Origin of the sequence: Allotamlana fucoidanivorans, from assembly GCF_006265225.1 — a bacterium.
Taxonomy (GTDB): Bacteria; Bacteroidota; Bacteroidia; order Flavobacteriales; family Flavobacteriaceae; genus Allotamlana; species Allotamlana fucoidanivorans.
The window spans coordinates 173,014-230,684 of record NZ_VDCS01000005.1 but is presented as its reverse complement, the minus strand read 5'-3'; the positions used below and the strand labels follow the sequence as shown (position 1 = coordinate 230,684).

Genomic DNA, 57,671 nt, shown 5'->3' with positions numbered 1-57,671 from the left:
GGTTTTAAATAAAATCTTTTTTTAGTGTTTTAAAAAAAGTGGCGTAATGTAGATAAATATTCTATGCAAAAAACAAAACTTATAAATATTTAACACATTTTAAAAAGACAGATTTTTACTAAAAACCTTTAAAATAATTACCTTTACAATAATGAACACCCCCGATTTAGAGATACAATTAAAAACCTTACCAAGCCAACCTGGAGTTTATCAATATTATGATAAAGAAGGTACTATTATTTATGTTGGGAAAGCAAAGAATTTAAAAAAAAGAGTTAGCTCATATTTTACAAAACATCACGATAGTGGGAAAACACGAGTTTTAGTAAAAAAAATTGCCAATATTAAGCATGTTGTTGTAGATACGGAGACGGATGCGCTGTTGTTAGAAAATAATCTTATTAAAAAATACCAACCGCGCTATAATGTCATGCTAAAAGATGATAAATCATATCCGTGGATTTGTATAAAAAAAGAACGTTTTCCTAGGGTGTTTTCTACACGGCGTGTGTTTAAAGATGGAAGTGAATATTTTGGTCCGTACACTAGTGTAAAAACAGTACATACCCTGTTAGATTTAATAAAAGGTCTATACAGTTTAAGAACGTGTAACTATGATTTGGCAGAAGAAAAAATACAAGCGGGTAAATACAAAGTCTGTTTAGAATATCATTTAGGGAATTGTAAAGGTCCTTGTGAAGGTTTTGAAACAGAAGCTGCCTATAATGAAAACATAAAGGCTATAAAGGAAATTTTAAAAGGAAATTTTAAAGATTCTTTATCTCAGTTTAAAGAACAAATGGTTCAGTTTGCTGAGCAGATGCAATTTGAGGAGGCACAAAAAATAAAAGAAAAGGTTGAAGTGCTAGAAAATTATCAGGCTAAATCAACCATAGTCAATCCAAAAATCAGTAATGTTGATGTTTTTTCAATAATAAGTGATGAAAGTTATGGTTACATTAATTTTTTACAATTGTCTTATGGTTCCATAATACGATCGCATACACTTGAAGTTAAAAAAAAGCTGGATGAAACCGATAAAGAATTATTAGAATTAGCCATTACAGAAATAAGGCAACGATTTAATTCCAATTCAAAAGAGATTTTTGTGCCTTTTAAGGTCAATCTAGGCGAATCAGTTAAGGTTACAATACCCAAGTTGGGTGATAAAAAGCATATTCTGGATTTATCTTTAAGAAATGCCAAGTATTATAGGCTTGAGCGGTTTAAACAAATGAAAATTGTTAATCCAGACAGGCATGCTAATAGAATTATGGCGCAAATGAAAGCCGATTTAAGGCTTTCTGAAGAACCACGTCATATAGAGTGTTTTGATAATTCAAATATTCAGGGCACTAACCCAGTAGCAGCTTGTGTAGTGTTTAAAAATGGAAAGCCAAGTAAGAAAGATTACAGGCATTTTAATATAAAAACGGTTACAGGACCAGATGACTTTGCATCTATGGAAGAAGTGGTATACCGGCGTTATAAAAGACTGTTGGAAGAAGCACAACCATTGCCGCAACTTATTGTTATTGATGGGGGCAAAGGGCAATTATCATCGGCACTCAAAAGCTTAGATGTTTTAAACTTAAGAGGTAAAATTGCTATTATCGGAATTGCGAAACGTTTGGAAGAATTATTTTACCCAAATGACCCAATTCCCTTATATTTAGATAAAAAAAGCGAAACCTTAAAAATTATTCAGCAACTTCGAAATGAAGCCCACAGATTTGGTATTGAACACCATAGAAATAGAAGAAGTAAAAGTGCTTTAAATACAGAATTAGAAACCATTCCAGGGGTAGGTGAAAAAACCGTTGAAGATTTGTTAAAACATTTTAAATCAGCCAAACGGGTTTCTTATGCTAAGTTAGATGAGTTGGAGGGTGTTGTTGGGGTTTCAAGAGCGGCTAAGGTGTATAACCATTTTCATAGAGAGTAAAAATTTATCTCATCCTGTTTTGAATAAAAGTGTCATCATATGTAGTGTCTTTGCGATGATTTCGTTTTCTGTGAAAGCGCAAGAATTGATGGATATAACGAAACCCAAAATAGGGTTGGTTTTAAGTGGTGGAGGCGCTAAAGGCCTAGCACATATTGGTGTTTTAAAGGTTATTGATAGCCTGGGAATTCAGATAGATTATGTGGCAGGAACAAGCATGGGTGCAATAATTGGAGCTATATATGCCTCGGGTTACTCGGGCAAACAAATAGATTCTATTTTTCATGAAGTAGATTTTGATGACATCATTAGTGATGATTTACCAAGGGCTTCAAAAGCTTTTGATGAACGTGCTAATGATGAAAAGTATGCTGTTAAGTTGCCTTTTAGGAAATTTAAAATAAAACTACCCTCTGCATTATCAAAAGGGCACAACACCTATAGTTTATTTACCAAGTTGTTTCTGCATGTTAATGAGGTAGAAGATTTCAGTGAATTGCCAATTCCTTTTTTTTGTATTGCTACCAATGTCGAAACTGGTAAACAAGTGGTTTTAGATCAGGGTAATTTAATGCAGTCTTTAATGGCTAGTGGGGCGTTACCTTCCTTATTTCAACCGGTTATAATTAATAATGAGGTTTTAATTGATGGTGGTGTGGTTAATAATTATCCTGTAGATGAATTGCGTGCAAAAGGCATGGATTATATCATTGGAGTAGATGTGCAAGATGATTTGATGACTCGTAATGAGCTAACTTCAGCGCCTGATGTGTTACTTCAAATAAATAATTTCCGTACTATTAATGATATGAAATTAAAGGTTAAGAAAACAGATTTGTATATTAAACCTGATATTTCAAACTTCAACGTTGTCTCTTTTAGTCAAGGTCAGGCAATTATAGATAAAGGCGAAGATGCAGCATTTAAACAAAGGAAAGCACTAGAAGCGTTGACGGTTCTTTCAAAAGAAAGACAAGTAAAAACAAAGCCACAACACATAGACAGCTTAAAAATTAATGCTATTGATATAAATGGAAATACCCATTATACAAGATCTTATGTGTTAGGTAAGTTGAAACTAAAAAATAGCCAAACCATTAGCTATCATCAATTTGAAAAAGGGATGGATAATTTAGTAGCTACCAATAATTTTGAATCGGTAGAGTATCAATTAAAAGATTCAAAAGAACAAGAAGGGTATAATTTAAAGATAAATCTTAAAGAGAGCCAAATAAGTACGTATCTAAAATTAGGCGTGCATTATGATGATCTCTATAAAAGTGCTGCATTAGTGAATCTCACAAGAAAACGATTATTTTTCAACAATGATGTAGCTTCTTTTGATTTTGCTTTAGGAGATAATGTGCGCTATAATTTTGAGTATTTAATAGACAAAGGTTTTTATTGGAGCATTGGATTAAAATCAAGATATAATCAGTTTGATAAAGATATTAACGCCTCTCTTATTTTAACAGAGATGGAGCGTTTAACAACTGGAGTGAACAAAATTGATGTAAAATTAAGAGATTTTTCAAATTGGTTTTATGTACAAACCTTATTTAGAAAAGATTTTTCGTTAAGTATGGGTGCTGAACATAAATATCTTGAAATTGACTCAGAAACACTGTCTGGAAACAATCCTGAAAGAGTGTTTCAATTTCAGTCAAAAAACTATGTTAGTTTGTTTGGTAATTTGAAATTGGACACTTACGATAATATTTATTTTCCTAATAAAGGGGTGTATTTTGATGGAAATTTAAATATTTATCTGTACGCTTCAGAAAACAATGATGAGTTTGCAAACTTTTCAATAGCCAAAGCCACTTTTGGATATGCTTTTAGTATCACTGATAAGCTGGCTTTTAACTTACAAACGGGTGGCGGATTTAAGTTTGGAGGTAAATCTGATAAAGCTTTAGATTTTGCTTTGGGAGGGTACGGAAACCATCTTATTAACAATTTAGTGCCTTTTTTAGGGTATGATTTTGTATCCTTAGCAGGGAATAGTTATGTAAAGGCCTTTGCCATGATGGATTATGAAATTTTTAAAAAAAATCATATCACGCTTGAAGGGAATTGGGCAAATATAGATGATGATATTTTTGATACAGGCGAGTGGTTTACTCTTCCAGATTACCGTGGATATACGCTTGGTTACGGTATTGAAACGTTTATAGGTCCTATACAGGTAAAGTATAGTTATTCGCCAGAACAAAAGGCGAGTAAATGGTTTTTTAATTTAGGCTTTTGGTTTTAGTAAGTAGTAGAGGCATTTTAAAATCCAATGAAAAATTATCATATTTGTAAAACTATGACCTGTTTTTGGCAAGATTTATTATCCTTTTTACATTACCTAATCAAGAGAAATCCTGAATGAGTGTACTTTTTGTATCTTTATAATTACTAATTAGTTAGAGTGTTTTGTTGGTTTAAAACCAAAGGTTCAATTAATTATTATAAATAAAAAAGTATGCCTTTTTATCATAAACTGGGAAGTATTCCTCCTAAAAGACACATTCAATTTAGAAAACCAGATGGTAGTTTGTATTATGAACAATTGTTTGGTACTATAGGGTTTGATGGTATGTATACCAACAGCTATCATGAACAGCGCCCAACACAAGTTAAAGCGATTAAAAAGCAGTACAGTGTGTCTCCCAAAATTGCCTTTCAAAACAATATCAAATCATATCGTTTTAAAGGGTTTTTAGTAGAGCCTCAAAAAGATTATCTAGAGAGTAGAAAAACGGTGTTGGTGAATAGTGATTGCAGTATTGTGCTGGCGGCACCAACAGCATCTACTCAAGATTATTTCTATAAAAATACAGATGCAGATGAACTAATTTTTATTCATAAAGGATCAGGAAAACTAAGAACTATGTTTGGAAATATCAATTTCAAGTATGGTGATTATCTTTTAATACCTCGTGGGGTTATTTATAAAATAGATTTTGATAGTTCTGATAATAGGTTGTTTATCGTAGAGTCTCGTCGACCAATTTATACCCCTAAGCGGTACCGCAATTGGTTTGGTCAGCTATTAGAACATGCGCCTTTCTGTGAACGTGATATTAGGCGTCCTCAAGAATTAGAGACTTATAATAAATCGGGAGAGTTTCTGATTAAAGTAAAAAAGAGGGATGATATTATTGAAATGCTGTATGCTTCTCACCCTTTTGATGTGATTGGATATGATGGCTACAATTATCCATATGCCTTTTCAATTCATAATTTTGAGCCAATAACAGGTAGAATTCATCAACCCCCACCAGTACATCAAACTTTTGAAACCGATGCTTTTGTGGTGTGTAGTTTTGTGCCGCGTTTGTATGACTATCATCCCCTATCTATTCCTGCGCCATATAATCACAGCAATATAGATAGCGATGAGGTGTTATATTATGTTGATGGCGATTTTATGAGTAGAAATGATGTAGAAGCTGGACATATTTCATTGCATCCGGCGGGTATACCACACGGTCCGCATCCAGGAGCCACAGAGCGCAGTATAGGCAAAACTAAAACGGAAGAACTAGCGGTAATGGTTGATACTTTTAAGCCTTTAATGATTACAGAAGAAGCTATGAAAATTGCTGATGAAACTTACTACACATCTTGGTTAGAATAATATTTAGAGGCTATTCCAAGTTTCTAGTGTATTTTAAATAGCATTTAAACAGGCTTCTATGAATATAAAATGCGTCGTTTAAGACACGAAGCATGAATATTAAAAATTTAAAAAATGAGTAAAACAATAAAATCAGTAAACTACGGTTTAGAAAAAATATTTCAGGGTGCTCAGGATTTTTTGCCCTTATTAGGAACCGATTACGTCGAGTTATATGTTGGTAATGCAAAGCAATCGGCCCATTTTTATAAAACAGCCTTTGGGTTTCAGTCGTATGCCTATAGAGGTTTAGAAACTGGCTCAAAGGAAGCCGTGAGCTATGTGCTTAAACAGGATAAAATAAAATTGGTTTTAACGACCCCTTTAAATAGTCACTCGGAAATCAACAAGCATATTGTAAAGCATGGTGATGGCGTAAAAGTAATTGCCTTATGGGTTGAAGATGCCAGAAAAGCTTTTGAGGAAACTATAAAACGTGGTGCAAAAGTTTATATGGAACCTTCGGTTGAAAAAGATGACTTTGGAGAAGTTATTAGGGCTGGTATTTATACCTACGGAGAAACGGTTCATATGTTTGTGGAACGAAAGAATTACTATGGCACATTCTTGCCAGGTTTCATATTATGGGAATCAGACTATAAGCCTGAACCAGCAGGTTTAAAATACATCGATCACATGGTGGGTAATGTAGGCTGGGGACAAATGAATACTTGGGTGAAGTGGTATGAAGATGTTATGGGGTTTGAAAATTTCTTATCTTTTGATGATAAACAGATCCATACCGAATATTCAGCATTAATGAGCAAGGTTATGAGTAATGGTAATGGCCGTATAAAATTTCCAATTAATGAGCCGGCAAAAGGAAAGAAGAAATCTCAGATTGAAGAATATCTCGATTTTTATGAAGGAGCTGGTGTGCAACACATTGCGGTTGCTACAGATGATATTATAAGTACGGTGTCGCAACTAAGAGCGCGTGGCGTTGAGTTTTTGTCAAAACCACCAGAAGCCTATTATAAAGCTGTTCCTGGACGTTTAGAAGAACATAGTCATCAACTACAAGAAAATATTGAAACCCTTAAAAATTTAGGTATCATGATTGATGCCGATGAAGAAGGGTATTTATTGCAAATTTTTACAAAACCCGTTCAAGATAGACCTACCTTGTTCTTTGAAATTATTCAGCGTATGGGCGCTAAAGGTTTTGGGGCTGGAAATTTCAAAGCCTTATTTGAGTCTATTGAACGTGAGCAAGCCAACAGAGGTACTCTATAATTTTTATAAGTGTTTATAAGACCTGCTATGCATTTTAGCAGGCTTTTTTTATTTTGTTATTGAAGAATCCTAACATAACTATAACGTTTTATAGTCTAGCTACTATAATAAAATTTATATTTTTGGAACAGTAATTGTAATTTCTAATTGAACAATAACTTGTAACAAATAGAGTTACTATGAAATTACATATTTAGCTATGAAAAAAATTATATTCATATTTTTTGTTTTAATTACCGCACAGTGTGTTGTGGCGCAGCCAGAAGAATCAGCATTTGATACGGGTGAATGGTTCAAATTCAGAATGAGCTATAGCAATTGGTTAAAAGCGGGTAATGCAACACTAACTGTAAAAGATGCGAAGTATAAAGGGAAGGATGTATATCATGTTGTAGGTAAGGGGTGGACCACTGGTATGATTAAGTGGTTTTTTAAAGTAAAAGATAGATATGAAAGTTTTTTTGATAAGAAAACCATTTTACCGTATAGGTTTATACGCGATATTGATGAAGGCGGGCATACCAAAAATTTAGAAATTGAATTTGATCAAGAGAACAACAAAGCTTTTGTAAACAATTTAAAGTATAACACACAAAAAACACTTGATACGAAGCCTAATATTCAAGATATGGTATCTACGTTTTATTACCTGAGAAATAATTTAAAAACAGATGCTTTAAAGATTGGTGATGAAGTACGTTTAGATATGTTTTTTGATGAAGAAAACTACGGGTTCAAATTAAGGTATCTTGGAGAAGAAACAATAAGCACCGAGTTTGGAAAAATTGAATCGTTAAAGTTTAGGCCATATGTTATGGCAGGCCGCGTTTTTAAAGAAGAAGAAAGTTTGACGCTATGGGTTTCAAAAGATAAAAATAAGCTACCTTTGCGTATTAAAGCAGATTTGGCGGTAGGGTCTTTAAGGGCAGATTTAGAGGCCTTTAAGGGGCTAAAGCATCCTTTTAAAATAGTAGTAAAAAATTAGTAAGTCTTTTGAACTCCAACATTTCAAAAAAATTAAAGGAAAAGTATGAAACCATTGACCAAGATGTTGATGTGCATCTAGAGGGGTTGTTGCATAGTAAGCCCATTAATTACTGGGATTACATACATACTGATGCGCTTTTAAATCTTCAAATTCAACGTACCAATTTCCCTGATGAGAAGGTATTTATCATGTATCATCAAATTTCAGAGTTACTTTTTAAGATGATTTTGAGTGAAATTGAACAAGTGGCTAGAGCAGAAATTCTTGAACCAGAGCTATTCACTGATAAAATAATGCGTATTAGTCGCTATTTTGATGTCTTGACTTCTTCATTTAGTATCATGAAAGATGGTATGGATATAGAGCAATACAACAAGTTCAGAACAACGCTCACACCGGCAAGCGGTTTTCAAAGCGCTCAGTATAGAAAAATCGAGTTTTCGTCTACAGAACTAATCAATCTAATAGATAAACGTTTTAGAGATACTATTGATAGGAATTCGTCTTATGAACATGCTTTTGAACATTTGTATTGGCAGGCTGCAGGTAAGGACTTCGAAACAGGCAAAAAAACATACACTTTAACAGCTTTTGAACAACGCTATAAAGAAGAATTTATTAGATTTACAAAATTTTATCAAAATAACAATTTGTGGAGTAAATTCAAGGGGTTATCCAAAGAAGCTCAAAGGAACAGAGCGTTGATAAAAGCCATGCGCCATTATGATTTTACGGTGAATATTAAATGGGTTATGGCACATTATAATACGGCAAATCATTATTTAAATATTGGTGGCGAAACAGCCGAAGCCACCGGAGGAAGTGAATGGGTAAAATATATGCACCCAAAATATCAAAAAAGAATATTTTTTCCAGATTTATGGACAGAGAAAGAAAAAGAAGCGTGGGGAACAAATATATAGTAGTACTGTTAGTAACGGCTGTGTTGTTTGCAGCCTGTAAGGAAGAAGTAAAACAAGAAGGCGTTAAAGAAGATATTGTTGCTGTAACCGAGAAACCAAAAGAAACCTTTGAATTTGGTTTTAAGTTAAATGATTATATTGTAAAACGAGACACTATAAAACGTGGCGATAGTTTTGGTGAGATTTTAGAACGAAATAATGTAGGTTACCCTAAAATATTTCATATTGCTGAGAGAGCCAAAGATACCTTTGATATTAGAAGGCTTCAAGTAGGGAGACCCTATACGCTTTTATGCTCTAAAGACTCCTTAGAGTTACCACAATCTTTTATTTATCAGCCTAATCTTGAGGAATATGTGGTTATAAACTTCAAAGATTCTATACATGCCTATACCAGTAGAAAGCCAATCACTTATGTTGAAAAAACGGCTACAGGTATTATAAATAGTAGTATTTCTGAAACCCTTGAGGAGAAAGGCTTAAGTCCGAGATTGGCATTTAAGTTAGCGGATGAAATTTATGCTTGGACTATTGATTTTAGACGCCTTCAAAAAGGAGATCGATTTAAGGTTATTTATACCGATAAATATATAGATGATACCATTTATACAGGAATCCATAATATAAAAGCAGCCTTTTTTGAACATAACAGTGAACCTTTTTATGCGTTTGAGTTTGAAACGGATTCAGTTAAAGGTATTGTCGACTATTTTAACGAAGAGGCTAAAAACTTACGAAGAGCCTTTTTAAAAGCTCCGGTAAAGTTTAGTCGCATTTCTTCACGTTATAACTTGAAACGCAGGATTGCGGTTTATGGGTATCGGGTAAGAGCTCACAAAGGAACCGATTTTGCGGCACCTATTGGCACGCCAATTATGGCTACAGCAAATGGCACCGTAACAAAGTCTGAACGCCGAGGCGGTAATGGTAATTATGTGAAAATTCGCCATAATGCCACCTACGAAACCCAATACCTTCACATGAAAAAGCGTAAGGTTAAAGTGGGAGAGTTTGTAAAACAAGGTGATGTGATAGGCTGGGTTGGTATGACAGGTAATACAGGAGGCCCTCATGTATGTTATCGTTTTTGGGTAAATGGCAGACAGGTAGACCCGTTTAAGCAAAAATTGCCAGAAGCTAAACCTATTTCAGATTCTTTAAAACTAGAATATTTAAATTTCATTCAACCTATAAAAAAACAGTTAGATAGCATTCCTTTTGATTCTATAGATGTTATAGATGAATCTATAGAAGTAGCACTTGAAGAGCAGAATAATTTAATATCACAAAATACCCATTAAGCATGGCACTACCAACTATTAACCCTACAACAACTAATGCGTGGAAAAAGTTACAAGCACATTTTAAAGAAGTAAAAAATGTACACATGAAGGATTTATTTGCTCAAGATGCTTCAAGAGCAGACAAATTTACCGTGGCTTGGGACGATTTTTATGTAGATTTTTCAAAAAACAGAATTACCGAAGAAACCTTGAAGTACCTTCTGGAGTTAGCTGAAGAAATAAAGCTAAAAGAAGCTATTACAAGTCAGTTTTCAGGTGAAATTATCAATCAAACAGAGGGTAGAGCGGTGTTGCATACGGCACTAAGAGCTCCAAAATCAGCCGAATTTAAAGTCAATGGTGAGAATGTCATACCAGAGGTTTATCAGGTAAAAGAAAAAATTGAAGCCTTTACTAATCAGGTGGTGAATGGTGAACTTAAAGGGTTTACAGGAAAATCATTTACAGATGTTGTCAATATAGGTATTGGTGGTTCAGATTTAGGACCAGCTATGGTGGTTGATTCACTTCAATATTATAAAAATCATTTAACTACACATTTTGTTAGCAATGTTGATGGTGATCATGTTAATGAGGTTATAAAAAAATTAAACCCCGAAACGACTTTATTTGTAGTGGTTTCAAAAACATTTACCACCCAAGAAACGCTTTCTAATGCTAATACACTAAAAGATTGGTTTTTAAAATCAGCTAGCCAAGAAGCTATTGCTAAACATTTTGTGGCGGTATCTACAAATATTGAGAAAGTAAAAGATTTTGGAATCGATGAAAACAACATTTTCCCAATGTGGGATTGGGTTGGTGGACGTTTCTCGTTATGGAGTGCCGTTGGTTTAACCATCAGTTTAGCGGTTGGCTACACTAATTTTGCCAGTCTTCTTGAAGGGGCAAACAAAATGGATGAACATTTTAAAACAGCGAATTTCAATTCCAATATTCCAGTTATACTCGCTCTAATTAGTGTGTGGTATAATAACTTTTTTAATGCCGAAAGTGAAGCCATTATTCCGTACTCACAATATTTGAATCAGTTGGCAACCTATTTGCAGCAAGGTATTATGGAGAGCAATGGTAAAAGTGTTGATAGAAACGGACATCCTATTGATTACCAAACAGGAACTATTATTTGGGGAGAACCGGGAACCAATTCACAACATGCCTTTTTTCAATTAATTCATCAAGGAACAAAATTAATTCCAGCTGATTTTATTGGATTTGCCCAGTCATTACATGGCAACCAAGATCATCAAGATAAATTAATATCAAACTTTTTAGCGCAAACTGAAGCTTTATTAAACGGAAAAACCGAAGCTGAAGTCGTTGCAGAAGGGACGAAAGAAAGTATTATTCCATTTAAAGTTTTTAAAGGCAACAAACCTACAAACACCATTTTTATTAAGAAGCTGACACCTGAAAGTTTAGGGAAACTTATCGCTATGTATGAGCATAAAATATTTGTACAGGGTATAATTTGGAATATTTTTAGTTATGATCAGTTTGGAGTGGAGTTAGGAAAGCAATTAGCAACAAAAATTTTACAAGAATTTAATGGTAAAGTTGCAAATCAGCATGATTCTTCAACAGCTAATTTATTGAGATATTACAAAAAAATGTCTTGATGAAATATCAAATACCTTAAAAAGATATTACATTAATACTGTATTAATAAAAAGAGCGTAAATATTCAATGTTTACGCTCTTTTTGCTTTTAGATACATGTTAAATTTGTTAACGTTTGCTTAATATGTAATGCCAAATAATATGTACTTTTGCTGCGACTAATTTCAAATAATTAATTATGAAAAAAACTATTAATTTTCTTTTAATTACCGCAGTGCTAATGTTTTCGGCAGTTGCCATGGCACAAAGTACTGTTTCGGGTACAATTTTAGAGGCAGGAAGTAATATTCCACTTCCAGGTGCTAATATTATTGAAAAAGGAACTTCAAACGGGGTGACGTCTGATTTTGACGGAAACTTTACAATTAAAACAAATGAAACATCAGGAGAACTTGTTATTACCTTCATTGGGTATAACTCAGAAACCATTCCATTTTCAGGAGATGTTGCGTTAGGAAACATTGTTTTAGAATCAAGTCAGGTAGGTCTTGAAGAAGTTCAAATTATTGCATCTGTTGCGGTAGACAGATAAACGCCTGTAGCTGTTTCTACAGTTAAAGCAGCCGATATAGAGTTGAAACTTGGAACTCAAGAGTTCCCAGAGATTTTAAAGTCAACACCAGGAGTGTATGCCACAAAACAAGGTGGAGGGTACGGTGACGGAAGAATTAACCTTAGAGGTTTTAACTCGGAGAATGTGGCTGTTTTGATTAATGGTATTCCTGTAAATGATATGGAGAATGGTCGAGTGTTCTGGAGTAACTGGGCCGGATTAGGAGATGTAACCAGCCAAATGCAAGTACAAAGAGGTTTGGGGGCATCTAAATTAGCAGTTCCTTCAATTGGGGGTACCATCAATATTGTTACAAAAACTACCGATGCAGAAGAAGGAGGAAATGTTGCAACCACCATTGCAAATGATGGGTATTTGAAATATGGTATGACTTATTCAACAGGTTTAATGAAGAATGGTTTTGCGGTTACAGCGTCTGCAGCAAGTACAAAGGGAGATGGTTATGTGGATGGAACACAGTTTTCAGGAGTTTCTTATTTCATAAATATTTCAAAAGAGATTAATGATAACCATAGTTTATCTTTTTCTGCTTTTGGAGCAAAGCAACAACATGGTCAAAGACAAAACAGACATTTAATTGAGACATTTAAGAATAGTGAGCGAGGCAGAAAGTTTAACTCAGATTGGGGTTATAAAAACGGACAAGTAACCTTTCAAGAGGATAATTTTTATCACAAGCCTCAAATTTCCTTAAATCACACCTGGAATATTAATGAAAAAACCTCGTTGCTTTCATCTGCATATGTTTCATTCGGAACAGGAGGTGGCGGAGGCTGGAGAGGTGTAAATAAATTTACCTTCAACGAAGCAGATGGTAGTAGCCCTTACAGAACTGGCTTATATGGGCCTATAGATTTTGATTTGATCTCGGCTGAAAATGAAGCTAGAGGAGCCGAAGGCTCTGAAACCATATTGAGGGCGTCAAGAAATGATCATAATTGGTATGGGCTTTTGTCAACCTTAAAAACTGATTTAACGGATGACTTAGTGCTTTTAGCTGGTTTAGATTTTAGATCTTATAAAGGAATCCACTTTCAAGAAGTAACAGATTTACTAGGAGGTCGATATTTTTTAGATAATGGTAACGAAAACAATCCTAACAATCCAGCTGGAGTGGGTGATAAAATCAATTATTATAACGATGGTAAAGTAGGTTGGTTAGGACTTTTTGGTCAACTAGAATATGACATTAATGAACATTTTAATGCATTTATATCTTTAGCTGGCTCAAATACATCGTATCAACGAATAGATTACTTTAATTATTTAGATTCAGATCCGCTGCAAAAAACCGATCGCTATAATTTTGCTGGGTATAGTGTAAAAGGAGGAGCGAACTACCGTTTTGGTGGAAATCATAATGTGTTTGCTAACCTCGGGTATTTTGAAAGAGCCCCGAATTTTGATGCTGTATTTTTGAACTTTAGTAATGATAACATTAATGCCGATGCTCCTAATCAAAAGATTTCTAGTGTTGAAATTGGTTATGGTTTTAGAGGAGAAAAGTTTTCGGCTAATTTGAACTTATATAGAACATTTTGGAAAGATAGAACAGAGATTGCAAGTTTTCAGCAACCTGACGGAACGCGCGCTGCAGCCAATATCTTAGGTGTAAATGCTATTCATCAAGGAATCGAGTTAGATTTTGTATACCGAGTATCCAATAAATTTAATATTACAGGAATGGCTTCTTTAGGTGATTGGAGATGGGATAAAGATGTTTTAGGTGTTCCTATTTTTGATGAGGATCAAAACCTTATTGATGTTGTAGATATTTATATCAAAGATTTGCATGTTGCCGATGCAGCGCAAACTACAGCAGCTTTAGGTTTAGATTATAGACTAGCTCCAAAAACAAGAATTAATTTAGATTATAATTATTTTGGAGACATCTATGCGGAATTTGACCCTAGCGACCGACAAGAACCAGGGCCAGACGCATGGAAAATGCCTAATTATAACCTTTTTGATGTAGCGCTTACTCATGGTTTTAAATTTGGACCTTTTGATGCAAGTATTACTGGTAGAATAAATAACTTATTCGATTTAGAGTATATTTCAGATGCTCAAGATGGCAGAGCAGTAGGTAATCCTGGTGATCCTGACTATATTCCTGGATCTTCGGCGAGAGTAGCAAGAGTTTATTATGGTTTTGGAAGAACCTTTAGTGTAGGAGCAAGGCTTAATTTTTAAAAAAAAAGAAGATGAAAAATTTATTTAATTATGTTATGATTATTGGGTTCATTCTTGTTGGATGTAATCCAAATCAAGATATTTATGATGAAATTGCTTTAAATGCAAAGCCTATTTCTGGTGATGTTGCGTATACTTTAACTGAAGAAGATTATACCGAAGAATTAGAACTACGATTTCCAAATTTTGGTTCTGAAGATGAAGCTAAAGAGTTAATTCCAATTCTTCTAGAAGACAAATATCCTGCTTTAAAAGACGGATCAAGTGCATTCATTACCTATGCTTTATATTCACCTAAAAGAGAAGAGAGAAGTTTAATTAGATATACAGTCTCTAATGAAGATTATGCTGCTCTTGGTCATACTTTTGGGAATTTTGATAGAGAGTCAGAAATTATAGAGTTCTTAGAATATAAATACCCTAATCCAGAGGATAGAGTTTTAGTGTCTTTAACGTATGATTTTTATAATGGAAGTACAAATACATTAAATACAGGATACTTATTTATTAATGATACTTGGGAGGAAATGATTAGCTTTTCTGACGATGAGTATACCCTAATGGGAGAGCGTTTTCCAAACTTTTCAAATGAGGATGAAGCTACTTTAAAAACGGCTATTATTTTAAAAGATAAGTTAAAATTTGATGGTTATGAAGCAGGAGATATAGTGGGTACGATGTACAAACTATATACTACAGATGTAGATGACCTAGATGAAGATGGTAGAACGGATGACAGTACCACGTATAGTTATGTGAAGTATTTTATTTATGATGGTGAAAATTGGTCTGAATATAATGATGTTATCAATCAGGTATTACAATTTGGATACGATGGCGAACAGGATGCTTGGGTACCAGATAATACCATAAAATATACTCTGGTTGATGAAGATATATCTTTTATTTCAAGTACTTTTATTGATAAATATCCGGGACCAGCAGATAATGTAGGGTTTTTTGGAAGCTTTGATAGAAGATCGAGTAGTAGTAATTACTGGAATGATGATATGTTACTAGAAGCATTTTCTGCTTTGTTAAACAAAAAACAACCTGAAGCTGAGGAAGGTCAAAAATATGTTTTAACTTATGTTGTTTATACTGGTGCGACAGGTACCGAGAGCATGAGTTTAATTAAAGCAAAAAATGATTCAGGAGAATTAGTTTGGAAGGTAAATAAATAAAAAAAGTGTTCAGCATATTTAAAACCACCTTGATAAGAGGTGGTTTTTTAAATTTCAATAAATTTATTAAATGAAGTACTTTTTAGGTTTATTTAGTTTAATTTTTATTCTAGGGTGTAGTTCAGAAGGAAATGATTCAGTTCCCAAACCAGAACCTGATCCAAATGGTGTACCTATTGCTGTGGATGATACAGCAAACACTACAGAAAATGATGTAGTCGTTATAGGCGACTTACTTTCAAATGATACCGTATTGGATAACGCCCGGATTACAAGCTTTGATATAACAACAACCCAGGGCGGTACAATCACTGACAACAGAGATAATACCTATACGTATACGCCGCCAGCTAATTTTGTAGGAGAAGATACATTTACGTATACCATTTGTGATAGGGACGAAAAACCCGATTGTTCAACAGCAACAGTGACTATCACCGTTACAGATGCAGGTAGCCCTTTAGCCGAAGATGATACTGTAAAAGTGCTTGAAAATAGCACCAAAGTGCTTACTATCCTATTGGATAACGACAATTTAATGGATGGTGCCATGTTATCAGAAGTTGATGGAACTTCTTCACAAGGAACCGTTGTGCGTAATGCTGATGGAACTATAAGCTATACAGCTAAGTCTGGATTTACAGGTTCAGATACCTTTACCTATACTATTTGTGATAATGACACCCCAAATCCGTCCTGTGATACCGCTACGGTACATGTTACGGTGGTTACAGGACTAAGTTTTAATATTGCTGCCGAGGTGTCTGATTATTATAGTGGTGTTATTTTTTCTGAGGATGCAGATTTAATGTTTGAGGAATTAGAAGCCCTTACAAAAAATAAGCATACCACCATTTTGTCTTACGGAGAGCGCCATAATTATTTGTATGATGCCGACAAAGATTTAAATAATGATGATAATGTTATCTTGATGTATACAGGTGAAAGTAGGTATTGGAAAGAATATACTTCTGGTACAAATGCTTATAGCCCGCAAACATTCAATACAGAACATATATACCCACAATCAAGATTATCTGCCAATGATGCGGTAACAGATTTACATCATTTAAGATCTTGTGATGCTAATGTAAATGAAGAGCGAAGTAATTATCCCTATGTAGATGGCTCTGGGAACAATCAAAAAATTGGTGAGGTTTCCTGGTATCCTGGAGACGAATGGAAAGGTGACGTAGCAAGAATGGTTATGTATTTGAATATCAGATATGGTGAAACGTTTGTAAAAGTTGGAACGCTTGAATTATTCTTAAAATGGAATGTTGAAGACCCTGTATCTGACTTTGAAAAGCAACGTAATCAAGTTATTTTTGGTGCGCAAGGTAATAGAAACCCATTTATTGATAACCCTTATTTAGCAACATTAATTTGGGGCGGCAATACAGCTGAAAATACGTGGAAATAATCTTAGGATAACAAAACATAACAGCCGCTTTTTTTTAAGGTGGCTTTTTTTATCTTTTTAATTATTACATTTGTCAAGAATAAAAAAAGATGCTTCATGTATAACATTGTAAAAACACTTCACTCGTATTGGGCTTACTTCGTTTTAATCGTTTTAATTATTGCAACGTTTAATGCCATTATAAAAACATTTACAGATAAAGAATATGAAGCAAATGATTTCAGAAAATCGTTATTTACCTTAATCGTTTCACACATTCAGTTACTTATTGGATTAGTGTTGTATGTGGTATCACCAAGATTACAATTATTTGGCGAAGTGGGTATGGGAGGTATCATGAAAGATGCTGTAAATAGACTGTATTTGGTTGAGCATCCTGTTATTAATATTCTGGCTGTAGCTTTGATTACTATTGGGTACTCAAAACATAAAAAGAAGCTAACCTCAAATGCCAAACTAAAAACAATAGCTATATTTTATTCTATAGCCTTAGTTTTATTTTTATCAAGAATTCCTTGGAATACTTGGTTAGGCTAGGTATTAGTCGCTCACCTTTTTTATCAAATGTATGTAAACGGGAAAGTGATCACTGTACCCGTTATTAAATCCGTTATCAGAAAAACTTCTTAATGGATAGCCTTTGTAACGCCCTTGATTGTCAATAAGGTAGTTTTTATTGTATATTCCCGATTTGAAGTATTGGAAAGAACTAAAATCTTTTTCAAGTAAGGGTTTGCTTATCATAATTTGGTCAAACAGGCTCCAAGCATCTCTGTAGGCGGTAGTGCCTAGTCCGATAGTATAAAGTTTATAAAATGGATTGTATAGATGTCTTATTTTTAGATTGTTGCGATTCTTTTTTGCATTGAGTATGTTTTTTATGCTTTTGTTATTGGGGTTGTCATTGAAATCGCCCATAATAATCACTTTAGCATAAGGATCAATACTTTGAAGCGAATCCGTAAGGTGTCGAGTTAGTTTAGCGGCCGATATACGCCTTGGTTGGCTTTTAGTTTCTCCACCACGTCTCGATGGCCAATGATTCACTAAAAGATGTATCTTGTCACCATCTAATTGACCACTCACTAATAATTGATCTCTAGTATAAATTGGCTCTTGCTCATCATCATAAAGCTTAAGGGTATGATGACTAGAATGTGTTGGTGTGAAAATATGTTTTTTATATAATAAAGCTACATCAATACCTCTGGCATCTGGAGAATCAAAATGTATAATCCCATAGTTTTTATCCTTCAGAAAATCATTTGAAATTAAATCAATTAAAACATCTTTGTTTTCAATTTCGCAAACACCAATAATGCTCGGGCTATTTTTAGTAAGCTCAAAGCCAATATCAGAAATCACTTTAGCCATATTACTTGTTTTCTTTTGATAGATTTTTGAACGATTTGATTCTACCTCCATAATGGGGCTGTATTCATCAAATTTTCTGGGATCATTAATGGTGTCAAATAGGTTTTCAAGGTTGTAAAAGGCTATAGTATGAATAGAATAAGAATGATTTTGCGCTTTTAAAACGGCTGAAATACAAAAGAAAATGAGAGCGAAATAAAATTTATAACTATACATAAATAGAAACAATAGGGTGTTTTTGTCCTACAATACGCTATCAAATGTAGTATATTATTTTAAATAAATTTAATTTTGTAATTAATAACTTACTTTTTATATTGTAGCTATCTAAATCTCAATATGAAGAAAGCCTTAGTCCTTTTATTTGTTACCCTAAGTTGTGTTAAGGTTGCGGCGCAACAAACGCTTATAAAAGGGAGTGTTTTAAATGCGGTGTCTTCAAAACCTATCACAACTGTGGTTGTTGAATTGGAAGGTACCAACTTGAGCGTTACAACAAATGAACAAGGTCTGTTCGTTTTTGATATGCATGTACCCTTAGGAGAACAAGTAATTAAACTATCAAAACTTGGCTATGTAACAAAACGCTATCCTATTGTGGTAAATGAGGGAGAATTGGTCACCATTTTTGATATGATATTAGATCCAGATAGGTCAAGTACTGATGATTTGTTTGTTATAACCCTATCTGATGATGAATTGAATGATGATACTAGTGGTGCAGATAATATGGCTGGGTTACTGGCATCATCTTTGGATGTTTTTCAGAGAACAGCAGCGTTTGAATTTAGCGCATCATTTTTTAGGATGAGAGGTTTAGACTCCAGAAATGCTTCGGTTTTAATTAACGGCATTGAAATGAATAAAGGTTATAATGGACGACCGCAGTGGAGTAATTGGGGTGGGATTAATGATGTATTGCGCAACCAAGAATTAACCTTAGGGTTAGCACCATCAAATTACAATTTTGGCGGCGTTTTAGGCACCACAAATATTAATGTTAGGGCGTCTCAGGTAAAATCGGGAGGGGGCATAACCTATTCGTCTTCCAATAGAAGTTATACAAATCGAATTATGGCAACGTACGCTTCAGGATTACTAAAAAATAACTGGGCGTATACCATTTCCTTGGGCAGACGCTGGGGCAATGAAGGATATCAAGACGCTACCTCATACAGCTCAAACTCGTTTTTTACATCGGTTGAAAAGAAGTTAAGTGATCAGCATAGTTTGAATATAACAGCTATTTATACACCAAATAAACGAGGAAAGTCTTCCCCAAATACTCAGGAGGTGTATAATATAAAAGATATTAAATACAACGAATATTGGGGTTTGCAAAATGGTGAAAAGCGTAATTCTAGAATTAAAGAGGTAAATGAGCCTGTGTTTATACTTAACCATAATTGGAATTTAAATAGTAAAACATCTTTAAATACTAATGTGGCTTATCAATTTGGAAGTTTAGGTAATAGCCGACTTGATTATAATGGAACCGATTTAGTTGATGGGATTCCACAGGGGGGTGGCTCAAATCCAAGTCCAGCCTACTATCAAAAACTACCAAGCTATTTTGAAAGAAATTATCCTGATAATTTAGAATATGCTTATTTGGCACTCAAGCTATTTCAAGCAAATGGTCAGATTAATTGGGATACAATGTATAATGCCAATATTAATAATGCACAACAAGGAGGGAACGCCATATATGGGCTTTATGAAGATAGAGTTGATGATACGCAACTAACTGTTAATTCCATTTTCAATAAAGATATTAATGCAAATATCAGAGTAAATGCTGGAGTTAATTACAAATCATTACTGTCTAAAAATTATGCCCATGTATTAGATTTACTTGGTGCTTCAACCTATCTAGATATTGATACTTTTGCCAATACTATTGATGAAGCTCAAAACGATTTGCGTAACCCTAACCGATTGGTAATGGTTGGTGACAAATTTAAATACCACTATAATATTACAGCCAATAGTTTTGATGGCTATGCACAAGGCTTATTTACCTATAGTAATGTAGATTTCTATCTTTCAGGAAGTATAAACCGTACACACTATCAAAGGGAAGGGCTGTATCAAAATGGGGGTTTTCCTAATAATTCGTTTGGTCGAGGTAAAAAACTGGCGTTCACAGGTTTTGGAGGCAAGGCAGGGCTAACTTATAAATGGACTGGCAAGCATGTATTCAATGTTAATTTAGGATATATAAATCGCGCGCCAACTATTCAAAACACCTATTCAAATGCTCGAGAAAACCATAATATAGTACCAAATATTACCACTGAAAATATTTCTTCTGTTGATGGAAGTTATATTTTCAGATCGCCTTTTGTTAAAGCTAAATTAACAGGGTATTTCACAAAAATTACCAATGCCAATGATATTGCATTTTATTTCGCTGATGGCGTGGGAGGTGACAATGCTATTTTTGTTCAAGAAATTTTACAGGGTATTGATAAAAAGTATTTTGGAGCCGAATTAGGAGTAGAGGCACAAGTTACCACAACCATAAAACTTAAAGGCGTTGCAGCCCTAGGTCAGTTTACTTATAATAATAACCCTAAATTATATTTAACAACAGAACCTAGTGATGACGCTGAAGCCGCTGGCTTTGTAAATGGAATCAAAGATTTTCGAGAAACTAAGTTGAAAAATTATCGTTTGTCAAATGGTCCGCAAAATGCTTATGCTTTGGGTTTTGAGTATCGGGATCCTGAGTATTGGTGGTTTGGGGCTACTGTCAATTTTTTCACAAATACGTATTTAGATGTAAGCCCTTTGAAGCGGTCATCAAATTTTAATACTGATTTTGATGGCAATGTGTTTAATGATTATGATGAAGATCTGGCAAAACAATTGTTACAACAAGAACGGTTTGATGATTATATGGTAGTGAATCTTGTTGGAGGGAAATCATGGAAAATAGGAAAGTATTATTTGGGCTTATTTGCAAGTATAAATAATGTACTTGATGAAGTATACAAAACAGGAGGTTTTGAACAAGGTAGAACGGCAAACTATAGAGAATTAAGAGACGATAAAGCTTTAACAACGCCGGTTTTTGGACCCAAATATTGGTACGGTAGAGGAACTACCTATTTCTTGAATCTTAATCTTAGGTTTTAAAACTATGATGCTTATGAAAACATTTACATTTCAAAAGGTAGCCATCCTCATTTTTATAATGTTGGTGTCCTGTGTTAAGACTGAAGACTATGAATTACCCGACGTTTCCATCACAGAACCAGATATCCCAAAAGACAAGGTAACTACCTTCAAAACGCTTAAGTCTTTATATAATCAAGCCATTAATGATGGCAAAACTACTGTTGTACTTGATGCCGAAACCGATTTATATATTGAAGGTTACGTAGTGTCTTCAGATAAATCAGGTAACTTTTTTGAAGAGTTAATTATTCAAAATAAAGTAGACGGCAGCACATCAGATTCCGATCCAAGAATGGGCTTTAAAATAGATATTAATGCCAGTAGTTTGTCAGATATTTATCAGTTTGGTCAAAAAGTATATGTTAAATTAAACGGACTAACTATTGGAGAATCAAATGGTGTGCTTACTATAGGAAAAGGCGATGGTATAAATGTAGGACAGATTCAAGCGGCCGAATTTAAACATATTATATTGAGAACAAACCATATAGTGAACATAGTGCCTAAAGTGTCTGCTATTGAAGATTTAACTGAGTGGGATGAAAACACACTCATTCAGTTACATAAGATGCAGTTAAACCGATTTGAGTTAGGAGCTACTTTTGCAAGTGAATCATTTGACGAATTTGATGGTTTACGCCTGTTAGAATCTTGCGATTCAGGAACATCAATAATAATGCAAACAAGTACGTTTTCTGATTTTAAAGCCCTAACGGTGCCTCAAGGAAATGGGGCTATTACAGGAATTTTTAGTAGAGATTTTAGAGATAATTTCAACGTTTTAATTATTAATACATCTGAAGATGTGGTGTTTGATGATCCATCGCGCTGCGATCCTATAGAGTGGCCATGTGAACTAGGAGAATTGGTAGGTACAGGGAATCTGTTATATGAAGATTTTGAATCTCAAAAAAATAACAAACCCATAGTTATTGAGGGTTGGACTAATTACATGGAAGCGGGCTCACAAGCTTGGGAAGGCTATTCGTCAACATCTTCAAATGCGTCATTGGGGCGTTCAGCACGATTTCAATCGGCAAGCTCAGGAGATGTAAGCAACATAGGCTGGCTCATTACTCCGCCCATACATCTTGATAATCAGGAAGGCGAAACACTACGTTTTAAAACGTCAAATAGTTTGGCAGATAGTAGTTTTATGGAAGTATTGTATTCATCAGATTGGGATGGTGCCGAAGCAACCATCACAAACGCAACCTGGGGAGTGTTTTCTGCTGCTTATGTTGTGAAGGATACTGATTCTTTTGCGCCTTGGTTTGATTCTGGTATTGTTGATTTATCCTGTGAGACAGGAACCGTTTACATTGCATTTAAATTTACAGGTGGTGGGCAAGCATCTTTTGATGGGGTTTATGAGCTTGATGAGATTAGTATTGATTTTATAGAGTAGAATATATTATTCTGAGGCAATTCTGTAATAAATCCGTTGGAGTTATTATTTTAGCCAAATGACAACTTTTGATATGTTATTCTTTCATGTTTTTCAGTATTATAAAAACAAGAAAGTAAGAAAAGCAGATGCCATAGCAACATGTTATTTAACGTTTTTACAATGTGCGTTGCTTTTGCTTTTAGGCGTATTTTTTTCAAAATTTTTCAAGCAAATGCATGTAGAGACTATGTCTTCAAGTAAGGCCTGGACGTTATACGTAATTGCTGTAGTTTTTATTTATTTTAAGAATTGGATGCAATACGGTGGTAGAAAACGAAAGGTTAGAAATGCAAACATACTTAAAAACAAAAGGTTAAATTATAGTATTTGGTTAATATGGTTTGTACCCTTTAGTCTACTCGCCTTATCCTATATATTGTACCAAGCCTTTTAATAATTAGCATGATATGAGCATCCAGTATTCATGGCACAAGCTGTATTGAATGAAAAGAATATATGCTTTTTTGAAAACACCTTACAAGCAAGTAGATAAGTATTAAAATTCGTGATTTTCAATGAGGGCTCGACTCCGTTCAACCTGAAACATGGCAAAAAAATTATGTCGCGTTAAGTATATTGTCGTTGTCTATTTTTTTAAAATAAGGTAAACAGGGAAGTGGTCACTATAGCCACCCTTATACTTTTGTCCAACATAGGTTCTAAAAGGAGCTCCTTTAAATGGGCCTTTAAAAAGTTTTAGGAAGTCTTCATCAAAAATATTGGCTTTAAAAAATTCAAATTGATCTATTGAATGTTTTAAAAAATTAGAGGATAGCATAATTTGATCAAACAAAAACCATTGCCGTTTATGTTTTACAGTGCCGCGGTTGAACGACCTCAGGGTTTCAAACGGATTGTATAAAGCACTATGGTCTACCATTTGTTTTATGCTGGTATTATGCGGGTCATCATTAAAATCACCCATTACAATGATGTTAAGTTGTTCATGTTCTAATTTTAAACGAGAAATAATTTCCTGAACTTTATAAGACGAAGCCATACGTTTAACCTCGGTTTCTTGAGCGCCTTCTCGTCTGGAAGACCAATGATTAACAATAACATGTATAGGGGTGTTTTCTAGTACGCCTGATACCAACAAAATATCTCTGGTATAATCGGGGTCACCATCTTTATCAAGAAGCGAAATAGTAAATATCTCAGAATGTGTAACCTGAAATACGTCTTCATCATACAAAAGGGCTACATCAATACCGCGTTCATCCATAGAATCATAATGCACATAGTTATAGTTAAACTTGTTAAGGTGCTTGGACTCTAATAAATCGTTTAAAACCGTTTTATTTTCTACTTCAGCCAAACCAATTAAGGCAGGGTGTTTACCTGTTTCTCTTCGACCAATATTTGCCATGCAAAACCCTAACTTTCTCAGTTTGTTTTCATAGCGCTTTGGGGTCCAGTTTTTAACCGAACTTGAAATAAATTCACGGTCATTAGTGTACTTATTACTTTTTAAGTCAAATAGATTTTCAACATTATAAAAGGCCAGAGTTTGCATATCATGGCGTACCATAATATTCTCATAAAAAGGATTTGTCATAAATCAAAAATAGAGTTTAAATTAAGAAACCACCAATTATTTGGTGTGATTACCCCTGTTTTGTGGTGTTTTTTTTAAATATTAAATGCTTACAATTATGTAACTTTGTGTTATGATAGAAAAGAAAGAGATAGGTTTAGAAAAAGCGGTTCTGGTTGGTATAGTTACCAAAGATCAAGACGAAGATAAGTTGAAAGAATATTTGGATGAGCTGGAGTTTTTAACCTATACAGCGGGTGGACGAGCCATAAAACGATTTACACAAAAGATGGATATGCCAAATCCCAAAACATTCATTGGGACTGGTAAAATGGAAGACGTAAAAAACTTTGTTGAAGAGCATGACATTTCTACGGCCATTTTTGATGATGAATTATCAGCTACTCAAGAACGTAACATCAGCAAAATACTTGGCTGTAAGGTTTTAGATAGAACCAATTTAATATTAGATATTTTTGCACAAAGAGCCCAGACTAGTTATGCCCGAACACAGGTTGAATTGGCCCAATATGAGTATTTGCTCCCTAGGTTAAGAGGAATGTGGACACATCTTGAACGCCAGCGTGGTGGAATTGGTATGCGCGGACCTGGTGAAACTGAAATAGAGACTGACAGACGTATTGTACGTGATAAAATAGCCCTGTTAAAAGACAGAATTAAAACCATTGACAAGCAAATGGCTGTACAGCGTGGCAATCGCGGTAAAATGGTAAGAGTAGCTTTGGTGGGGTATACCAACGTAGGAAAATCTACCTTAATGAATGTCATTAGTAAAAGTGAGGTGTTTGCCGAAAACAAATTATTTGCTACACTTGATACTACGGTAAGAAAAGTAGTTATTCAAAATTTACCATTTTTATTAAGTGATACCGTAGGTTTTATAAGAAAATTACCCACTCAGTTGGTAGAGAGTTTTAAAAGTACACTTGATGAAGTAAGAGAAGCTGATTTATTGCTTCATGTGGTTGATATTTCGCATCCAAACTTTGAAGAACACATTGAGTCTGTGAATAAGATTTTAGGCGAAATTGAAAGTAATGACAAGCCTACCATCATGGTATTTAACAAAATTGATGCCTATCAAGCGGAACCACCTATTGAGGAAAATGATTTGGAAACAGAGCGTACAAACAAGTATTACTCTCTTGAAGAGTGGAAAAAAACCTGGATGGGTAAGGTTGGAAATAATGCTTTATTCATTTCAGCTCTTAATAAACAGAATCTTGAAGATTTTAAAAAGCGTGTTTATGATGAGGTGAGAGACATTCATATAACGCGTTTCCCTTATAACCATTTCTTATACCCAGATTACGAAGAAGAAGAAAGTCAATAAAAGTATTATAATGCTAGAAAAGGTCTTTAAAATTCTAAAAAACAAATGGATAAAAAGGTTTTTAGTGCTACTAGCCGCTGTCTTTGTTTTTTTTGTTGGCCTGTATTTTAGTATATATTTAGGTTTTTTTGGAAAAGTTGCAACTATTGAAGAGTTGAGTAGTATTAAACAAGAAGAGGCTACGCAGGTACTTGATATGGATGGTAAACTTATTGGTAAATATTACATTTATGATAGACAACCTTTAAAGTTTGAAGATTTTCCGAAGCATCTTATAGACGCTTTGTTGGCCACTGAAGATATTAGATTTTATGAACACGATGGTATTGACAATGTAAGTTTAATGCGCGTTTTTGTAAAAAGTATTTTACTTCAAGATAGATCTGCTGGTGGCGGAAGTACCATTACCTTACAATTGGCAAAAAACCTATTTGGAAGGAAGAATTTTATCTTTTTCAGTACAGTCATTAATAAATTTAAGGAATCTATTATTGCTACACGACTAGAAACCATCTATAGTAAAACGGAAATTTTAACTATGTATTTAAACACGGTTCCGTTTTCTGATAATACTTATGGTATAGAAAGTGCAGCTCGAAAGTTTTTCAATAAACCAGCATCAGAGCTTACCATTAATGAATCTGCTGCTTTGGTAGGGAGTCTTAAAGCTAACAATTACTATAACCCAAGAAAGTATCCCGAAAATTGTTTGGATAGGCGAAATGTTGTGTTGAATCAAATGGTTAAGTATCATTATTTAGAACCCGAGGCTAAAGACACTTTGGTGCTTAAAGATTTGGTTTTAGATTATCGTTCATTTAATCATGATCTTGGTGTTGCACCTTATTTTAGGGAGGAAGTAAAAAAGGAATTAGCACAAATACTCGATTCCATAAAAAAGCCAAACGGAGATAAATATGACCTGTATAAGGATGGTTTGATTGTGCATACTACTTTAAATTACAAAATGCAGCAACTTGCAGAAGATGCAATGAAATCGCATTTATCGCAATTACAAAAAGATTATGAAGCCTCCTATGGTAAATATGCTCCATGGAAAAAGGATAAACAACTTATTGAAAATGCCTATAAAAATTTACCTAAATACAAGACTTTAAAGGAGCTGGGTTTAAGTAAATCACAAATTGAAGACTCGTTATCGGTAAAGCATGATGTAGAACTGTTTAGTTGGGAGGGCGACACCATTATGCAGGTTACAGCAAAGGATAGTTTGAAACATTTTCTGAAATTTTTAAATACAGGTATGCTCGCTGTTGATCCTGCAAGCGGAGCTGTGAGAACATACATTGGTGGTATTGATTACCGATTTTTTCAATATGATCATGTGACTCAAAGTGAGCGCCAGGTAGGGTCTACTTTTAAACCATTTGTATACGCCACAGCCATAGAACAAGGTATGGATCCTTGCACCTATTTTTCATTGGCAGAAGTCACGTATTCTAATTATGACGACTGGACACCTAGTAACTCAGGTGGTAAGGAAGATGACCCTCATCTTAACTACAATTTAGAAAAGGCTTTGAGTCATTCGGTAAATACCATTGCAGTAAAGGTGTTGAATAAAACGGGTATTACCAATGTGATTGAGCAAACTAAAAAATTAGGAATTACAAAAACATTACCAGAAGAGCCTTCTTTAGCTTTAGGTGTAGCCGAAATTAATCTGAAAGAACTTACAGGTGCTTATACAAGTTTTTCAAACAAAGGAAGGTCCGTTACGCCTTATTTAATTACCAAGATTGAAGATAGAGAAGGGCATGTTATCGCCACTTTTAATCCTGAAGTAGGAGAACAAGCCTTTAGTGAATATACCTGTGAGGTGATGCTTGAAATGATGAAATCTACTGTAAATTTTGGTACGGCATCAAGATTAAGAACCGTTTACAATTTAAAGAATGATATCGCAGGAAAAACAGGAACTACCCAAGATAATAAAGATGGGTGGTTTGTTGGGATTTCACCTAAACTGGTTACCGTAACTTGGGTAGGAAATGATAATCATGGTATAGGTTTTAAAACTACGGCTATGGGTCAAGGTGCTAATTCGGCTTTGCCTATTTTTGCAAAATTCTATCAGAAATTGAATGCTGATGCTGAGTTTAATGCCATCACACGGGCTGGCTTTTCAAAGCCATCTGAGAAGGTAGTTAACGATTTGAATTGTGAACCAGAAAAGCGCGATTCTTTTTTTCAACGTTTATTTAAAGGGAAAAAACGGACAAAAAAGTTTAAAGGAAATTAAGCATAAATGGTTATGCTGATTGTACAATGCTATCCTATTTTTTTCTTTTGTTTATAAACTAAATATATTGCTAATACTAGGTTTAAAAGCAAACACGACAGATAAAATAGCTGCCGTGTTTGATTAATATTGAATCTGGTTAAAATATCTAGAATTTATAACTAATACCTGCGGTGTAGAAGGTTTGTAATTTATTGTCAACATCATCAAATCCTGTAGCGGTAGGAGGTATTTGTTCTAAAGCATAATTAAGTGCTTCCTGCTTATTACTTCTTAAACCAAAATCAAACCCAAGACCAAAGTTTTTCCAAAGAGTATATCCTAAAGAATTGGTCCAGGTCCAGTTTGAAAAGTTGCTGCTTTTATAACTTTGAAACGCAGAAAGGTTAGATTTGATATTTAAATCGCCTATTTTTTTGGCATAATCAACCATAATTTTCGCACCCATTGAAGAATCAAAAACTAAATCCTTGTCAGCAAATACAAAATTGTAGTTTAAAGGATGAATTACAACTACTAAATCAGAAATTGGTGTCCAAGTGAAACCTACACCTAAATCTAAATACCCAGGGTTGTTGAAGTTATCTAAAAGTGTGGTTCTGTATTCCATCAATGCCGATACGGCCCACTTTTTAGATAAATTTCTACCGTACAATGAAGAAATGTTGAAAACGTCTGTAGTAGGTTCAAAACCAGCATCATCAGTCGGGTCATCTCGGTCATCTAATTTTACCCAGTTTAAGTTAGTGGTTAAAGCATTTCTCCAGAAAAATTTTGGTTGAATTAAATTAGCCGTAGCATTTACGGTAAAACCAATACTTCCAGAGGTATTGTTGGGAGCGCCTTGGGCATACCAATTGTTGAAATTTGAAAAAGTACCGCCAATAGTACCAAAAACATTGAGATGCCACCCAGGTAGGGCATCTAGTTTTGATTGTATGGCGTCAATTTCTTTTTTTAAGGCATCAGCCTCTGTTTGTTTTTCTTTTTTTTGTATTTCTAACTCTTCTTTAGTTTGTGCATGTATTGAAACAAATCCTATACACATTGCAATGATTAATAGCTGTTTTTTCATTTGCGGTTGTTTTTAAATAAGATGAATAAATATAGTTTTTTTATTTGAAAAAAGTGGCAAGTAAGTAAATAGCCCGTGCTACGGAGTTAGGGAAGAATTATGTTTCTGTTAAATGTTATTTCTTTTTATGTAAAGGCACAGAAGAGCATGCTTCCCCATACATAATAGACTTTACATGGGGTATGAGTTTACCGGTAAGCATGATATAGGCGCTTTCTGGTACTGGTTTTTTAGAACAGCCTTTTATAATAACGGGCTTGTCTTTAAACGGACCAACATCTAAGTTGCTTATAATATCTTGAAATATGGAAGTTTCTAAATCTGACAGATTTCCCGTTACAATTTTTTTGGCATATGGTTGCAGATAAACAGTAAGTAACATAAATGCCCAACCAGGCAAAATAGCATCTGTACTGCAAGTTAGTGCTACATAACAGTTTTGATACTGACTCCAATTAAAGGCTAATGCATGCGCTCTAAAATCTTTTTCACGTAAAATTAGGCCCTTATAAAGCCAATCTTTTATATCAAATAGTAGGCGCTTACCTGATGGATAGTAATCTTCCAAATCAATAGTAACTAGTTTACTATTTGCTACGCGATTTATAATCTCGTCAGCCATAAGTTCGTTTTCTTTTGAATTTTTATAAACGAAGCTGAGGTTTAGAGCATTCCTAACTCTAATTTTGCTTCTTCACTCATGAGCTCCTGTGTCCAGGGTGGATCAAAAGTAATTTCAACTTCGGCGTCTTTTACAGCATCTAATGATTTTACTTTTTCTTCAACTTCTAGTGGCAATGTTTCAGCCACAGGACAGTTAGGCGTTGTTAAGGTCATCAAGATTTTTACATCGTTGTCTTCATTGACAAAAACGTCATAAATTAAACCTAATTCGTATATATCAACAGGAATTTCAGGATCGTAAATGGTCTTTAATACATTTACAATTTTTTCTCCTAACTCGGCGGTATCTATTGTTTCACTCATTTTAATTCAATTGTGTTTGGTATGCAATGGCATACATTTTTAATTGTTTTACCATACTCACTAAACCGTTGGCGCGCGTTGGTGATAAGTGTTCTTTTAAGCCTATTTTGTCAATAAAGCTAGTATCTGCATCTATAATGTCTTTTGGACGCTGATTTGAAAATGCTCTTATTAAAATAGCTATAATGCCTTTTGTAATAATGGCATCACTATCAGCCGTAAAAACGACTTTGTCATTTTCCATTTCTGCATGAACCCATACTTTACTTTGGCAGCCTTTTATAATATTTCGGTCTGTTTTGTATTGGTCGTCAATAAGGGGTAAATCTTTCCCTAAATCTATCATATATTGGTAACGTTCTTCCCAATCATCAAACATTGAGAATTCGTCTATTATTTCGTTTTGGATCTCTTCAATACTCACAATCATAAAATTTTAAACAAAAATACAATAAGATATTTTGCTATTCAATGTTTTGAGCTACGGATAAAATAACTTCAACTAATTTTTTAATGTCTTGAGGAGGGTTGCCATGATCAAAACTTGATGTTTGATACGTTTTATCACTTGTCACTAGTTTTAATTGCGCCATGGCAGCGCCGTCATGCTGAAAAGCTTGACTTGGTGGATTAATAGTTTCAAAGTCATCTAATTCAATAGATTTAATGGCGCTGATTATTTGTTGCCAATCAGTATCAGTACAATTGAAATACTCGCCAGTGCTTCCTTTTTTTTGCCTTTTTATTAGTGTGTTTTTGTCTATAATGATTTGTTGGTAAAAGCCTCTAGACACCATGGTATATTCAACGGATAGAATAGCTTGAGATTGATTTGTTTGGCAACTTCCTTGAGTAACGAAAGTTATTAGAAGTAAGAGTATGGCTTTCATGAAATAATAGATGTTTAGAAGAAATAAAAAAAGCGAACCGAATATGGTTCACTTTTTTTATACATAAAAAGTATTGGGTTTAATTCATGGCTACCAAATCACCACTAGCATCTTTAGAAGGTAAGTTTGATTTACCCATTAAATAAATATCTACTTGTCTGGCTGCTTCTCTACCTTCCGAAATGGCCCAAACAATTAATGATTGTCCGCGGCGCATATCACCAGCCGTAAATATATTAGGGATATTTGTTTGATATTTTCCGTATTCTGCTTTGTAATTAGAACGGGCATCTCTTTCAATACCTAGCTTGTCTGCAAGCGTACTTTCAGGACCTGTAAACCCTAGAGCTAATAAGGCCAAATCACAGGGCCATGTTTTTTCTGTGCCAGGAATTTCTACTAACTGCGGACGTTCTCCAGGAACCATTTTCCACTCTACATTTACCGTTCTTAAAGCTGTTAATTTCCCGTTTTGATCTTTAACAAATTCTTTGGTATTAATTAACCAGTTACGTTCTACACCTTCTTGGTGAGAAGAAGATGTTTTTAATTGTAACGGCCAATAGGGCCAAGGTGTTGTAGGCGAACGATGTCCTGGTGGTTTTGGCATAATTTCAAAGTTAACCACAGATTTTGCACCATGACGATTTGAAGTACCAATACAATCGGAACCTGTATCACCACCTCCAATAACAATAACGTGTTTATCCGTTGCTAAAACTTGATTTTCAACTTTCTTTCCAAATAGAACCTTAGTTTGTTGTGTTAGGAAATCCATGGCTTGAACAACCCCATCAGCATCAATACCAGGTGTTGGTAAACTACGTCTTTCAGTAGCACCACCACAAAGTACAACAGCATCAAAGGCTTTCAACTCTTCGGTATCATAATTAACACCCACATTTACGTTCGTTTCAAAGGAGATACCTTCAGCTTCAAGAATAGCTAATCTACGGTCAATAATTTCTTTTTCCATTTTAAAATTAGGAATACCGTAACGTAATAGGCCTCCAATTTCATCATCACGCTCAAAAACAGTCACCGTATGTCCTGCTCTATTTAATTGTTGCGCTGCTGCTAAACCAGCAGGTCCAGAACCAACAATGGCAATTGTTTTACCTGTTCTTGTTTTTGGTGGTTGGGGTTTAATCCAGCCTTCTTTAAAGGCACGTTCAACAATGTTTTTTTCTATATTTTCAATAGAAATAGGATCTTCAATAATACCCAATACACAAGATTTTTCACATGGTGCCGGACATAACCTACCAGTAAATTCAGGAAAGTTATTGGTAGAATGTAATAACCAAGAAGCTTTTTGCCATTCTTCTTGATGTACCATATGGTTAAAATCAGGAATTAGGTTACCTAGCGGGCAGCCACTGTGGCAAAAAGGAATACCACAATCCATACAACGAGATCCTTGCTTTACAAGTTCAGGTTCACTTAATGGAACCGTAAATTCTTTATAATGTTTTATACGCTCCTGAACAGGTTTGTACGACTCGTCTTGTCTTTCAAATTCTTTAAATCCAGTTACTTTACCCATAACACTATACTATTTCTAATTCTTCAACCATTACTTCTCCTTTTGCTAAACGCTCAAGAGCTTTCTTATATTCTATAGGCATTACTTTTACAAAGTTTGCTAAACTCGTGTCCCAATTGGCCAATAATTCTTTAGCTCTGTTACTATTTGTATATAATGCGTGTTTTTCTATTGATGCTTTTAACTCGGCAGCATCCTCAGTGCTAATATCTTCAAACTCTATAGTTTCTGTATTACACAGACCGTTTACAAATTTATTTTCAGGATCAAAAACATAAGCAATACCACCACTCATTCCGGCAGCGAAGTTTCTTCCGGTGTTACCTAAAACAATAACTCTACCTCCGGTCATATACTCACAGCAGTGATCTCCAACCCCTTCAACAACGGCAGAAGCTCCTGAGTTTCTTACTGCAAAACGTTCCCCTGCAATACCATTAATATAAGCCTCACCTTGAACGGCTCCAAACAAACACACGTTACCAACAATGATATTTTCTTCAGCAATAAAATCTGCAGATGCTGGTTTTTTAACGATTAATTTGGCGCCAGATAAGCCTTTGCCTAGATAATCGTTGGTGTTACCTTCAACTGTAAATGTTAATCCGTGAGCTCCGAAAGCCCCAAAACTCTGACCCGCAGATCCGGTGAAATTAATATTTAAGGTGTCTTCAGGTAAGCCTTGATGACCATATATTTTTGATATCTCATTACTCACTATTGCACCCACTGTTCTATCAATATTTTTGATAGGGTATGCCAAGTTCATTTTTTCTTTTCTATAAAGCGCTCGGTGAGAATCTTTAAGTATGGTAAAGTCTAATACGTTCTCAAGATTGTGATCTTGAGCTTCTGTATTTCTTACCGTCAATTGGCTATACGCCGTTGGTCTGTGAAGTATACTTGACAAATCAAGACCTCTGGCTTTGTAGTGTTTAATGGCTTTATTCGCATTAATTTTATGCGTTTGCCCTACCATTTCAGCTACCGTTCTAAATCCTAGTTGTGCCATAATACCTCTTAATTCCTCTGCAATGTAGTAGAAGAAATTAATAACGTGTTCTGGGGTGCCTTTAAAGTTCTTGCGTAGCTCTTTGTCTTGAGTGGCAATACCCACTGGACATGTGTTTAAATGACATTTACGCATCATAATACATCCTGAAGCTACAAGCGGTGCTGTAGCAAAACCAAATTCTTCTGCTCCTAGCAAGGCTGCTATGGCTACGTCACGACCTGTTTTTAACTGCCCGTCACATTCTACAACAATACGACTACGTAAGTTATTAAGAACCAAAGTTTGTTGCGCTTCTGATAGACCAAGTTCCCAAGGTAAACCAGCATGTTTTAAAGAGGTAAGTGGAGAGGCTCCTGTTCCACCGTCATATCCTGAAATAAGAACCACATCGGCTTTAGCTTTGGCCACACCAGCAGCAATAGTTCCTACCCCAACTTCAGATACTAATTTCACGTTAATTCTAGCATCTCTATTAGCATTTTTTAAATCGAAAATAAGTTGTGCTAAATCTTCAATAGAATAAATATCATGATGGGGTGGTGGTGAAATTAACCCTACAAAAGGTGTTGAGTTACGCGCATTGGCAATCCATGGTAATACTTTTTCTCCAGGCAGCTGACCACCTTCACCAGGTTTAGCACCTTGAGCCATTTTAATTTGGATTTCTTTGGCATTGGTTAAGTAATGCGATGTTACTCCAAATCGGCCAGAAGCCACTTGCTTAATAGCAGAGTTTCTACTGTCACCATTTACATCTTTTTGAAAACGACGACGGTCTTCTCCTCCTTCACCCGAATTAGATTTACCACCTATACGGTTCATGGCAATGGCTAAGTTTTCATGGGCTTCACGAGAAATAGACCCGTAAGACATGGCGCCCGTTTTAAAGCGTTTCACAATGTCAGTCCATGGTTCTACTTCATCTAAAGGAATAGGGTCTAAATTATCAAACTCAAATAAACCACGAATGGTCATTAAGTTTTCAGACTGCTCGTTAATGGCTTTTGAATACACATCATAACTAGCCTGATCACTCAATCTTACCGCTTGTTGTAATTTAGCAACGGTAGTTGGGTTGAATAAATGGCGCTCACCGTTACGTCTCCAACGGTAATCCCCTCCTATGTTTAATCCTAGCTTTCGGTCTATTCTATTATCTGGATAGGCTTGTTTATAACGCTCATTAATTTCTTTTTCAATTTCATATAAACCGATGCCTTCTACTCTTGATGCTGTGTAAGGGAAGTATTTTTCAACAAATTGTGAGTTAAAACCAACAATTTCAAAAATTTGAGAACCCCTATACGAGTGTAAGGTAGAGATTCCAATTTTGTTCATAATTTTTAAGATACCTTTTCCAATTGCTTTGTTGAAATTTTCAACTGCTTTTTCTTCATCCATACCAGTAATGAAGCCTTCTTTTACTTGCATTCTGATTATTTCATTCACCATATATGGGTTTATGGCACTAGCGCCATAACCAAATAAAGTAGCAAAATGATGCGGCTCACGAGGTTCTGCAGATTCAATAATGATATCAAAATAAGAACGTTTACGTAAGCGGTTTAACTGGTGGTTTACATAGGAGCAAGCTAATAGAGCTGGAATAGGGGCAAACTCTTGGTTAACACCTCTATCAGAAAGAATAATGATATTTGTTTTTCTTTCTAGCGCTTTTTCAACTTGTAAAATAATATCTTCTAAAGCATCTTCAAGACCGTTGAGTCCTTGAGCTTTAGGGTATAGCATTTGAATGGTTTCAGCTTTGAAGCTTTCAATTTTTATGGTTCTAATTTTTTCTAAATCGGCGTTTGAAATTACCGGATTTTGAATTCTTAGTTTTCTACACTGTCTTTCAGTAATACTGAAAATATTACGGTCTTTACCAAGATTTAAACTAATGTCGGTTACAATTTCTTCACGAATTCCATCTAATGGCGGATTGGTTACCTGTGCAAATAATTGTTTGAAATAGTTTGAAATGAGTTGAGGTCTATCTGATAAAACGGCAAGTGGGGTATCAATACCCATAGAGCCTAAAGCTTCTTTTCCGTTTACCGCCATAGGAGTAATTACCTCTTGAATATCTTCAAAGGTGTAATTGAATAAACGCTGCCGTGTTTTTATGTCAATCGTTTCAATTGGGCAGGTTTCATTGGTGTAGGGTACGTCTCTTAAATGTAAGCGCGTTTTATCTAACCATTTTTTGTATGGTCTTTCAGAAACTATTTTGGTTTTAATCTCTTCGTCTTCAATGATGCGACCTTCGTTCATATCCACCAAGAACATTTTACCAGGCTCTAATCTACCATGTTCTAAAACATCTTCAGGAGCAACATCAACCACTCCAATTTCAGAAGACATAATTAATTTACCACTTTTAGTAACGGTATATCTTGAAGGTCTTAACCCGTTTCTATCTAATAAAGCACCAATATAGTCTCCATCTGTAAACGGTACTGAAGCAGGGCCATCCCAAGGCTCCATAATACAACCATTGTATTCATAAAAGGCCTTTTTATCGGTACTCATGGTTTTGTGTTTTTCCCATGCCTCAGGAATCATCATCATCATGATTTCGGGTAATGATCTATCAGTATGCGTTAACAATTCAACCACCATATCCATAGAAGCAGAATCTGATTTTCCAGGCAGAATAATAGGGAAAAGTTTGTCTATTTGCGGACCAAACACATCACTTTTCATAATTTCCTCACGTACGCGCATTCTACTCACATTACCTCTTAGGGTGTTGATTTCACCATTCTGACACATAAAGCGGAACGGTTGCGCCAATTCCCAAGTTGGCATGGTGTTGGTTGAAAAGCGTTGGTGTACAAGTGCTAAACGTGTTACCAAATCAATTTGTTGTAAATCGGTGTAATATGGACCAATATCTTCTGGCATGATAATACCTTTGTAGATAATGGTTGTATTTGATAAGCTGGGTACGTAAAAATAATGACTCTCAGAGATTTTTGATTCTCTTATAGTATGTTCAGTAATTTTTCTAGCAGCATATAATTTAGCTTTAAAAGTAGCGTCATCAATTGCTTCGGTTTTGCCAATAAAAAGTTGCTCAATATTAGGTTCTGAAGCTAAGGCTATTTGGCCTAACTGTGTCGAATCAACAGGTACTTCTCTCCAACCTAAAATAGAAAGACCTTGTGCTTTAACTTCGTTTTCAAAGGTTGATTTACAAAAATTATATTGGTTCTTTACTTTTGGAAGAAACACCATCCCAACCGCATACTCTCGTGGTTCAGGTAAAGAGAACTCACAAACACGTTTAAAATAATCATGAGGGATATCAATCAATAAACCAGCCCCATCACCAGTTTTCCCATCAGCACTGACACCTCCGCGGTGTTCTAATTTTACCAGAATTTCTAAGGCATCATGTATGATTTGATTTGTTTTCTCTCCTTTAAGATTACAAATAAAACCAGCGCCGCAATTTTCGTGCTCAAATTCTGGGTAATAAAGTCCTTGTTTCTTCAACATAATCAACAAATAATTGGTTTAAAAACTCGAGTTGAAGCGCTAAGATACGTGCTAGTTTTTGAATTACAATAGGTGCTAATTCATTATTTCGATTTTAGGACTGAACTTCTAATAATAATAATGATATATCAATATTAAACGCATTTTTTAATAAATATTCAAAGTATATAATATAGGGTGTAAAATGATGAAATGTGAATTTCTGCTAAGGTTTTTATTGTTTAATGAAAATTATATCAGTAAAACAATGAAAATACTGACAATTATTCAAATAATTAAGTTGTTGAAAAATCAAAAAATCTAACAATCTTGATAATACCCTTAAAAAAATAGGGGTAAAATTGGAAAAATGATAAAAGTTAAACAATTACCCCTATTTTTTATGGGGGTTAAAACTTTTTAACATAAGTTTGGCTCGTTCTTAAGGAAAAATAGATCATTTAAAACAACCAAAAACTAAAACAAATTACACGATCTATTTAATAATTAACTAAAAGAAAACAATTATGAAAAAATTACTTACACTTTCAATGCTTTTTGTAGCAACGGCTTTATTTGCACAGGAAGAAGCGTCAGAAAAGAAATTCACAATCAGCGGTTCTATTGATGCTTATTATAGAACTAACTTTAATGGTCCAAATGATGCAGAAAACTGGACTGCTCCGGGATCTTCTTTTGCTAACCTGCCAGGTTTTGCATTAGGTATGGCAAATGTTATTGCTAGTTACGAAGGTGAGAAAGTTGGTTTTGTGGCTGATCTTGTATTTGGACCAAGAGGTACAGATGCGATTTTTGCTTCTCCAATGTATTCAGCTACTGGTAATATTGTAAACCAATTATACGCTTACTGGAATGTTAGTGAGTCAATCACTTTAACCATGGGTAATTTCAATACGTTCTTAGGGTATGAGGTTATTTCTCCAACGGGTAACTTTAACTACAGTACTTCTTATTTATTTTCTTACGGACCTTTTTCTCATACTGGTTTAAAGGCTGATATCGCTTTAACTGATGATTTGAGTTTAATGGTAGGTGTAATGAATGATACTGATTTAACTGAGTTCAATCCAACAGGTGATTACGCTTTTGGTGCTCAATTGGGGTATGCAGGTCAATACTTAAACTTTTTACTAGACCCTTCTTTTACTGAAATTGACTTCACAGGAGGGTTCGATATTACAGAATCGTTTTATTTAGGAATCAACGCAGCGTATTTGTCTCTTGAAGATGATGCGGGTGGATTCTATGGAGGGGCTTTATATCCTCAAGTTGGTATAACTGATACTTTTACTCTTGGTTTGAGAGCTGAATATTTCCAAGAAGAGAAAGACTTTGGTGCAATTGGAACTGGAGTAGAAGATTCAAGTGTTTTTGCAGCAACTTTAACAGGTAGCTTCGAAATTGAAAACTTAACTATCAAACCAGAACTTAGATTAGATAGTACTTCTGATGATGCTTTCTTGGATAATGACAAGATGCCATCAAAAAGCTTAGGTTCATTTGTTTTAGCTGCAATCTACGCATTCTAAGCTTTGAAGCAATACAAAATTTAATATAAGGAGAATAAAGACGAGTTCTCTAATCAATTTAGAAGGCTCGTCTTTTCTTCAATTAACTAACCCTAAAAATTATTTATTATGTCATTATTAAACATGCCACTTATAATGCAAGACACCGCCGCCATTGAAGGCGATATGGGAATGTTGTGGATGCTTATTTCAGGTATCTTAGTATTCTTAATGCAAGCAGGATTTACATTAGTTGAGTCTGGTTTTACACGTTCAAAAAACGTGGTAAACATTGCTATGAAAAATGTACTTGATATTGCAGTAGGATCATTAGTGTTCTGGTTTATTGGGTATTCACTTATGTATGGAGATACCAACGGATGGATTGGTTGGAGTGGTCTTATGTATAATCAAGGTCCTGCCGATTTGTTTTTCCAAACGGTATTCTGTGCTACAGCTGCAACTATTGTATCTGGAGCTATAGCGGGTAGAACAAAATATACTACATATATTATTTTCTCTTTGATTATGACAGCGGTTATCTATCCAATTGCTGGTGGATGGCAATGGAATGGCGATGGATGGTTGGCTCAAATGGGCTTCATAGATTTTGCTGGTTCTTCAATTGTACATGCTGTAGGTGGATGGGCTGCCCTAGTGGGTGCTGCTTTAGTAGGTCCTAGACTTGGTAAGTATATGGATGGTAAAGCGGTTAATATTCCAGGTCATAACAAATTATTAGCTACCCTAGGGGTATTCATCTTATGGTTCGGATGGTTCGGATTTAACGGTGGTTCTCAATTAGCTTGGGGTGGTGATGATGCTGTAGGTGCCTCTATGGTAGTTTTAGTAACTAACCTTGCTGCTTCTGCCGGTGCTGTTGGTGCTCTTTTCTTATCATGGTTCAAATATAAAAAGCCAAATCTAGATATGACCTTAAATGGAGCTTTGGCTGGTTTAGTAGGTATAACTGCCGGTTGTGGAAATATGACAGAAGGTGGTGCCATCATAGCTGGTTTTATAGCAGGTCTTATCGTAGTGTTCTCTATGGAGTTTGTAGAGCAAAAGTTAAAGATTGATGATGCTGTTGGAGCATTTTCTGTACATGGAATAGCTGGTTTTTGGGGAACGATTGTAATAGGTCTTTGGGGTGTTGACGGAGACACTGGTATTGGACTATTAAACGGTGGTGGATCAGCGCAGTTTATAACCCAATTAATTGGAGCTTTGGCATATGCTGTATGGGCATTGGTAACTTCGTTTATTTTCTTTTATGTGCTAAAGAAAACATTAGGTTTAAGAGTAACTGAAAAAGAAGAAATAGAAGGATTAGATCTTTCTGAGCACGGCGCATTAGCTTACCCTGGTAAGAGACAAAGAGAAATTGAAGATTAATTTTTCGAAAAAAAACATAAAGATTTCAAAGTGTTAGTAACTTTAAATGTTTAGTTTATATAGTGTAATAACTACAAAGGATGCCTAAACTTTATTAGGCATCCTTTTGTTATAATTTTTTAAGGCACCACTTGTCTTATTCTATGCTAAATAGGAAGCTGCACTAAAAGTTAAATATTTTTATATTTTTGAAATCTAACGATTAATACTGAAAGACATTATGAAAAAAATTGAAGCAATTATTAGAAAATCCAAATATCGTGTAGTGAAAGAAGCGCTTCATGAGGTTGGTGTAAATTTCTTTTCTTACTGGGATGTTACTGGTTTAGGAAACGAAAAAGAAGGGCACGTATACAGAGGCGTGTCTTATAGTACAAGTGATATTCAGCGTAGGTATTTATCTATCGTTGTTAATGATGATTTTGAAGAGGTAACTATTCAAGCTCTTTTAAATTCAGCGGCCACAGGCGAAGTTGGTGATGGTAAAATATTTGTATCGGATATTACCGAGTGTTACAGAATACGAACAGGAGAAAAAGGTGGTGATACACTAAAATAAATTTAAAATAAATACAACTTAATTATAATGGAAGGATTATTTACAGCGAATAATGTATGGATGATGATTTGTACAGCACTTGTATTTTTTATGCATACAGGTTTCGCATTTTTAGAAATTGGACTAACAAGACAAAAGAACACAATAAACATATTATTTAAAAATATATTCATAATTACGGTAGGTCTATTACTGTACTACATTGCTGGGTTTAATTTAATGTACCCAGGTTTTGCAGAAGGGTCTTCTGGAATTCTTGATTTTGCAGGCTTTGGTATTGCGGCGCCAGAAAATGGTATGACCCCGGAATATGCTGATGGTGGTTATACTTGGTGGACTGACTTTTTATTTCAAGGTATGTTTGCTGCAACGGCCGCTACTATAGTGTCTGGTGCGGTTGCTGAACGCATCAAAATAGGACCATTCATGATTTTTACGGTTATATACGTAGGTGTTGTTTATCCTATTGCCGGTTCATGGAAATGGGGTGGTGGATTTTTAGATCAAATGGGATTCTATGATTTTGCAGGGTCTACATTAGTGCACTCAGTTGGTGGATGGGCTGCTCTAGTAGCTGTTTACCTTTTAGGTTCTAGAATTGGAAAATTCGATAAAGAAGGTAAGCCACAAGCTATTCCTGGTCACAGTATTCCATTAGCTACGGCAGGTGTTTTAATTCTTTGGTTAGGCTGGTTTGGTTTTAATGGAGGTTCAGTGCTTTCTGCTGATCCAGAATTAACTTCATTAACTCTTGTTACTACTTGCTTGGCAGCTGCAGCAGGTGGTGTTGTTGCCGCTTTTGTGTCGTTCTTAAAGTATAAAAACTTAGATTTAACTATGTTTTTAAATGGTATTTTAGGTGGTTTAGTAGGTATTACTGCTGGTGCCGACGTGATGACGCCAGAAAGTGCTATTATTATTGGTGCTATTGCAGGTGCTTTAATTGTATTTGCTGTTAGTTGTGTGGATGCTATTCGTTTAGACGATCCTGTTGGAGCCATTGCGGTACACTTGGTATGTGGTATTTGGGGAACGTTGGCAGTTGGTATATTTTCAACTAATCCAGAGCATAGCTTTGTAACACAATTAATAGGGGTGTTATGTTACGCAGGGTTTTGTTTGGTAACTTCATTCTTAATTATTTTTACTCTAAAGAAAACCGTAGGAATCAGAGTGTCAGAAAGAGAAGAATTAGAAGGTTTAGATGCGCATGAGCATGGTATGGATGCTTACCCTGACTTTCGTTTGAATGAACACTAATTTTTAGGTACTATATATTTTTGAAAATGCCTCGCAAAAGCGAGGCATTTTTTTGTTTTTAACCAACGGTTGCTTCTCATTAGTACCTTATTATATTTTTGATTTTTGAAATTTAAATGATTATTTCAAGTCGAGCGGTTCCGAGACCTAGTTAGAAAGCACAAATTTTAAGAATTCTCAACAGTACTTGAAGTTTTTGTTTGACTTTTTTATGGAAACGTAGGTTAATGATTTTTTGGGAGTTATGTGTTATTAAAGAACTAAAGTAGTATCATATTAAAGCAACAAAATAAATTTATTGCAGAGGATTGTAATATGAAATGAGCAATGGATTTTAACCATTTCGTGGTTACTTTATCTTTAGGTGTTAAAAACAAAAAAGCCCTCAAGAATGAAGGGCTTTTTAATATTAAGAGTGTTAATGTATAATCTAAGCAGAGTTTCTGCTCGCATTAATATTACCAAATAACGATCTGGTTACAATCTTTTCAAAGATTTTCTTTTCTTCGTCATCATCAGGAACACCCGCTTTTTGCAGTTCTTGAACCTTTTTAAGTGCAAATTGTTGAATGGTTAATAATGGTAAAACAATTGATTCTCTTACTTGAATTGAGGCTTTTCCCGTTGGCTCATTTTCCATGAGTTCGGTATAACCAGTTAGCTTTAAAAGTAATCGTTTTGTGGTTTCATATTCGGTAAAAATAATTTTCCAGAACTCACCAAACTCTTCGTCTTTTGCCATGTACTTTGTTAAATCAAAGAATGATTTGGTTAAGGACATCATACTGTTCTCTAATAATGTTTTAAAGAATTTAGAGTTTTTGTAAAGTTGTTCTACTTTATCAAATTCACCACGATTTTCATATTGTTTTAATGCGGTTCCTACACCAAAGAAACCTGGTACATTCTGTTTTAATTGGCTCCATGATCCTACAAATGGAATGGCTCTTAAATCTGAAAACACGAGTTTGTCTGAAGTGCCTCGTTTTGAAGGTCTACTACCAATATTCGTTTTGGCATAGTACTTTAAAGTACTCATACGTTCTAAATAAGGAATAAACATGGGGTGGGCTTTAAAGTTTTTATAAGCCTCATAACTCGTTTCGGCCAAATCAGTCATTACCTCACGGTCTTCATCAGAAAGTCTATTTTTATCGGTGTCTATACGGTTTTTAATACCAGAACTTATAAGTTGTTCTAGGTTGTACTGTGAGGAATCTAGGGTTCCAAAATTAGAACTAACCGTTTGTCCTTGAATGGTTAATTGTACTTCTTTATCTTCAATAGTAGGGCCTAGAGAGGAGTAGAAGTTATGTGTTTTTCCGCCGCCACGTGCTGGTGGTCCGCCACGACCGTCAAAGAATATCGCGGTAACATCATATTTTCTAGATATTTCAGTGAGTAGTTCTTTGGCTTTGTAAATTCCCCAATTGGCCATTAAATACCCCCCATCTTTGGTACCGTCAGAGAAACCTAACATAATGGTTTGTTTGCTACCTCTTAATCTTAAATGAGCCATGTATTCTGGATTTTGGTAAAGTTGTTCCATTACGTCTGGAGCATGTTCTAAATCAGGAATGGTCTCAAAAAGAGGGCCTATGTCAACCGTTAATTCATCTTGGAAAGCAACCATTTTTAGCATAGCAAATAGCTGCATCACGTTTAATGCCGTTTGGTTATTGCTTATAATATAGCGGTTAGCACCACGCTCCCCATTCATGGCTTGAATTTCTTTGATGACGCTCATGGTTTCTAGCGTATTTCTAACCATCTCATCTTCAAAAACAGTCAAATCATCAATAGTATCGTTGGCAGTGGCAAGTATTTTAATTTGCTGGTCTTCGTTTAAGTCGTGGTAATTACTTGGGAAACAAGAATTACCTCTACTAATTAAGTAATCAACCAAGGTGGTGAACACGGAGTGGTGAATTCGGCTATCCTGCCTAATGTCTAAAGAGGCAAATCGGTAATCAAATAAATGTACTCTGTTTATTAACTTGTTAAGGTCATTGACATAGAGCGATTGGTGTTGTTCAACCACTATATTTCTAATGCTTAGTAGTTCTTTTCTTAATTCTTTAGCACTAATTCTTTTCTTGTAATCAAGGTCAATGCTGTTTTTGTAAAGAATAGTTTCTAGTTTAATAACGCGTTCTTCTACCCCTCTAAAGGTGAGTTTGCGCCTTAAATCTTTTAGATCTTGGTAGTATTTTTTTAGAATTGATTTTTTAAGTTTCTTGGCTACTTTTAATGTGGTTTCAGGTTTAACAAACGGATTGCCATCTCTGTCTCCTCCTGGCCAGAAACCAATGTTTATAATTTCATTGTGCTTTTTACCATCATTATAAATATTGGTTTGAATGTAATTATATATTTCTCCAAAGGTATGGTAAAATACATTTTCTAAATACCAAACAAGGCTTTTAGCTTCATCATATGGTGTAGGTTTTTTGTGCTTGAAAAATGGTGTTTTTCCTAATTGACCAAATAAATTATTGATTTTGGTTAGGTCATTGTCTTCAATGGCTGTTTTCAACTCAGTTATAATACCTAAAACAGACCCTGGATAAAATTGTGTTGGGTGGGCTGTAAGTACAATTCTTACCTTAAATTCTTCAAGGTAGTTTTGAAGTTCCTGCATGCTATCTTCAGATTTAGCCGAATCTTTTAAGTGCCTTAACGTACCAATGCCGTCCATATTATTTACAATAGGGAAAGCGGCATCTTCAATGGCATCAAAAAGTACCACTTGGCGCTCTATATATTGAATAAACCTAAACAATAAGTTTATTTGACTTTGTTTGTTTCGTCGTGCTTGGTATTTTTCAAAAAATGTTTCTACAATAGTAGTTGGGTCGTCGCCTTTCTCAAATCCTTTTTTACAGGTTTCATGAAATAATGGTAATAATACGCCCGTTTTGGTAACAGCGTCAAAAGGTAATGTCATAAAGATACTGTTGAATATCTGATATTTTGACAAAACATTTTGGTTAAATCGAATTAATTTCGGCTCTACTGACATGGTATCCTTATCTATTAAAATTGAAGCATAAAAATAGTGAAGCTTTAACAGAACACATAGTCTTTTAAAAGTTTTATCAAATTTTCCCGATAAGCGAATTCTATTTATGAATAATTAAATAAATGCTTAGGATGCTTGGTTTTTTCTAATGTGAATTTGTTTAGAAATTAAATTTTATAGCTTAAAAAAACGTTTTGTTGTGCTGAAAATAAATATTCCAGGCATGCAGAGCATGATATTTGTCATGTTCTTGTGTTCTATGTCGCTCTATCTTTGTCGATTAATAAAACAGTTATGAAAAAAGCGCATTCGTTTCATATTCCAGTAATGGGGATTGGATTTACTATTGATACGCCTCTAAAAGTGGCACAGTACGGTATGGATTCTGTGATTTCTCTTGTTGACGATATTTTACTAGAGAAATTAAGAAAAATGTATAGTGAGAAGTTTGAGATTCCTTATCAGGAGATTACCGATAAAATTGAAGATTTTAGAGCAAAGCGAATCACCTCATACCTTAATTTAATAAGTGATTTAGCTGAAAAAAAATTCGAATCTTTAAAAGAATTAACTTCTAAAACCAGTGATGATTTGTTGGCATATATTAATATGTTACCCAATAATTCTCAGCTAAAAGCAGAATTTACGAAGCTTACATCAAGGGGGTTTAATTTTTCTGAAATAAAGGCTTGGGCTTCTAAGAATTTAGTGATGGGATCTATTGACGTTAACATCATGACTAAAGTTGATAAGGACAATTATAATAAAGACGAAAAATTAAGTGTAGAGTACAATGATGCTCATGCTGCCCTACGTGGTTTTGCACAGAGTAAATTGAATTCATCGGTAGTTTTATCGGCTGGGATGAATCCTAGATTGTACAGTTACATGTCTCAATTTGATGACTTTTTCCCAGATGCTCAAGGTAACTTTAATAAGCGTATCATTTTAAAGGTAAGTGATTACAGATCAGCATTAATTCAGGGAAAATTTCTTGCCAAAAAAGGCCTTTGGGTGTCAGAATATAGAATTGAATCAGGACTTAATTGTGGCGGGCATGCTTTTGCTACAGATGGGTATTTATTAGGGCCTGTTTTAGCCGAATTTAAAGATAAGCGTTGCGAGCTTCAAGAGGCTATTTATAAAGTACTTGTTCAGGAGCTTGAAAAACAAAACAGACCGTTGCCAACAACAAATTTAAGTTTTCAGATAACCGCTCAGGGTGGCGTGGGAACAGAGGAAGAACACAATTTTCTACTAGAACATTATGCGCTAGATTCTGTAGGTTGGGGTAGTCCGTTTTTGCTTGTTCCTGAAGCAACAACCGTTGATGATAAGACCTTGAGGGAGTTGGCGGAAGCTAAAGAAAAGGATTTGTATTTAAGTGGTATTTCTCCGTTAGGTGTGCCTTTTAATAATTTAAAAGGAAATACAAAAGATGTTGAGAAACAACGATTAATTGATAAAAATCGCCCTGGGAGTTCCTGCCCTAAAAAGTTTGTAGCCTTAAATAAAGAATTTAAAGAAACAGGCATTTGTACGGCATCACGCGAGTATCAATATTTAAAGTTAAAAGAACTGGATGAACAAAACCTGACTTCTGAAGCTTATAATAAAGCCTTCAATGCTATTACCGAAAAGTCTTGTACCTGTGTTGGTCTAGGAACTTCTGCCTTATTAAAGTATAATTTAGATACCAAAGTTGAAGGCGAAGGGGTGTCTATATGTCCAGGGCCAAATATGGCATACTATTCAAAAATTATGAGTCTTAAAAATATAACAGATCATATTTATGGTCGCGATAATATGGTATCAAGAGCAGATCGGCCTAATTTATTTATAAAGGAACTTCATATATATACAGACTACTTAAAGAATAAACTGGAAGAGACTAAAACTTTCATGAATCAAAAGGAAGAAAAGTATTTAAAAACATTTACTAGTAATATGAAAGCTGGCGTTCAGTACTATCAATATTTATTTCAAAATGTAAAAGATAGTTTTGAAGATATTAAAGTAAATGTTCAAAAGGAACTAAAAAAGAGTGAAGTATTACTAGATCAGATACAGTTAGAGATTCAAAATCTTTCAGTTAAGGCTTAGTTTTCTGTGATTTACTGCTGAATGCTTTTTGGTTTTTTTGATTTTTTCAACGTTTGCTTAACAAAACTTTAAAGATTTTATAAAAAGATTACGGGTAATTAATTCCTGCATTTTTTTTAAAAGAAAGGACTTCCTTTAAGCGTATTAATTAAGATATTTGTAACTTTATTGGTGGCACAATTTGTGCTGCCTGTTTTTTAGCAATAATTCACAGAAACTTGCGATGGATTTAGTAAAAGAAATACAGCGTCTTAAAAAGGAGAAAAATGCCGTTATTTTAGCGCATTATTATCAGATAGGGGAAATTCAAGATATAGCCGATTATGTTGGTGATAGTTTAGGGCTTTCTCAAAAAGCAGCCGAAACAGATGCGGATATTATTGTGTTTGCAGGGGTGCATTTTATGGCCGAAACGGCTAAAATTTTAAATCCATCAAAAAAGGTTGTACTGCCTGATGTCAATGCAGGGTGTTCCTTAGCAGATTCTTGTCCGCCAGATGCCTTTGAAGCATTTACCAAAGCACACCCAGATCATGTGGTGATTACTTATGTGAATTGCTCGGCCGAAATTAAAGCATTAAGTGACATTGTTTGTACTTCATCAAATGCCTTAAAAATAGTAGAGTCGGTTCCTAAAGATACGCCTATTATTTTTGCGCCAGATAAGAATTTAGGGCGATATATTATCAATGAAACTGGTAGAGATATGTTGTTGTGGGATGGTAGCTGTGTGGTACATGAAGCGTTTTCTATGGATAAATTAATTGCACTGCATAAAAAGTATCCAGATTATAAAATCATAGCACATCCTGAATCTGAAACACATATTTTGAATACGGCCACCTATATTGGGTCTACATCAGGAATGATTAATTATGTGAAAGAACATCAGGATCAAAAATTTATTGTGGCTACTGAAGCAGGGATTTTACATAAAATGCAATTAGAGATGCCAAATACTGAGTTGGTGCCAGCACCCGCAAAAGAAGACAATACTTGTGCTTGCAGCGAGTGTCATTTTATGAAAATGAATACCATGCAAAAACTTTATGATTGTTTAAAAAATGAATCACCACAAATTGAAGTTGACCCTGCTATAATTGATCGCGCGCTATTACCTATAGAGCGTATGTTAGAGTTGTCAAAATAATAGAATGACTACAGATTATTTAGTAATAGGTTCTGGTGTTGCTGGTCTCACGTTTGCAGTTAAATTGGCCGAAAAATTCTCGGATAAGAAGGTGGTTATTGTTACTAAAGCCAGTGAGGATGAATCTAATACAAAATATGCCCAAGGAGGTGTGGCTGTTGTATTAAATAAAGAAGAAGATTCGTTTAGAAAACACATTAATGATACCTTAGTGGCTGGAGATGGACTCTGCGACACTGATGTTGTAAAAATGGTGATTTCTGAAGGGCCAGATCGTTTGAAAGAACTATTGCTTTGGGGAGCCAATTTTGATATTAATGATGCTGGTAAGTTTGATTTAGGAAAGGAAGGGGGGCATTCAGAGTACAGAATAGTTCATCATAAAGATATTACGGGCTATGAAATTGAGCGCGCTTTATTAGCTAAAGCACATGAATTACAAAATATTACCATATTACCGCATCATTTCGCTATTGATTTAGTCACTAACCACCATATTGAAGGTGCTAACCCCAATGAGCTTGTTTGTTATGGGGCTTATGTGTTTAATCAAAAAGAAGAAGAAATTTTTACCATAAGAGCAAACAGTACACTTTTGGCTTCAGGGGGCATTGGTTGTGTTTATGGTCATACTACCAATCCTAAAGTGGCAACAGGTGATGGTATTGCTATGGCTTATAGAGCGAAGGCTAAAATAAAAGATATGGAATTTGTACAGTTCCATCCAACCGCTTTATATGATTCTAGTGTAGGATCAGCATTCTTAATCTCTGAAGCTGTACGAGGGTTTGGAGCCTATTTGAGAAATAAAAGCGGACATAGATTTATGCCAGATTATGACGATCGGGCTGAGTTGGCATCCCGTGATATTGTATCACAATGTATTGATACAGAGTTAAAAAAAACGGGAGATACCCATGTTTATTTAGATTGTACCCATTTAGATATGGAAGCCTTTATAAAACACTTTCCAAATATCTATGAAAAATGTTTAGAGTATCATATAGACATAAAGACCGATTGGATTCCTGTAGTGCCAGCGTCTCATTATTTGTGTGGCGGTATAGAAGTAGATAAGAATGGAAAAACTACAATAAAAAACCTCTTTGCTTGTGGTGAATGTACCAGAACAGGTTTGCACGGTGCTAATAGATTGGCATCAAACTCATTATTAGAAGCATTGGTATATGCTCATAATATTTACAAATACGCATTAGAAGGTACAAATCAATCAACAAATGTAATCATACCAGACTGGGATGATAAGGGTACAGTAATACCCAAAGAGCATATTCTAGTTCAACATAACTTGAAACAAGTACAGGCCATAATGAGGGATTATGTGGGTATTGTTAGAAGTCATAAGCGCCTTAAATTGGCGGTGAAACATTTAGATGTTATTTATGAAGAGGTTGAAGCTTTATATAAAACCTCAAAGATTAGTACATCGCTTTGCGAATTACGTAATATGCTCAATGTAGCGCATTTAATTGTTAAACAATCACTACAGAGAACTGAAAATAAGGGAGGGTATTACAATATAGATAATCTTGATTAAGTTTTCCAGAAGAAACACAAACCGTCCTAATAATTTGTTTTAAAACATCAAGAGTTTTTTTGAATATTTTTACTACATGTCTGTGCGTCATAAACTTACACGTTTCTAAATCAAAATTTATTAATTTCGTTTTTACATTTTGCTGTGTTATAGGAGGCTTACAAATTAATGAAAAAGACAAATTTTATGATTAGGAATTATTGGAATGAAAAGTGGAAAGACATTCAATTTGATGATGGTATAGCGACGAATGAGAAATTTAAAATTTCAAACTACGGACGAATACTTAACTGTAAAGGAGACCAGCCTTTTTTGGTAAAAGAATCATTCATTAATGGATATCAAAATCTTCCTCTCAAACAAAAACTCAATGGCAAATCAACAAGCAGGTATGTTCATAAATTGGTGGCTCAACATTTCTTAGAACAAAATGATGGTGTTTATGTGGTACATCTCAATTATGATAAGACTGATAACAAGGTTTCAAATTTAAAGTGGGCTACAAAACGTGAAAAAGAAGTGCATCAGTTTAGCAATCCAGAATACAAGAATACACCTAGAAAAAGAACCTATTCTAAACTAACGGAAACCAAAGTAAAACTTATTAAAAGAAAGATTAATGATCCCAACAGAAGAACACGTTTAAAAATGATAGCCAGACAGTTTGGTATTTCTGAAATGCAGCTCTATCGTATAAAAACTGGCGAAAACTGGGGGTCAGTCACTGAATATTAAAAGCCATTTACTAGCGCCTTATTCATTACTTATGCCCTTGATGAGATGCGATGTAATCTCGCATATTCTTTTGGGTTTATTGTTTTATACTTTTTAAACTGCCTGTTAAAATAACTTAAGCTGTTAAATCCTGATTCAAAACATATTTGTGACACTGTTAAATCAGATTCTGATAAAAGTTTAGAGGCATGAGCAATACGTAACTTATTTACGTATTCAGTAAACGTTTTTTTGGTACGCTTTTTAAAGTATTTACAGAATGTAGATTTGCTCATATGTACTTTTGAAGCGATTTCAGATAGTGAAATGTCATGATGCAGATTATCAAAAATATAGTTCAAAATTTTCTGAAAGGTTATACTATCTTTAGCTTGGTAAAATTGAGACACCTGTGTGGTAGAGAGCAACCGTTGACAAGAATCATGACTCAGTTCTTCTATAAGTTTATAAAAGGATAACAATCTAGGCATGCCTGTTAATGAGGAAAGTGATGTAAGTTGTTTTGCATATTTTTCACTGTTTAAAAATTGAACACCACTTGAGGCTTTTTTTAAGAGTAAATGAATATGTTTCATTTCGGGAAGTTCGTTTTGAAAGAATAAATCATCTTTAAATTGAACAACATGACTTTCGGCTACCAGCCCTTTTCTGTCATAAAAATCATTATCGCATCGCCAATAGTGCGGCACTTGAGAGCCAATTAAAACTAAATCTCCAGCCTTAAAGAGTTCGGCACTTGCGCCAACAAATCGGGTACCGTAACCAGATTTTATATAAGTAAGCTCATATTCTACATGAAAATGCCATGATGAATCAAAGTAGTCTTGTTTAAATTGAGTAGCTATAAAAGACTGTTGATATGGATAAAATACCTGTTCATTTATAGCTTTCATGGTCGTATATGTTCTGTTTTGAATGTAAAATTATATTATTTGGAAATATAGTTCAAAAAATTGACAATATGCGTCTGTGATGAAAAAAGTATATGTAACATTTTTGCAAGAAATAAATAAAGCTATTATGGAAAAATCTAAATTTACAGACCCATTTAAGCAGGCGCGAGAAGGAAAAGGGTATGGTGAAATGAATGATCAAAACGATCCTGTAACCATGATTTTGGGTCATAAAGACGTGCGTAAATGTGCCCACAATTGGAAAACCTTTCAATCTGGTGGAGAAGAAGTTGGACGTATTGTGGTGCCTTCTGAAGTACATATTAGAGAAACACGGCAAATACCTTTTGAGGTTGATCCGCCAGAACATAAAGATTATAGAGATTTATTGAATCCTTGGTTCAAACGCCCGCTGGAGTCAGACTATCAAGCTAAATTAACGGATATAATAAACCAAGTTGTGAATGAAGCTTTAGAAAAAGGCAGCTTAGAGGTTGTTGAAGAGTTCTCTTTAAAATTACAATCACGAGCACTTACCCTTTTACTAAATATACCTTTTGAAGAATCAGAACGTTGGATTTCTTGGGGTACCCATGTGTTTAGAAGTGAAGACACCGCTTTAGATGCCGATAAAGCCAATATTCTTTATGATTATATAGACCGCGAAATAGACAAAGCGATTGCCAATCCGGGTGATGATTTATATTCTGTATTACTAGCTTCAGAGGTGAACGGAAAAAAAATGACAAAAGAAGAAGTTAAAGGTGTTTTAGTATTAACCTTTGCAGGTGGTAGAGATACTGTAATTAATGCAGTTACTAATTCCATCGCTTATTTTGCGGATCATCCAGAATCTTTACAACGCTTACGTGATGAACCCGAAATAATGAATACGGCTATTGAAGAATTAATCCGTTATTTTTCACCCTTAACTCAAATGGGACGTGTAGCTACAGAGGATACTCAAGTTTGTGAGCATGCCATAAAAGCGCAAAGTAGAATTTCTATGTGTTGGGCATCAGCCAATAGAGATGAGCGCGTTTTTGAAAATGCTAATGAAGTGATTTTAGACCGAAAAGTGAATCCGCACGTAGCATTTGGTTTCGGGACTCACAACTGTTTAGGGGCTACTCATGCGCGTCAAATCATGAAAATTTTATTAAGCACGCTAACTGAAAAAGTAGGTTCTATGAAAATTTTAGAGGCTAAAGAAAACATAGAAGACCTTGATGAGTTTAAACGGAAAGTAGGTTTTGATAGCCTCCATGTAACATTCAACAAACTTTAAAAAATAAACACTAAAAAAAGATAAAAATGGCGAAAATCACATTTATAACTAGCGATGGAAAGGCTACTACCGTAGAAGGCACAAGTGGTACTGTAATGGAGTTGGCAGTACAAAACAAAATTAAGGGTATTGATGGCGATTGTGGCGGTGTTTGCTCTTGTGCTACCTGTCACGTTCATGTGAACCCAGAACAGTGGGGTATCACAGGTGAGCCAGACGAACTGGAGAGTGACATGTTAGAGTTTGATGACAACGTTAGCGAATACAGCCGATTGTCTTGCCAGTTAAAAGTAAGTGATGCGCTTGATGGTCTTGAATTGACGGTTGCAAATTAAATTTGACATGACAACAACTAAGAGTCAGGTATGTGTTGTTATTGGTGCCAGTCACGCAGGCGTAAATTTCGCTTTTAACCTACGTAGAGAAGGTTGGGAAGGCGAAATTATCCTTTATGATATAGATACAGAATTCCCGTATCATCGTCCGCCATTATCAAAAGCCTATTTAACCAGTAAAGACGAAACAGATCAAAGTTTACTGTTTCCAAAAGAGAATTATACAACCGATAATATTACTCTAAAACTGGGAGTTGGGGTTGAACGTTTTAATCGGGAAGAGCAATCAATTTTGTTAAGCAATGGATCTATTCAATCTTATGATAAATTAATCATTGCCACAGGTGCAAGACCTTTCATGCCACCAATTAAAGGCATTGAAACCGCTAAAAACCTGTTCCCGATGCGAACCGCTGAAGATGCCATTAACATTAGAAAGGCCTTTAAGGGCTCTAAAGAAAAACGCGTGGTAGTTATTGGTGGTGGTTACATTGGTCTAGAAACAGCTGCTTCGCTTAAAAAATTAGGTGCCTCTGTGGTTGTTTTAGAGCGTGAAGCTCGTATTTTAGCTAGAGTTACAGCTCCAGTTATGTCTCAGTTTTTCACACAATTACATCAAAACAATGGTGTTGAAATTCTAACAACTAAAAATGTTGTTTCTATTGAACCAAATGGCGGTTGTAATATGGTTGTCTGTGATGACGGCTCGCAATTTGAAGCTGATCTAATCGTAGTTGGGGTAGGTATTCAGGTAAATACTGAATTAGCTCAAGAGGCTGGTTTAGTTATTGAAAATGGCATCAAAGTTGACGAAACGGCCAGAACCAATGACGAAAATATTTACGCCATAGGCGATTGTACCTATCATTATAACCCACATTATAATTGTTGTCTTCGATTAGAATCCGTTCAAAATGCTGTAGATCAAGGAAAAACCGCTGCTAAAGCCATTTGTGGAGAAGCGGTTATTTATGATGCTATTCCTTGGTTTTGGTCAGACCAGTTTGATGTAAAACTTCAAATGGTAGGGCTGTCAATTGGCTATAATAACATAGTTGTTAGAGATGAAGAAGCTGAAAATAGTTTTTCAGCATGGTATTTCAAAGATGATGAATTATTAGCGGTTGATGCCGTAAATTTTGCAAAGGCCTATGTTTTAGGTACTAAATTTATTAAGTCTGGACAGAAATTGGATAAATCGAAAATATCCGATATATCCATCCCATTCAAACCTAATAGCTTTTTAGCTGAATAAAAAACAAACGATGTCAATACAATCAAAATCAGCCATTGCAACAGGAGATGGTACATTTATAATAGATACAGTCACTATTGCTCAACCCAAAGCAGATGAGGTTATAGTAAAAATAAAAGCAGCCGGACTGTGTCATACAGATCATGATTCTTTAAATTGGGGAAAACCTATTGTGTTGGGTCATGAAGGAGCTGGAATAGTAGAACAAGTAGGGTCAGAAGTTACTGATTATAAATCTGGTGATAAAGTTATCTTAAACTGGGCTACACCATGTATGAAATGTTTTCAGTGCCAGGAAGGGAATCAGCATATTTGTGAAAACAATTCACCTGTTACCGCAGGAGGCAATGGCTACACGCCAGGGCATGCCCATTTAGAAGGTACCCTTTGGAACAATAAACCCATTGAGCGTTCTTTTAATATTGGAACTCTTGCAGAATATGCTCTAGTTAAAGCTTCGGCTTGCGTAAAGTTGGATAGTGATATGCCTATGCCTTCAGCAAGTATTATTAGCTGTGGTGTGATGACGGGTTATGGTTCGGCGGTAAATACGGCAAAAGTAACGGCAGGAAGTTCCGCTGTTATTTTAGGCACAGGCGGTGTTGGTTTAAATGTGATTCAAGGCGCAAGAATTTCTGGAGCTTCTAAAATTATCGCCATAGATATTAATCCTGAGCGATTAAAAATGGCGAAACAGTTTGGTGCCACACATACTATTTTAGCCGATAAAAATGATATTGGTTTAATGCAGGCTTCAAAACACGTAAAGGAAATGACCGATGGAAGAGGTGCCGATTTTGCCTTTGAGTGTACCGCTATTCCAGCCTTAGGAGCTGCCCCTTTAGCTATGGTAAGAAATGCTGGAATTGCTGTTCAGGTGAGTGGTATTGAAGAAAAAATTACTATTGACATGAATTTGTTTGAATGGGATAAGATTTATATCAACCCCTTATATGGAAAATGTCGTCCACAAATAGATTTTCCAAAACTAGTTTCTTTATATGATAAAGGTGATTTAATGCTAGACGAAATGATTACTAGAACCTACCCGTTGGAGAACCTTCAACAAGCCTTTGAGGATATGTTAGCTGGCAGAAATGCAAAAGGAGTCATTACTTTTTAAATTAAAAAATAATTAAACAATAAATACCTATCATAAAAAATGGTAAAAAACATATCAAAAATTGGTTCGCTTCTACTGCTGTTCTGGGGTATTCATATTCAAGGGCAATCTATAAATATTGAATTATTAAAAAACTGGAAATTTACCAATTACGATTATGGTGCTGCCTTTCAAGAAAATTTTGATGATTCCAACTGGGAAAGTGTTACCATTCCTCATGATTGGGCAGTAAAACAGGATTTTAATTTTACACACGATATCCAACTTACCATGGTGGTTCAAGATGGTGAAACACAACCAAGATATAGAACTGGAAGAACAGGTGCTTTACCATATGTTGGCATAGGATGGTATAGAACTTCTTATAATATAACCGCCGAGGAATTAAATGAAGATGTTCAGCTTATGTTTGATGGAGCTATGAGCAATGCAAAGGTGTATGTAAATGGACAATACGTTGGTGAACGCCCATTTGGATATATATCCTTCTATTTTAATATCACCAAATTCTTAAAGCCCGGTAGTAATAGTGTCGCTGTCAGGTTAGAGAATTTTAATAGTCAATCTAGATGGTATCCTGGAGCGGGTTTATACAGAAAAGTTTCTATTATTAAATCAAACAAAACACGTGTTAAAACATGGGGGACTTTTGTAACCACACCAGTTATCACAAAGAAAAAGGCTCAGGTTAATTTGGAACTGGAGCTTGTTGGCGACGGAAAATGCACTGTTGTAAATGAAATTATAGCTCCTGACGGAAAGCAAATAGAGCAAAAATCACGCGAAATTACGCTTGAAAGTGCATCAAAACTATCTGAAAATTTTACGGTTTCCAAACCAAAGCTATGGGATATTAAAACGCCACATCTTTATAATATAAAAACAACTATTTTAAAATCAGGTAAAGTTATAAACACCTATAACACCCCGTTTGGTATAAGAAGTATCCGATTTGAATTGGATGGTTTTTATTTAAATAATAAACGTGTAAAATTTAAAGGCGTAAACATGCATCATGATTTTGGTCCTGTAGGTGCAGCCTTTCATAAGGAGCTTTTTGTTCGTCAAATGAAAAAGATGAAAGATATGGGGGTAAATGCTATTAGATTTTCTCACAACCCGCCAGCGCCTGAAGCTTTAGATATTTGTGACCAAATGGGTATGCTAGCCATTGATGAAGCATTTGATGAGTGGCAAATAGGAAAGGTGTTAAACGGATATTCAAAACAATTTGATTTGTGGGCTAAAACAGATTTAACTGATATGATTTTGAGAGACCGAAACCACCCAAGTATCATCATGTGGAGTATTGGTAACGAAATTATGGAACAATATCATCACGACCCCAACAATATCACCGGGTATTTAAACAATATTGTAAAATCGTTAGATACAACTAGAGCCACTACAGCAGGATTTAACTCGGCTAACAATGCTTTAGAAAGTGGTATGGCATCAACCGTAGATGTTGCCGGATTCAACTACAAACCAGGTATCTATCATAAAATAAGAGAAAAATATCCTAACTTAAAATTCTATGCCAGCGAAACAGGAGGTGCCTTAAGTACAAGAAATTCTTATAAATTCCCAGTTGTTTTTGATACACTTCAAAATACTAGGGGTACTTCTGTGAACGTGCATCTATACCCCGACGGGCAACCCGGAAATTACGAAAACACCAATGTACCTTGGGGCTATGCACCATTTAAAGAGTTTGCTGCACAAGAATACAGCGATTTTGTTTATGGTGAATTTGTATGGACAGGTTATGATTATCTAGGTGAACCATCGCCTTACCACACTGCTAAATCAAGAAGTTCATACTTTGCTCCTGTTGATATGGTTGGCTTAGAAAAAGACAAATTCTATCTCTATCAAAGCGAATGGCATGAAGACAAAGATGTTTTGCATGTATTTCCGCATTGGACTTTACCTGAAATGACAGGAAAAACACTTCCAGTGGTTTGTTACTCTACTTACGAACACGCAGAATTATTTGTTAATGGAAAAAGCTATGGTATTAGCAAAAAGGTTAAACAGGAAGTTCCAGATTTTTTAGCAAATAACATAAAAAAAGAAGCTTCCGGAGGAACGTCTATGGTACAATTAAAGGCTTATGCCATGGTTTGGGAGGATGTCGCCTATGAATCTGGCGAGCTAAAAGTGGTGGCCTATAACTCTAAAGGAAAACCAATTGCTGAAACTGTGCGCTATACTTCTGGAAATCCTCATACTATAAAAATAGAGCCCGA

The 57,671-nt window shown here is 35.0% G+C and carries 41 protein-coding genes and 1 pseudogene (1 of these 42 running past the window's edge); 31 read left to right on the top strand and 11 right to left on the bottom strand.

Annotation, left to right across the window (positions count from 1 at the left end):
• The first annotated feature begins 151 nt into the window (after positions 1–151).
• From uvrC to FGF67_RS06540, 14 genes and pseudogenes are all read left to right on the top strand, one after another.
• Positions 152–1,945, top strand: coding sequence for an excinuclease ABC subunit UvrC (gene uvrC / locus FGF67_RS06595; RefSeq protein ID WP_139695970.1), 1,794 nt, complete (start codon positions 152–154; stop codon positions 1,943–1,945).
• A gap of 88 nt (positions 1,946–2,033) precedes the next feature.
• Positions 2,034–4,202, top strand: coding sequence for a patatin-like phospholipase family protein (locus tag FGF67_RS06590; RefSeq protein WP_233244021.1), 2,169 nt, complete (start codon positions 2,034–2,036; stop codon positions 4,200–4,202).
• Positions 4,203–4,415: 213 nt separating this feature from the next.
• Complete coding sequence (locus FGF67_RS06585) at positions 4,416–5,573, top strand: homogentisate 1,2-dioxygenase (protein WP_139695966.1); 1,158 nt, start codon at positions 4,416–4,418, stop codon at positions 5,571–5,573.
• Positions 5,574–5,687: 114 nt separating this feature from the next.
• The gene (hppD, locus tag FGF67_RS06580) at positions 5,688–6,848 is read left to right on the top strand and encodes a 4-hydroxyphenylpyruvate dioxygenase (RefSeq protein WP_139695964.1); all 1,161 of its coding nucleotides are present in this window, start codon (positions 5,688–5,690) and stop codon (positions 6,846–6,848) included.
• A 199-nt stretch (positions 6,849–7,047) separates the two neighbouring features.
• Positions 7,048–7,833, top strand: coding sequence for a DUF3108 domain-containing protein (locus tag FGF67_RS06575; RefSeq protein WP_139695961.1), 786 nt, complete (start codon positions 7,048–7,050; stop codon positions 7,831–7,833).
• A gap of 8 nt (positions 7,834–7,841) precedes the next feature.
• Positions 7,842–8,759: a tryptophan 2,3-dioxygenase family protein gene (locus tag FGF67_RS06570; protein WP_139695959.1), complete on the top strand. Its 918-nt coding sequence runs from the start codon at positions 7,842–7,844 to the stop codon at positions 8,757–8,759.
• Positions 8,717–10,060, top strand: coding sequence for a peptidoglycan DD-metalloendopeptidase family protein (locus FGF67_RS06565; protein WP_139695957.1), 1,344 nt, complete (start codon positions 8,717–8,719; stop codon positions 10,058–10,060). The genes FGF67_RS06570 and FGF67_RS06565 overlap by 43 nt, the downstream gene beginning before the upstream one ends.
• 2 nt (positions 10,061–10,062) lie before the next feature.
• A complete protein-coding gene (gene pgi, locus FGF67_RS06560; RefSeq protein WP_139695955.1) occupies positions 10,063–11,682 on the top strand; it encodes a glucose-6-phosphate isomerase in 1,620 nt (539 codons plus the stop codon).
• A gap of 179 nt (positions 11,683–11,861) precedes the next feature.
• Entirely contained in the window at positions 11,862–12,215 is a 354-nt protein-coding gene (locus FGF67_RS17615) for a carboxypeptidase-like regulatory domain-containing protein (protein ID WP_317128513.1), read from the top strand.
• A 12-nt stretch (positions 12,216–12,227) separates the two neighbouring features.
• Positions 12,228–12,521, top strand: a pseudogene (locus FGF67_RS17610) (TonB-dependent receptor plug domain-containing protein); the annotation flags it as partial.
• Between the two features lie 102 nt (positions 12,522–12,623).
• Positions 12,624–14,450 (top strand): TonB-dependent receptor domain-containing protein, encoded by a 1,827-nt coding sequence (locus tag FGF67_RS06555; protein ID WP_317128516.1) that lies wholly within the window; start codon positions 12,624–12,626, stop codon positions 14,448–14,450.
• Positions 14,451–14,461: 11 nt separating this feature from the next.
• Positions 14,462–15,634, top strand: coding sequence for a hypothetical protein (locus tag FGF67_RS06550; RefSeq protein WP_139695953.1), 1,173 nt, complete (start codon positions 14,462–14,464; stop codon positions 15,632–15,634).
• A gap of 70 nt (positions 15,635–15,704) precedes the next feature.
• Positions 15,705–17,057: an endonuclease gene (locus tag FGF67_RS06545; protein WP_139695951.1), complete on the top strand. Its 1,353-nt coding sequence runs from the start codon at positions 15,705–15,707 to the stop codon at positions 17,055–17,057.
• Between the two features lie 96 nt (positions 17,058–17,153).
• Positions 17,154–17,594 (top strand): hypothetical protein, encoded by a 441-nt coding sequence (locus tag FGF67_RS06540; RefSeq protein ID WP_139695948.1) that lies wholly within the window; start codon positions 17,154–17,156, stop codon positions 17,592–17,594.
• A 3-nt stretch (positions 17,595–17,597) separates the two neighbouring features.
• On the opposite strand, the gene FGF67_RS06535 is transcribed toward FGF67_RS06540, so the two are convergent.
• Positions 17,598–18,647 (bottom strand): endonuclease/exonuclease/phosphatase family protein, encoded by a 1,050-nt coding sequence (locus FGF67_RS06535; RefSeq protein ID WP_139695946.1) that lies wholly within the window; start codon positions 18,645–18,647, stop codon positions 17,598–17,600.
• Between the two features lie 123 nt (positions 18,648–18,770).
• On the opposite strand from FGF67_RS06535, the gene FGF67_RS06530 reads away from it, so the two are divergent.
• Both FGF67_RS06530 and FGF67_RS06525 read left to right on the top strand, forming a co-directional pair.
• On the top strand, positions 18,771–21,572 hold the full coding sequence (locus FGF67_RS06530) for a TonB-dependent receptor (RefSeq protein ID WP_139695944.1): 2,802 nt from the start codon (positions 18,771–18,773) through the stop codon (positions 21,570–21,572).
• Between the two features lie 13 nt (positions 21,573–21,585).
• Positions 21,586–23,022, top strand: a complete 1,437-nt coding sequence (locus FGF67_RS06525) for a DUF5689 domain-containing protein (protein ID WP_139695942.1) — start codon at positions 21,586–21,588, stop codon at positions 23,020–23,022.
• A 628-nt stretch (positions 23,023–23,650) separates the two neighbouring features.
• Here the strand turns inward: FGF67_RS06525 and FGF67_RS06515 are convergent.
• Positions 23,651–24,622, bottom strand: coding sequence for an endonuclease/exonuclease/phosphatase family protein (locus tag FGF67_RS06515; RefSeq protein WP_139695938.1), 972 nt, complete (start codon positions 24,620–24,622; stop codon positions 23,651–23,653).
• A 112-nt stretch (positions 24,623–24,734) separates the two neighbouring features.
• Here FGF67_RS06515 and hflX point away from each other — a divergent pair, with 112 nt between their 5' ends.
• Together hflX and FGF67_RS06505 are read left to right on the top strand one after the other, a co-directional pair.
• A complete protein-coding gene (gene hflX, locus FGF67_RS06510) occupies positions 24,735–25,955 on the top strand; it encodes a GTPase HflX (RefSeq protein WP_139695936.1) in 1,221 nt (406 codons plus the stop codon).
• Between the two features lie 10 nt (positions 25,956–25,965).
• Positions 25,966–28,218: a penicillin-binding protein 1A gene (locus FGF67_RS06505; protein ID WP_139695934.1), complete on the top strand. Its 2,253-nt coding sequence runs from the start codon at positions 25,966–25,968 to the stop codon at positions 28,216–28,218.
• 148 nt (positions 28,219–28,366) lie between these two features.
• Here FGF67_RS06505 and FGF67_RS06500 read toward each other — a convergent pair whose 3' ends face one another.
• From FGF67_RS06500 to gltB, 7 genes are all read right to left on the bottom strand, one after another.
• Positions 28,367–29,293 (bottom strand): DUF3078 domain-containing protein, encoded by a 927-nt coding sequence (locus FGF67_RS06500; RefSeq protein ID WP_139695932.1) that lies wholly within the window; start codon positions 29,291–29,293, stop codon positions 28,367–28,369.
• 115 nt (positions 29,294–29,408) lie between these two features.
• Positions 29,409–29,915: a DUF2480 family protein gene (locus tag FGF67_RS06495; protein ID WP_139695930.1), complete on the bottom strand. Its 507-nt coding sequence runs from the start codon at positions 29,913–29,915 to the stop codon at positions 29,409–29,411.
• Between the two features lie 41 nt (positions 29,916–29,956).
• Positions 29,957–30,280 carry an SUF system Fe-S cluster assembly protein gene (locus tag FGF67_RS06490; protein WP_139695928.1) on the bottom strand — a complete coding sequence of 108 codons (324 nt, stop codon included), beginning with the start codon at positions 30,278–30,280 and terminating at the stop codon, positions 29,957–29,959.
• Between the two features lies 1 nt (position 30,281).
• A complete protein-coding gene (locus FGF67_RS06485) occupies positions 30,282–30,704 on the bottom strand; it encodes a SufE family protein (RefSeq protein WP_139695926.1) in 423 nt (140 codons plus the stop codon).
• Between the two features lie 40 nt (positions 30,705–30,744).
• Positions 30,745–31,170, bottom strand: a complete 426-nt coding sequence (locus FGF67_RS06480; RefSeq protein ID WP_139695924.1) for a hypothetical protein — start codon at positions 31,168–31,170, stop codon at positions 30,745–30,747.
• 79 nt (positions 31,171–31,249) lie between these two features.
• Positions 31,250–32,716 (bottom strand): glutamate synthase subunit beta, encoded by a 1,467-nt coding sequence (locus tag FGF67_RS06475; RefSeq protein WP_139695921.1) that lies wholly within the window; start codon positions 32,714–32,716, stop codon positions 31,250–31,252.
• 4 nt (positions 32,717–32,720) lie between these two features.
• Positions 32,721–37,235 carry a glutamate synthase large subunit gene (gltB, locus tag FGF67_RS06470; RefSeq protein ID WP_233244020.1) on the bottom strand — a complete coding sequence of 1,505 codons (4,515 nt, stop codon included), beginning with the start codon at positions 37,233–37,235 and terminating at the stop codon, positions 32,721–32,723.
• A gap of 506 nt (positions 37,236–37,741) precedes the next feature.
• Between gltB and FGF67_RS06465 the strand changes: the two genes are divergently transcribed.
• The 4 genes from FGF67_RS06465 (at position 37,742) to FGF67_RS06450 (ending at position 41,957) form a co-directional block, all read left to right on the top strand.
• The gene (locus tag FGF67_RS06465; RefSeq protein WP_139695919.1) at positions 37,742–38,764 is read left to right on the top strand and encodes a porin; all 1,023 of its coding nucleotides are present in this window, start codon (positions 37,742–37,744) and stop codon (positions 38,762–38,764) included.
• A 108-nt stretch (positions 38,765–38,872) separates the two neighbouring features.
• The gene (locus tag FGF67_RS06460) at positions 38,873–40,138 is read left to right on the top strand and encodes an ammonium transporter (protein ID WP_139695917.1); all 1,266 of its coding nucleotides are present in this window, start codon (positions 38,873–38,875) and stop codon (positions 40,136–40,138) included.
• Between the two features lie 220 nt (positions 40,139–40,358).
• Complete coding sequence (locus FGF67_RS06455; protein WP_139695915.1) at positions 40,359–40,697, top strand: P-II family nitrogen regulator; 339 nt, start codon at positions 40,359–40,361, stop codon at positions 40,695–40,697.
• Positions 40,698–40,724: 27 nt separating this feature from the next.
• Complete coding sequence (locus FGF67_RS06450) at positions 40,725–41,957, top strand: ammonium transporter (protein WP_139695913.1); 1,233 nt, start codon at positions 40,725–40,727, stop codon at positions 41,955–41,957.
• A gap of 430 nt (positions 41,958–42,387) precedes the next feature.
• On the opposite strand, the gene FGF67_RS06445 is transcribed toward FGF67_RS06450, so the two are convergent.
• Complete coding sequence (locus FGF67_RS06445; protein ID WP_139695912.1) at positions 42,388–44,979, bottom strand: phosphoenolpyruvate carboxylase; 2,592 nt, start codon at positions 44,977–44,979, stop codon at positions 42,388–42,390.
• A gap of 294 nt (positions 44,980–45,273) precedes the next feature.
• On the opposite strand from FGF67_RS06445, the gene FGF67_RS06440 reads away from it, so the two are divergent.
• From FGF67_RS06440 to FGF67_RS06425, 4 genes are all read left to right on the top strand, one after another.
• Positions 45,274–47,082: a hypothetical protein gene (locus tag FGF67_RS06440; protein ID WP_139695910.1), complete on the top strand. Its 1,809-nt coding sequence runs from the start codon at positions 45,274–45,276 to the stop codon at positions 47,080–47,082.
• A gap of 223 nt (positions 47,083–47,305) precedes the next feature.
• The gene (nadA, locus tag FGF67_RS06435) at positions 47,306–48,232 is read left to right on the top strand and encodes a quinolinate synthase NadA (protein ID WP_139695908.1); all 927 of its coding nucleotides are present in this window, start codon (positions 47,306–47,308) and stop codon (positions 48,230–48,232) included.
• A gap of 4 nt (positions 48,233–48,236) precedes the next feature.
• Positions 48,237–49,790, top strand: coding sequence for an L-aspartate oxidase (gene nadB / locus FGF67_RS06430; protein WP_139695905.1), 1,554 nt, complete (start codon positions 48,237–48,239; stop codon positions 49,788–49,790).
• Positions 49,791–49,976: 186 nt separating this feature from the next.
• Complete coding sequence (locus tag FGF67_RS06425) at positions 49,977–50,525, top strand: HNH endonuclease (protein WP_139696106.1); 549 nt, start codon at positions 49,977–49,979, stop codon at positions 50,523–50,525.
• Between the two features lie 29 nt (positions 50,526–50,554).
• On the opposite strand, the gene FGF67_RS06420 is transcribed toward FGF67_RS06425, so the two are convergent.
• Positions 50,555–51,418, bottom strand: a complete 864-nt coding sequence (locus tag FGF67_RS06420; RefSeq protein WP_139695903.1) for an AraC family transcriptional regulator — start codon at positions 51,416–51,418, stop codon at positions 50,555–50,557.
• A gap of 127 nt (positions 51,419–51,545) precedes the next feature.
• Between FGF67_RS06420 and FGF67_RS06415 the strand changes: the two genes are divergently transcribed.
• The 5 genes in view from FGF67_RS06415 to FGF67_RS06395 are tightly spaced (at most 39 nt apart) and all read left to right on the top strand, a layout consistent with a single transcriptional unit that may run on beyond the window.
• On the top strand, positions 51,546–52,706 hold the full coding sequence (locus FGF67_RS06415) for a cytochrome P450 (RefSeq protein ID WP_139695901.1): 1,161 nt from the start codon (positions 51,546–51,548) through the stop codon (positions 52,704–52,706).
• A 26-nt stretch (positions 52,707–52,732) separates the two neighbouring features.
• Entirely contained in the window at positions 52,733–53,041 is a 309-nt protein-coding gene (locus FGF67_RS06410; RefSeq protein WP_139695898.1) for a 2Fe-2S iron-sulfur cluster-binding protein, read from the top strand.
• A gap of 7 nt (positions 53,042–53,048) precedes the next feature.
• Positions 53,049–54,296, top strand: coding sequence for an NAD(P)/FAD-dependent oxidoreductase (locus FGF67_RS06405; protein ID WP_139695896.1), 1,248 nt, complete (start codon positions 53,049–53,051; stop codon positions 54,294–54,296).
• A 10-nt stretch (positions 54,297–54,306) separates the two neighbouring features.
• The gene (locus FGF67_RS06400) at positions 54,307–55,419 is read left to right on the top strand and encodes a Zn-dependent alcohol dehydrogenase (protein ID WP_139695894.1); all 1,113 of its coding nucleotides are present in this window, start codon (positions 54,307–54,309) and stop codon (positions 55,417–55,419) included.
• Between the two features lie 39 nt (positions 55,420–55,458).
• Positions 55,459–57,671, top strand: partial view of a glycoside hydrolase family 2 TIM barrel-domain containing protein gene (locus FGF67_RS06395; protein ID WP_139695892.1) — the 5' portion only. It continues 298 nt past the right edge of the window; 2,213 of the gene's 2,511 nt are visible here — the first part of the coding sequence; it begins with the start codon at positions 55,459–55,461; its stop codon lies beyond the right edge, outside the window.

What these genes read in the sequence shown, in the direction of transcription:
- uvrC (WP_139695970.1), top strand. Translation starts at nt 152, where the DNA reads ATGAACACCCCCGATTTAGAGATACAATTAAAAACCTTACCAAGCCAA.
- FGF67_RS06590 (WP_233244021.1), top strand. Translation starts at nt 2,034, where the DNA reads ATGGATATAACGAAACCCAAAATAGGGTTGGTTTTAAGTGGTGGAGGC.
- FGF67_RS06585 (WP_139695966.1), top strand. Translation starts at nt 4,416, where the DNA reads ATGCCTTTTTATCATAAACTGGGAAGTATTCCTCCTAAAAGACACATT.
- hppD (WP_139695964.1), top strand. Translation starts at nt 5,688, where the DNA reads ATGAGTAAAACAATAAAATCAGTAAACTACGGTTTAGAAAAAATATTT.
- FGF67_RS06575 (WP_139695961.1), top strand. Translation starts at nt 7,048, where the DNA reads ATGAAAAAAATTATATTCATATTTTTTGTTTTAATTACCGCACAGTGT.
- FGF67_RS06565 (WP_139695957.1), top strand. Translation starts at nt 8,717, where the DNA reads ATGGACAGAGAAAGAAAAAGAAGCGTGGGGAACAAATATATAGTAGTA.
- pgi (WP_139695955.1), top strand. Translation starts at nt 10,063, where the DNA reads ATGGCACTACCAACTATTAACCCTACAACAACTAATGCGTGGAAAAAG.
- FGF67_RS17615 (WP_317128513.1), top strand. Translation starts at nt 11,862, where the DNA reads ATGAAAAAAACTATTAATTTTCTTTTAATTACCGCAGTGCTAATGTTT.
- FGF67_RS06555 (WP_317128516.1), top strand. Translation starts at nt 12,624, where the DNA reads ATGACTTATTCAACAGGTTTAATGAAGAATGGTTTTGCGGTTACAGCG.
- FGF67_RS06550 (WP_139695953.1), top strand. Translation starts at nt 14,462, where the DNA reads ATGAAAAATTTATTTAATTATGTTATGATTATTGGGTTCATTCTTGTT.
- FGF67_RS06545 (WP_139695951.1), top strand. Translation starts at nt 15,705, where the DNA reads ATGAAGTACTTTTTAGGTTTATTTAGTTTAATTTTTATTCTAGGGTGT.
- FGF67_RS06540 (WP_139695948.1), top strand. Translation starts at nt 17,154, where the DNA reads ATGTATAACATTGTAAAAACACTTCACTCGTATTGGGCTTACTTCGTT.
- FGF67_RS06535 (WP_139695946.1), bottom strand. Translation starts at nt 18,647, where the DNA reads ATGTATAGTTATAAATTTTATTTCGCTCTCATTTTCTTTTGTATTTCA.
- FGF67_RS06530 (WP_139695944.1), top strand. Translation starts at nt 18,771, where the DNA reads ATGAAGAAAGCCTTAGTCCTTTTATTTGTTACCCTAAGTTGTGTTAAG.
- FGF67_RS06525 (WP_139695942.1), top strand. Translation starts at nt 21,586, where the DNA reads ATGAAAACATTTACATTTCAAAAGGTAGCCATCCTCATTTTTATAATG.
- FGF67_RS06515 (WP_139695938.1), bottom strand. Translation starts at nt 24,622, where the DNA reads ATGACAAATCCTTTTTATGAGAATATTATGGTACGCCATGATATGCAA.
- hflX (WP_139695936.1), top strand. Translation starts at nt 24,735, where the DNA reads ATGATAGAAAAGAAAGAGATAGGTTTAGAAAAAGCGGTTCTGGTTGGT.
- FGF67_RS06505 (WP_139695934.1), top strand. Translation starts at nt 25,966, where the DNA reads ATGCTAGAAAAGGTCTTTAAAATTCTAAAAAACAAATGGATAAAAAGG.
- FGF67_RS06500 (WP_139695932.1), bottom strand. Translation starts at nt 29,293, where the DNA reads ATGAAAAAACAGCTATTAATCATTGCAATGTGTATAGGATTTGTTTCA.
- FGF67_RS06495 (WP_139695930.1), bottom strand. Translation starts at nt 29,915, where the DNA reads ATGGCTGACGAGATTATAAATCGCGTAGCAAATAGTAAACTAGTTACT.
- FGF67_RS06490 (WP_139695928.1), bottom strand. Translation starts at nt 30,280, where the DNA reads ATGAGTGAAACAATAGATACCGCCGAGTTAGGAGAAAAAATTGTAAAT.
- FGF67_RS06480 (WP_139695924.1), bottom strand. Translation starts at nt 31,170, where the DNA reads ATGAAAGCCATACTCTTACTTCTAATAACTTTCGTTACTCAAGGAAGT.
- FGF67_RS06475 (WP_139695921.1), bottom strand. Translation starts at nt 32,716, where the DNA reads ATGGGTAAAGTAACTGGATTTAAAGAATTTGAAAGACAAGACGAGTCG.
- gltB (WP_233244020.1), bottom strand. Translation starts at nt 37,235, where the DNA reads ATGTTGAAGAAACAAGGACTTTATTACCCAGAATTTGAGCACGAAAAT.
- FGF67_RS06465 (WP_139695919.1), top strand. Translation starts at nt 37,742, where the DNA reads ATGAAAAAATTACTTACACTTTCAATGCTTTTTGTAGCAACGGCTTTA.
- FGF67_RS06460 (WP_139695917.1), top strand. Translation starts at nt 38,873, where the DNA reads ATGTCATTATTAAACATGCCACTTATAATGCAAGACACCGCCGCCATT.
- FGF67_RS06455 (WP_139695915.1), top strand. Translation starts at nt 40,359, where the DNA reads ATGAAAAAAATTGAAGCAATTATTAGAAAATCCAAATATCGTGTAGTG.
- FGF67_RS06450 (WP_139695913.1), top strand. Translation starts at nt 40,725, where the DNA reads ATGGAAGGATTATTTACAGCGAATAATGTATGGATGATGATTTGTACA.
- FGF67_RS06445 (WP_139695912.1), bottom strand. Translation starts at nt 44,979, where the DNA reads ATGTCAGTAGAGCCGAAATTAATTCGATTTAACCAAAATGTTTTGTCA.
- FGF67_RS06440 (WP_139695910.1), top strand. Translation starts at nt 45,274, where the DNA reads ATGAAAAAAGCGCATTCGTTTCATATTCCAGTAATGGGGATTGGATTT.
- nadA (WP_139695908.1), top strand. Translation starts at nt 47,306, where the DNA reads ATGGATTTAGTAAAAGAAATACAGCGTCTTAAAAAGGAGAAAAATGCC.
- nadB (WP_139695905.1), top strand. Translation starts at nt 48,237, where the DNA reads ATGACTACAGATTATTTAGTAATAGGTTCTGGTGTTGCTGGTCTCACG.
- FGF67_RS06425 (WP_139696106.1), top strand. Translation starts at nt 49,977, where the DNA reads ATGATTAGGAATTATTGGAATGAAAAGTGGAAAGACATTCAATTTGAT.
- FGF67_RS06420 (WP_139695903.1), bottom strand. Translation starts at nt 51,418, where the DNA reads ATGAAAGCTATAAATGAACAGGTATTTTATCCATATCAACAGTCTTTT.
- FGF67_RS06415 (WP_139695901.1), top strand. Translation starts at nt 51,546, where the DNA reads ATGGAAAAATCTAAATTTACAGACCCATTTAAGCAGGCGCGAGAAGGA.
- FGF67_RS06410 (WP_139695898.1), top strand. Translation starts at nt 52,733, where the DNA reads ATGGCGAAAATCACATTTATAACTAGCGATGGAAAGGCTACTACCGTA.
- FGF67_RS06405 (WP_139695896.1), top strand. Translation starts at nt 53,049, where the DNA reads ATGACAACAACTAAGAGTCAGGTATGTGTTGTTATTGGTGCCAGTCAC.
- FGF67_RS06400 (WP_139695894.1), top strand. Translation starts at nt 54,307, where the DNA reads ATGTCAATACAATCAAAATCAGCCATTGCAACAGGAGATGGTACATTT.